Annotated in this window: 48 protein-coding genes and 4 tRNA genes (2 of these 52 only partly in view); 25 read left to right on the forward strand and 27 right to left on the reverse strand. The window is 73.5% G+C overall.

Translation table 11 applies throughout. From position 1 onward, the window contains the following. On the forward strand, window positions 1-46 hold the 3' portion of the coding sequence (locus IEZ10_RS20290) for a DsbA family oxidoreductase (protein ID WP_189248084.1). 632 nt of this gene lie to the left of the window's left edge; the window shows 46 of its 678 coding nt (coding positions 633-678); the start codon falls outside the window, past its left edge; its stop codon occupies window positions 44-46. On the opposite strand, the gene helR is transcribed toward IEZ10_RS20290, so the two are convergent. From helR to IEZ10_RS20315, 5 genes are all read right to left on the reverse strand, one after another. Beyond that, window positions 33-2,180: an RNA polymerase recycling motor ATPase HelR gene (gene helR, locus IEZ10_RS20295; protein WP_189248085.1), complete on the reverse strand. Its 2,148-nt coding sequence runs from the start codon at window positions 2,178-2,180 to the stop codon at window positions 33-35. The genes IEZ10_RS20290 and helR overlap by 14 nt on opposite strands. Window positions 2,181-2,270: 90 nt before the next feature. Next, the gene (locus IEZ10_RS20300) at window positions 2,271-3,506 is read right to left on the reverse strand and encodes a glycosyltransferase (RefSeq protein WP_189248086.1); all 1,236 of its coding nucleotides are present in this window, start codon (window positions 3,504-3,506) and stop codon (window positions 2,271-2,273) included. Window positions 3,507-3,824: 318 nt separating this feature from the next. Then, the gene (locus IEZ10_RS20305) at window positions 3,825-4,031 is read right to left on the reverse strand and encodes a YiaA/YiaB family inner membrane protein (RefSeq protein WP_189248087.1); all 207 of its coding nucleotides are present in this window, start codon (window positions 4,029-4,031) and stop codon (window positions 3,825-3,827) included. A 198-nt stretch (window positions 4,032-4,229) separates the two neighbouring features. Continuing rightward, complete coding sequence (locus IEZ10_RS20310; RefSeq protein WP_189248088.1) at window positions 4,230-4,778, reverse strand: GNAT family N-acetyltransferase; 549 nt, start codon at window positions 4,776-4,778, stop codon at window positions 4,230-4,232. Window positions 4,779-4,935: 157 nt separating this feature from the next. Further along, window positions 4,936-5,337, reverse strand: a complete 402-nt coding sequence (locus IEZ10_RS20315) for a hypothetical protein (protein WP_189248089.1) — start codon at window positions 5,335-5,337, stop codon at window positions 4,936-4,938. 472 nt (window positions 5,338-5,809) lie between these two features. Here IEZ10_RS20315 and IEZ10_RS20320 point away from each other — a divergent pair, with 472 nt between their 5' ends. Beyond that, entirely contained in the window at window positions 5,810-6,763 is a 954-nt protein-coding gene (locus tag IEZ10_RS20320; RefSeq protein ID WP_189248090.1) for a helix-turn-helix domain-containing protein, read from the forward strand. A gap of 65 nt (window positions 6,764-6,828) precedes the next feature. On the opposite strand, the gene IEZ10_RS20325 is transcribed toward IEZ10_RS20320, so the two are convergent. The 5 genes from IEZ10_RS20325 to IEZ10_RS20345 form a co-directional block, all read right to left on the reverse strand. Next, window positions 6,829-10,587: a S8 family serine peptidase gene (locus IEZ10_RS20325; protein ID WP_189248091.1), complete on the reverse strand. Its 3,759-nt coding sequence runs from the start codon at window positions 10,585-10,587 to the stop codon at window positions 6,829-6,831. A 326-nt stretch (window positions 10,588-10,913) separates the two neighbouring features. After that, on the reverse strand, window positions 10,914-12,248 hold the full coding sequence (locus tag IEZ10_RS20330) for a hypothetical protein (protein ID WP_229811455.1): 1,335 nt from the start codon (window positions 12,246-12,248) through the stop codon (window positions 10,914-10,916). Between the two features lie 118 nt (window positions 12,249-12,366). Further along, window positions 12,367-13,332 (reverse strand): LysR substrate-binding domain-containing protein, encoded by a 966-nt coding sequence (locus tag IEZ10_RS20335; protein WP_229811456.1) that lies wholly within the window; start codon window positions 13,330-13,332, stop codon window positions 12,367-12,369. A 30-nt stretch (window positions 13,333-13,362) separates the two neighbouring features. After that, the gene (locus tag IEZ10_RS20340; protein WP_189248092.1) at window positions 13,363-14,694 is read right to left on the reverse strand and encodes an MFS transporter; all 1,332 of its coding nucleotides are present in this window, start codon (window positions 14,692-14,694) and stop codon (window positions 13,363-13,365) included. Between the two features lie 145 nt (window positions 14,695-14,839). Beyond that, entirely contained in the window at window positions 14,840-15,895 is a 1,056-nt protein-coding gene (locus IEZ10_RS20345) for a LysR family transcriptional regulator (RefSeq protein ID WP_189248093.1), read from the reverse strand. Window positions 15,896-16,049: 154 nt separating this feature from the next. Here IEZ10_RS20345 and IEZ10_RS20350 point away from each other — a divergent pair, with 154 nt between their 5' ends. The 10 genes from IEZ10_RS20350 to dmpG all read left to right on the forward strand — a co-directional run bounded on the left by IEZ10_RS20350 (window position 16,050) and on the right by dmpG (window position 25,465). Continuing rightward, window positions 16,050-17,075, forward strand: coding sequence for a zinc-binding alcohol dehydrogenase family protein (locus IEZ10_RS20350; protein WP_189248094.1), 1,026 nt, complete (start codon window positions 16,050-16,052; stop codon window positions 17,073-17,075). 189 nt (window positions 17,076-17,264) lie between these two features. Further along, window positions 17,265-18,698, forward strand: coding sequence for a 2-hydroxymuconic semialdehyde dehydrogenase (locus tag IEZ10_RS20355; protein ID WP_189248095.1), 1,434 nt, complete (start codon window positions 17,265-17,267; stop codon window positions 18,696-18,698). A 26-nt stretch (window positions 18,699-18,724) separates the two neighbouring features. Next, complete coding sequence (locus IEZ10_RS20360) at window positions 18,725-19,534, forward strand: 2-keto-4-pentenoate hydratase (protein ID WP_229811457.1); 810 nt, start codon at window positions 18,725-18,727, stop codon at window positions 19,532-19,534. Continuing rightward, window positions 19,531-20,268, forward strand: a complete 738-nt coding sequence (locus tag IEZ10_RS20365) for a 2-keto-4-pentenoate hydratase (RefSeq protein ID WP_179827577.1) — start codon at window positions 19,531-19,533, stop codon at window positions 20,266-20,268. The genes IEZ10_RS20360 and IEZ10_RS20365 overlap by 4 nt, the downstream gene beginning before the upstream one ends. After that, on the forward strand, window positions 20,265-20,744 hold the full coding sequence (locus IEZ10_RS20370; RefSeq protein WP_229811458.1) for a RidA family protein: 480 nt from the start codon (window positions 20,265-20,267) through the stop codon (window positions 20,742-20,744). The genes IEZ10_RS20365 and IEZ10_RS20370 overlap by 4 nt, the downstream gene beginning before the upstream one ends. Next, window positions 20,741-21,283 (forward strand): 3-hydroxyanthranilate 3,4-dioxygenase, encoded by a 543-nt coding sequence (locus IEZ10_RS20375; RefSeq protein ID WP_189248097.1) that lies wholly within the window; start codon window positions 20,741-20,743, stop codon window positions 21,281-21,283. The genes IEZ10_RS20370 and IEZ10_RS20375 overlap by 4 nt, the downstream gene beginning before the upstream one ends. 85 nt (window positions 21,284-21,368) lie before the next feature. Then, window positions 21,369-22,352, forward strand: coding sequence for an amidohydrolase family protein (locus tag IEZ10_RS20380; RefSeq protein ID WP_189248098.1), 984 nt, complete (start codon window positions 21,369-21,371; stop codon window positions 22,350-22,352). 13 nt (window positions 22,353-22,365) lie between these two features. Further along, complete coding sequence (locus IEZ10_RS20385) at window positions 22,366-23,553, forward strand: carboxylesterase family protein (RefSeq protein WP_189248099.1); 1,188 nt, start codon at window positions 22,366-22,368, stop codon at window positions 23,551-23,553. Continuing rightward, window positions 23,550-24,458, forward strand: coding sequence for an acetaldehyde dehydrogenase (acetylating) (locus tag IEZ10_RS20390; RefSeq protein WP_189248100.1), 909 nt, complete (start codon window positions 23,550-23,552; stop codon window positions 24,456-24,458). Before IEZ10_RS20385 ends, IEZ10_RS20390 begins: the two co-directional genes overlap by 4 nt. Then, window positions 24,455-25,465: a 4-hydroxy-2-oxovalerate aldolase gene (gene dmpG, locus IEZ10_RS20395; protein WP_179827582.1), complete on the forward strand. Its 1,011-nt coding sequence runs from the start codon at window positions 24,455-24,457 to the stop codon at window positions 25,463-25,465. Before IEZ10_RS20390 ends, dmpG begins: the two co-directional genes overlap by 4 nt. Window positions 25,466-25,602: 137 nt before the next feature. Here the strand turns inward: dmpG and IEZ10_RS20400 are convergent, their stop codons facing one another. Then, window positions 25,603-26,133, reverse strand: coding sequence for a CGNR zinc finger domain-containing protein (locus tag IEZ10_RS20400; protein ID WP_189248101.1), 531 nt, complete (start codon window positions 26,131-26,133; stop codon window positions 25,603-25,605). Window positions 26,134-26,207: 74 nt separating this feature from the next. Here IEZ10_RS20400 and IEZ10_RS20405 point away from each other — a divergent pair, with 74 nt between their 5' ends. Next, window positions 26,208-27,080, forward strand: a complete 873-nt coding sequence (locus tag IEZ10_RS20405; protein WP_189248102.1) for an arginase family protein — start codon at window positions 26,208-26,210, stop codon at window positions 27,078-27,080. 124 nt (window positions 27,081-27,204) lie between these two features. Here the strand turns inward: IEZ10_RS20405 and IEZ10_RS20410 are convergent, their stop codons facing one another. The 3 genes from IEZ10_RS20410 to IEZ10_RS20420 form a co-directional block, all read right to left on the reverse strand. Then, window positions 27,205-28,458, reverse strand: coding sequence for a hypothetical protein (locus IEZ10_RS20410; RefSeq protein ID WP_189248103.1), 1,254 nt, complete (start codon window positions 28,456-28,458; stop codon window positions 27,205-27,207). A 71-nt stretch (window positions 28,459-28,529) separates the two neighbouring features. Then, complete coding sequence (locus IEZ10_RS20415; protein WP_189248104.1) at window positions 28,530-29,603, reverse strand: Gfo/Idh/MocA family protein; 1,074 nt, start codon at window positions 29,601-29,603, stop codon at window positions 28,530-28,532. Beyond that, the gene (locus IEZ10_RS20420; RefSeq protein ID WP_189248105.1) at window positions 29,596-30,690 is read right to left on the reverse strand and encodes a GntR family transcriptional regulator; all 1,095 of its coding nucleotides are present in this window, start codon (window positions 30,688-30,690) and stop codon (window positions 29,596-29,598) included. Before IEZ10_RS20420 ends, IEZ10_RS20415 begins: the two co-directional genes overlap by 8 nt. A 348-nt stretch (window positions 30,691-31,038) precedes the next feature. Here IEZ10_RS20420 and IEZ10_RS20425 point away from each other — a divergent pair, with 348 nt between their 5' ends. Further along, the gene (locus IEZ10_RS20425; RefSeq protein ID WP_189248106.1) at window positions 31,039-34,206 is read left to right on the forward strand and encodes a chondroitinase family polysaccharide lyase; all 3,168 of its coding nucleotides are present in this window, start codon (window positions 31,039-31,041) and stop codon (window positions 34,204-34,206) included. 155 nt (window positions 34,207-34,361) lie between these two features. Here the strand turns inward: IEZ10_RS20425 and IEZ10_RS20430 are convergent, their stop codons facing one another. Further along, window positions 34,362-35,918 carry a sensor histidine kinase gene (locus IEZ10_RS20430; protein ID WP_229811459.1) on the reverse strand — a complete coding sequence of 519 codons (1,557 nt, stop codon included), beginning with the start codon at window positions 35,916-35,918 and terminating at the stop codon, window positions 34,362-34,364. 38 nt (window positions 35,919-35,956) lie between these two features. Next, on the reverse strand, window positions 35,957-36,703 hold the full coding sequence (locus IEZ10_RS20435) for a response regulator transcription factor (protein ID WP_189248107.1): 747 nt from the start codon (window positions 36,701-36,703) through the stop codon (window positions 35,957-35,959). A 149-nt stretch (window positions 36,704-36,852) separates the two neighbouring features. Between IEZ10_RS20435 and IEZ10_RS20440 the strand changes: the two genes are divergently transcribed. The 7 genes from IEZ10_RS20440 (at window position 36,853) to IEZ10_RS20470 (ending at window position 44,922) form a co-directional block, all read left to right on the forward strand. Continuing rightward, the gene (locus tag IEZ10_RS20440) at window positions 36,853-38,232 is read left to right on the forward strand and encodes a ferredoxin reductase family protein (protein WP_189248108.1); all 1,380 of its coding nucleotides are present in this window, start codon (window positions 36,853-36,855) and stop codon (window positions 38,230-38,232) included. A gap of 148 nt (window positions 38,233-38,380) precedes the next feature. Next, window positions 38,381-38,995, forward strand: a complete 615-nt coding sequence (locus IEZ10_RS20445; protein ID WP_189248109.1) for an FMN-binding protein — start codon at window positions 38,381-38,383, stop codon at window positions 38,993-38,995. Continuing rightward, window positions 38,995-39,957, forward strand: a complete 963-nt coding sequence (locus IEZ10_RS20450; protein ID WP_229811460.1) for an FAD:protein FMN transferase — start codon at window positions 38,995-38,997, stop codon at window positions 39,955-39,957. The genes IEZ10_RS20445 and IEZ10_RS20450 overlap by 1 nt, the downstream gene beginning before the upstream one ends. 165 nt (window positions 39,958-40,122) lie before the next feature. Continuing rightward, a complete protein-coding gene (locus IEZ10_RS20455; protein WP_189248110.1) occupies window positions 40,123-40,872 on the forward strand; it encodes a ZIP family metal transporter in 750 nt (249 codons plus the stop codon). 539 nt (window positions 40,873-41,411) lie between these two features. Further along, the gene (locus IEZ10_RS20460; RefSeq protein ID WP_189248111.1) at window positions 41,412-41,669 is read left to right on the forward strand and encodes a hypothetical protein; all 258 of its coding nucleotides are present in this window, start codon (window positions 41,412-41,414) and stop codon (window positions 41,667-41,669) included. A 1,100-nt stretch (window positions 41,670-42,769) separates the two neighbouring features. After that, window positions 42,770-43,987, forward strand: a complete 1,218-nt coding sequence (locus IEZ10_RS20465) for a Cmx/CmrA family chloramphenicol efflux MFS transporter (protein ID WP_189248112.1) — start codon at window positions 42,770-42,772, stop codon at window positions 43,985-43,987. Next, complete coding sequence (locus IEZ10_RS20470; protein ID WP_189248113.1) at window positions 43,984-44,922, forward strand: MBL fold metallo-hydrolase; 939 nt, start codon at window positions 43,984-43,986, stop codon at window positions 44,920-44,922. The genes IEZ10_RS20465 and IEZ10_RS20470 overlap by 4 nt, the downstream gene beginning before the upstream one ends. Before the next feature lie 61 nt (window positions 44,923-44,983). Here IEZ10_RS20470 and IEZ10_RS20475 read toward each other — a convergent pair whose 3' ends face one another. After that, window positions 44,984-46,879, reverse strand: a complete 1,896-nt coding sequence (locus IEZ10_RS20475) for a S9 family peptidase (RefSeq protein WP_189248114.1) — start codon at window positions 46,877-46,879, stop codon at window positions 44,984-44,986. A 290-nt stretch (window positions 46,880-47,169) separates the two neighbouring features. Between IEZ10_RS20475 and IEZ10_RS20480 the strand changes: the two genes are divergently transcribed. Continuing rightward, the gene (locus IEZ10_RS20480) at window positions 47,170-48,603 is read left to right on the forward strand and encodes a glutamate--cysteine ligase family protein (protein ID WP_189248115.1); all 1,434 of its coding nucleotides are present in this window, start codon (window positions 47,170-47,172) and stop codon (window positions 48,601-48,603) included. Between the two features lie 34 nt (window positions 48,604-48,637). Here the strand turns inward: IEZ10_RS20480 and IEZ10_RS20485 are convergent, their stop codons facing one another. Further along, window positions 48,638-49,837, reverse strand: coding sequence for an RNA-guided endonuclease InsQ/TnpB family protein (locus IEZ10_RS20485; RefSeq protein WP_189248116.1), 1,200 nt, complete (start codon window positions 49,835-49,837; stop codon window positions 48,638-48,640). A 254-nt stretch (window positions 49,838-50,091) separates the two neighbouring features. Between IEZ10_RS20485 and IEZ10_RS20490 the strand changes: the two genes are divergently transcribed. Further along, complete coding sequence (locus tag IEZ10_RS20490) at window positions 50,092-51,135, forward strand: hypothetical protein (protein WP_189248117.1); 1,044 nt, start codon at window positions 50,092-50,094, stop codon at window positions 51,133-51,135. Between the two features lie 17 nt (window positions 51,136-51,152). Here IEZ10_RS20490 and pcp read toward each other — a convergent pair whose 3' ends face one another. From pcp to IEZ10_RS20535, 9 genes are all read right to left on the reverse strand, one after another. Next, window positions 51,153-51,773, reverse strand: coding sequence for a pyroglutamyl-peptidase I (pcp, locus tag IEZ10_RS20495; protein ID WP_189248118.1), 621 nt, complete (start codon window positions 51,771-51,773; stop codon window positions 51,153-51,155). Next, window positions 51,770-52,147 carry a thiol-disulfide oxidoreductase DCC family protein gene (locus IEZ10_RS20500; protein WP_189248119.1) on the reverse strand — a complete coding sequence of 126 codons (378 nt, stop codon included), beginning with the start codon at window positions 52,145-52,147 and terminating at the stop codon, window positions 51,770-51,772. The genes pcp and IEZ10_RS20500 overlap by 4 nt, the downstream gene beginning before the upstream one ends. A 22-nt stretch (window positions 52,148-52,169) precedes the next feature. After that, window positions 52,170-53,093: a hypothetical protein gene (locus IEZ10_RS20505; RefSeq protein ID WP_229811461.1), complete on the reverse strand. Its 924-nt coding sequence runs from the start codon at window positions 53,091-53,093 to the stop codon at window positions 52,170-52,172. 69 nt (window positions 53,094-53,162) lie between these two features. Next, entirely contained in the window at window positions 53,163-54,035 is an 873-nt protein-coding gene (locus IEZ10_RS20510; protein WP_229811462.1) for a hypothetical protein, read from the reverse strand. A 261-nt stretch (window positions 54,036-54,296) separates the two neighbouring features. Further along, window positions 54,297-54,368 (reverse strand) — tRNA-Val (locus IEZ10_RS20515). Between the two features lie 12 nt (window positions 54,369-54,380). Then, a tRNA-Gly gene (locus IEZ10_RS20520) sits at window positions 54,381-54,452 on the reverse strand. Window positions 54,453-54,526: 74 nt separating this feature from the next. After that, window positions 54,527-54,597, reverse strand: a tRNA-Cys gene (locus tag IEZ10_RS20525). A gap of 24 nt (window positions 54,598-54,621) precedes the next feature. Then, window positions 54,622-54,693 (reverse strand) — tRNA-Gly (locus IEZ10_RS20530). A gap of 163 nt (window positions 54,694-54,856) precedes the next feature. Continuing rightward, window positions 54,857-56,803, reverse strand: a complete 1,947-nt coding sequence (locus tag IEZ10_RS20535; protein ID WP_189248120.1) for an N-acetylmuramoyl-L-alanine amidase — start codon at window positions 56,801-56,803, stop codon at window positions 54,857-54,859. A 151-nt stretch (window positions 56,804-56,954) separates the two neighbouring features. On the opposite strand from IEZ10_RS20535, the gene IEZ10_RS20540 reads away from it, so the two are divergent. Beyond that, entirely contained in the window at window positions 56,955-57,230 is a 276-nt protein-coding gene (locus tag IEZ10_RS20540) for a hypothetical protein (RefSeq protein WP_189248121.1), read from the forward strand. An 11-nt stretch (window positions 57,231-57,241) separates the two neighbouring features. After that, window positions 57,242-57,546, forward strand: partial view of a glutamine--fructose-6-phosphate transaminase (isomerizing) gene (gene glmS / locus IEZ10_RS20545; protein ID WP_189248122.1) — the 5' end (the start) only. Its footprint extends 1,516 nt past the window's final position; only the first 305 of its 1,821 coding nucleotides appear in the window; it begins with the start codon at window positions 57,242-57,244; its stop codon lies off the right edge, out of view.

A 57,546-nucleotide genomic window follows, 5' to 3' on the forward strand; every position in this document is an offset into this window, starting at 1 on the left:
CCCGGCCAGGCCCGGCCGTCCGGAACGGATCGTCAGGGGCTCGTGAGGATGACGAGGCGCTGGGTCGCGCGGGTCATCGCGACGTAGCGGTCGACCGCTCCCTCGATGCCCTCGCCGAACCTCTCCGGATCGATGAGGACGACCAGGTCGAACTCCAGGCCCTTCGCCAGCTCCGGGGTCAGCGACCGTACGCGGGACGTCGCCTGGAACGTGGGGTCGCCGATGACGCAGGCGATGCCGTCGGCGTGCTCGGCGAGCCAGGCGTCGAGGATCGCGTTCAGCTCCGAGGCGGGTCCGTGGACGACGGGGACGCCGCCGCTGCGGATGGAGGTCGGCACGTTGGCGTCCGGGAGCGCGGCCCGGATGACCGGCTCGGCCTCCGCCATGATCTCTTCCGGCGTCCGGTAGTTGACGGTCAGGGACGCCAGGCTGATCCGGTCGAGCCCGATCCGTTCCAGCCGTTCCCGCCACGACTCGGTGAACCCGTGCCTGGCCTGGGCGCGGTCCCCGACGATGGTGAAGCTCCGGGACGGGCAGCGCAGCAGCAGCATCTGCCACTCCGCGTCGGTGAGCTCCTGGGCCTCGTCCACGACGATGTGCGCGAACGGGCCGGCGAGCAGGTCCGGGTCGGCGCCGGGCAGCGCCGCCTCGTCGACCAGGGCGTCCCGCAGGTCCTGCCCGCGCAGCATCGACATCATCAGCATCTCGGAGTCGTCGGCCTCGATCAGGTCGTCGACGACCCGGTCCATGCGTTCACGCTGGGCGGCGACGGCGGCGTCGCGCCGGCGTTTACGCCGTGACGTCTCCGGGTCGCCGAGCCGCTGCCGTGCCGCGTCCAGGAGCGGCAGGTCGGACACCGTCCACGCCTGGGCGTCCTCGCGCTGCAACCTGCGGATGTCCTCGGGGCCGAGCCAGGGCGCGCACAGCCGCAGGTAGGCGGGCACCGTCCACAGGTCTCCGACGAGGTCGGCCGCGTCGATCAGCGGCCACGCGCGGTTGAAGACCGTGAGCAGCTCCCTGTCCCGCGTCAGCGCCCTGCGGACGAGGTCGGCCGAGACGTCGTCGTCGTGCCTGTCGACCAGGATCGTGAGCAGTTCCTCCCAGATCTGGTCGCGCGCCTCGTTGTGCGGGGTGCCGGGGTCCGGCGCGTCGAACGCCTCGGCCCAGTCCTCGGCGCTCAGCCGGATGTCGGCCCAGGGGGTCGTGACCGTCATCCCCTTGGCGGGCGGGTTCTCGTAGAACCGTACGGCCGGCTCGATCGCCTTCACCAGGTCCGCGGACGACTTCAGGCGGGCCACCTCCGGGTCCTTCTCGGCCGCCGCCGACGCTCCCTCGGCGACGAGATCCCGCAGCGTGCAGGTCTGCACGCCCTCCTCTCCGAGGCTGGGCAGCACGTCGGCGACGTAGGCCAGGTACGGCTGGTGCGGTCCGACGAACAGCACGCCACCCCGATCGTGACCGAGGCGGGGGTCTGCGTAGAGGAGGTAGGCGGAGCGGTGCAGCGCGACGACGGTCTTACCCGTGCCCGGTCCGCCGTCGACGACGAGGGCGCCACGCGATCCCGCGCGGATGATGGCGTCCTGGTCGGCCTGGATGGTGCCGAGCACGTCCCGCATCCGGGCCGACCGGTTGCCGCCCAGGCTGGCGATGAAGGCGGACTGGTCGTCGAGCGCGGCGTGCCCTTCGAGCCCCTCCTGGGTGAACACCTCCTCCCAGTAGTCGCTGACCCGGCCGCGGGTCCAGCGGTACCTGCGGCGACTCGCCAGGCCCATCGGGTTGGCGTGGGTGGCTCCGAAGAACGGCTCGGCGGCGGGGGAGCGCCAGTCGAGCAGCAGCCGCCGGCCCGCGTGGTCGGTGAGGCCGAGCCGTCCGACGTACACGGGCTCGGGGTCGTCCGCGCCGACCATGCGCCCGAGGCACAGGTCCAGGCCGAAGCGGCGCAGCATGCGCAGGCGGGCGGACAGCCGGTGGATCTCCAGGTCCCGTTCCAGCGCCTGCCGGCCCCCGCCGCCGGGCGACCTGCGCGCGGCGTCGAGGCGGCCGGACAGGTCGGCGATCGTCTGCTCCAGGCTTTCGGCGATGGCCGCGAAGTGCTTCTCGTCGGCGTCGATCAGCGCCGGGTCGGCCTTGGGGGAGAGGTGGGCGGGAAGGTCGAACGCGCTGGTGGCCAGCGGTTTCATGCAGTCTGCTCCGATCTGGGGTCTCTTGCGGCTGTCACGCGCGGCGGGGTGTCCGGGTTCTGCATTCCGGCCCGGTGATCCGGGCGTGGTTCACGCGGACACGGGCCGCCTTCCCCGGCCGGCCTCGTCGAGCAGCAGCCTCGCGGCCACCTCCGCCCCGTCGGCGCGGACCTGGGCGGCCACGGCCCTCGCCCGCTCGCGGGTCTCAGGGGTCAGAGCGGTCCTGAGCGCGGCCGACAGGGACTCGAAGGTCGGAACCGGGCCGTCGTGCGCCGCGCCGACGCCCAACTCGGCCACCCGGGCGGCCCAGTACGGCTGGTCCGCCATCTGGGGCACCACCACCTGGGGCGCGCCGGCCCGGGCGGTCGTCGTCGTCGTGCCCGCGCCGCCGTGGTGCACGACGGCGGCCACCCGTCCGAACAACACCTGGTGGTTGACCTCACCGACGGCGAAGCAGTCGTCCCGGTCGTCGATCAGGGCCAGACCGGCCCAGCCGCGCCCGACCAGCACGCGGTGGCCCTGCGCGCGGACCGCCTCGACGGCCACCCGGGTGACGTCCACCGAGGCGCCGCGCATGGGCATGCTGCCGAAGCCCACGTACACCGGCGGAGCGCCGGCGTCCAGGAACGCCTCCAGCTCCTCCGGGAGCGGACGTTCGTCGGGCAGGATCCACGCCCCGGTCTGCACCACGTCGAGATCCGGAGTCTCCGGCGACGGGCACAGGATCGGGTCCGCCGCCAGCCACGGACGGTCGGTGAGGGCGTGGTCGCGGACGTTGTCCAGCGGGGGCAGGCCGATCGCCGCCCGGTGGGTGTTCTCCGCCTCGCCGTACAGCGCGTTCACCTTCTGGGCGTCCAGCTCCCACAGCACCCGGTTGTCGGTCACGTCCGGTGGGAACGGCCGGCCCGGCCGCGGCGGCGGGGGGCAGTGCGGCGACGGCAGCTCGATCGGCTGGAAGCACGCGTACACGTAGTGGATACCCAGGTGCTCGGCCACCGACCGCGCGCCGGACGGCATCAGGCCGGTCGCCACCAGCGCGTCACACCCCTCGGCCGCCGCGGCGAGCGTGCCGAACCGCGCGGCGACCAGCTCGGGCGCGAGCCTGAACGGGTCCGCCGCCGACGGCCTCTCCCTGGTCACCAACGCGCGCACCGACGGGCCGAACGGCACCAGCGGCACACCGGCGCCGTCCAGCAGCGTCGCGAACTCCTCGTCCGGCGGCGCGCACATCCGCACCTCCGCGCCGAGCTCCCGCAACCGCACCGCGAATCCCACCAGCGGTTCGACGTCCCCGCGCGACCCGTACGTCGACAGCAACACACGCATTCCATGCCCCCCGTTTTCGCAGTTCCCGGCCTTGGCCGACGACCAGGCTCCGGCCTCGGCGGACGATTCTGCGGCATGACCCGGGTCTTGTGGCAAGCCCCCGGGTGCGCTATACGTTAGGAGTGGCGGGGAGCAGGTGCTCCCCTTTCCCTCGTCGTCCCCTCGCCCTCCGTGCCGAACGGACGACCTCCCCATGACCCGTGAACCGGCCGCGTACGGCGACGCCACCGGCCCGGACAGGCGATCCCGGTGGGCGGCCCATCGCCCGCGCCGGTGGGGCATCATGAGCAGATCACCGGGAACGGCGCCTATCACCTCTCATGGGGCCGTGTCGCGCACGCACTTGGCCAGGACGAAGGCCGACGTCACCGTGTAGAGCACGGAGACCGCGAGGAAGGCGCGGACCCAGGCGCCGACCGGCAGGTAGAAGACGCCGAGCGTCGTGCCGCCGAGCGCCACACCGAAGGAGATGACGCACTGCGCGAAGCAGGCGGCGGTCACGGCGGGCTGGATTGGCTTGGTCATGCCACCAGGGTCCGGCACCGGCCGGTCGCGCGCCTGAGTACGCCTACCCATCCCGCCTGAGTACCCGAACCCACTCGTGCCGCTCGGCGGCACCTTCGTCTCCGCCCTCGGCGACGGGGGCCGTGCCGGCACATGGTCAGGCGGTGTCGGCGGGGGAATGACCAGCGGGGCGTGTTCCGCAGGAGGCGTCAGGCGCTCTCACCTCGTGGGAAGGGACGGATCGGGTGTCCAGGGAACCGGTGCGGTGATCGCCCAGCGCTCATGGTCGCGCCAGGCCCCGTCGATGTAGAGGTAGGCGGGCGACAGCCCCTCATAACGGAAGCCCAGTCGCCGGGCCAGGGCGAGGGAGGCTTTGTTGGCCGGCTGGATGTTGGCCTCCAGCCGGTGGAGCCGTAGGTCGTCGAACGCGTGCCGCAGGACGGCGGTGAGTCCTTCGGTCATGTATCCCCGCCCTGCCGACGGGGCGAAGGCCGCATAGCCGAGTGAGGCTCCCTGGTAGCGGCCCCGGATGATCGAGTTGATGTTCACCATGCCGGCGGCGGCGCCGGTCTCCCGGACGCGGATCAGAAAACCGAGGTTGGTGCCGTCGTCGAAGCGGCGCATCCATGCCTGGAAGTCATCCGCGGTCGCGGGTAGCTGCATCCACGGCAGGTGCAGCTCGGCGCTGGCCCGCACGAGGGAGCAGAATTCGTCCTGGTCGGAGAGGGTGAGCGGGTGCAGCTCAACCCGTGACGGCATCTCAGACATGGGCCAAGGTTAGGGCCGGTCGACAGCGGTGGATCACACGAGTGATCCACCACTGAGATGATCTCCGGGTGGGTCGTGGTGGTCCGGCCGCCGCTCAGCGGGCGGTGCCGGAACCGTCGCCGCCGGCCGGACGGAAGGAACGTGGGACCCTTCCCGGTCAGAAGCCGCACAGCCAGCCGGTGGCGGCGCTCACCGTCACCGTGTACTCGTCCGCGTTCCCTTCCGGAGGGCGAGAGACGAAGAGTTCGAGTTTCAGCCCGCCGGTGGTCCTGGTGAGGCACAGTCCCTCCGAGCCCTCGCCGTACGGCTTCCAGCGTCCCTTCGCCGCCGCCTCCCGGTAGAACGTCGCCACCTCGTTCCAGGTCCCCCGGAACCGGTAGGTCTGATCGGCGTACGGGATCACGTCGTCGTTCTCGCATCCCGCGTGGGGTCTTCCACGGGGTTCCGCGGTGGCGGGATGCGCGGTGAGGATCGGGTGGGTGGTCAGGGCGGCGGCGAGCCGGTCCTCATCGGCCCGGCATCCGTAGGACAGCGCGAGCCAGGCGAACGGTGAGAGCACGACCGTGATCCCCGCGACGAGGGCGCCACCAGGACGACCGAGACCGGAGATGCCTTCACCGTGCGAGGTCCGCCTTCCTGCCTTGCCGTCGCCCATCGGCTCCGGGCGGGGACTGCCCACCGCCGGGCGGGACTCCCGGGGAGGATCAAAGCAGAGACCCGTGGCGTTCCCGTGCACGCGATGCGGAGATCCGGTGCACGTCCCCGGCGTCCCGCGTACGGGCGGCCGATGCGTTCTTCCCCGGCCGCCCCGTACGCGGACGGCCGTCTGGCACCTCCCTTGCCGGACCACTGTCCGCGTTCCGGGGTGACGAGTTCGCGAGGTCAGTCTCCGGCGGGCCGTCGGGGCCGGGGCGCCGGGTCCCGGCCGCACTCCCGTCGGCTGCTTGATCACCTGGATGGTTCCCGAGGCCGGCCGCGAGGCATAGTAACCCCGGGACATACGTTGCAGTTGGGCCAGAAAGTGATTATTGATGCTGAACGGGCTGGGGATCAGCGAGCAGGAGGAGGCCGTCTACGTCGAGCTCCTGCGCCGTCGCCGGATGACCGTCTCCGACCTGGCCGAGGTGCTGGATGCGCCGGTGGCGGCCGTGACGGCCGCCGTGGCCCGGCTCGTCGGGCTCGGCCTGGCCACCCGCGACGACGATGAGTCGCACGTGGTCGTGCCGCCCGACGTCGGGCTCGGCACGCTGATCGCGCAGCGGCAGGCCGCGCTGCAACAGGTCCAGGGCAGGCTGACCGAGCTGGTGGAGGTCTACCGGAAAGGGGCCGTCTCGTCCGCGGGTGAGATAGAGGCGCTCACCACGCCGGAGCAGCTCTCCACCTGGCTGGACAACATGGAGCGCGGCGCCAGGCAGGAGGTGCTGGCCTTCTTCCGGCCCCCGTACGTGCTCGACGGCAACCTCGACGACTCCACCAACGCGCTGGCCACCTACCGGTACGTGTACGAGCGCGCCGCCCTCGACGATCCGCGGGCGCCCGCGGAGATCGGCAGGTTCCTCAAGCGCGGGTACGAGATCAGGGTCGCCACCGAACTGCCCAGCAAAATGATCATCGTGGATCGGGAGGCGGTGCTGCTGCCGATGCTGCCCGACCAGACGAGCGTCCGGCCGGGCTTCCTCCTGGTGCGGGGTCAGGCCCTGGTCCACCTGCTGGTGGCGTTCTTCGAGCGGGTCTGGCAGGTCGCGACGCCGTTGCGGCTCACCGTGACGAGTGTGACCGAGGGGGTTTCCGCGTGGGACGACGTCGATGTGACGCTGCTGACGTATCTGCTGTCCGGTATGCCGGACAAGACGGTGGCCAGCCGGCTCGGCACCAGCGAACGCACCGTGCAACGCAGGATCCGCCGGCTGATGGAGCTGGCCGGAGCCGACAGCCGCATGCAGCTCGCCTGGTACGCCGCCCGGTCCGGCATGATCCCCTCATGAGGTGACCCGGACGGGGCCGGGGCGCCCCGCCCGCCGCGCGGACGGAGGCGCCCCGGCCCGCCGGGTCAGTGCCGCAGCCGGTACGCGCGGGTCACGGTCTGCAGGACGGTGTTGCCGTCGGCGTCGGTGGCCTGCGCCCGCAGCGAGACGAACTCGCCCGTCTTCACGGACGCGGGCTTCTTGATCGTGCCGGTGAAGGCGGCGTCACCCTTGGCGGCGAGCCTCATCTCCTGCCAGGTGGCGCCGTCATCGTAGGAGGCCCACAGCTTCGCCTCGGTGATCCGCGGGCCGGCCATGCCCTTCGGGTACCGCAGGCCGAGCCCCACCCGGGTCGCGGAGTTCGCCGGGACGCTGTTGGCCAGGTCGACGTCGAGGTCGTAGTCGATCGACAGGACCGGCAGCGGTGCCGAGTCGCCGGTCTTCTCGGAACGGAACCTCCAGTCGGTGTTCACCTTGGTGGAGGTGGTCCACCACGGCTGGTCCCGCTGCACGTCGGTCACCACCCGGTACTCGGCGCGCTCCGGCGTCACCGGGAAGGCGATGGCCGCCGAAGGCGCGGACCCGAGCAGCTCGCCGTTCCGGTACACCGTGGCCAGCTCCTTGTCGGAGAAGGCGCGACGGGTGTCCCACTGGTTGGACGCCGTGTCGAGCAACCCGGTCGCGAAGATCACGCCGATGTCACCCACCCGGACGGCGGCCTGGTCCCGCTCACTCGGCAGCGCCGTGCGGACCACCGCCCCGTTCCAGCCGCGGGAGACCCGCTGGCCGGCCCTGAGCACCTCCGGCGCGGTCATCTGCGCGGCCTCGCCGGCCTGCCACACCGGGCCGACCTGCATCGATTCCCATGTCTTCACGCCGGGCGTGACGAACTCGGTGACGGACCGCGGCATGACGACCCGGGGTGCGATGTTGAACAACGAGGTCTGCATCGGCGAGACCATCAGCCGCGAGTACGCGCCCTCGGTACCGGGCGCCGAGGCGTGGAAGGACGACTCGACCGTGGCGAGTTCGTCGGCGCGCACCCGGTACCGCTGGTCCGCGGGGACGCCGCCCCGCCGGTACTTGAGCAGCTCGTAGGAGTACGGGCTCGACGCCGTCCCGCTGAGCTGGACCTTGGCCCCGCCGCGGGCCGCCGACTCCGCCAGCCGGGCGCCCTGCGCGCCCGAGAGGGTCATCGCCGGGATCGCGGTCGCCGACGGCAGGCCCCAGAGGTCGAGACCCCAGTTGCCGGGCTTGTCGTTGTAGATGATGATCGCGCCGGCGCCGGCCGCCGCGGCGTTGTCGATCTGCTGCTGCGGAGTGAGGCCGGCGCTGCGCTTCACCAGTGCCAGGCCGCCCCGCGCGGTCCGCCCGGTGTAGTCCTGGGGCAGGCCGGTGCCGGCGTTCACCACCGGCAGCACCCGCGTGCCGTCGATGCGGGCCGAGCCGATCCGGCCCCGGACGTACGCCGGCTCGATCCGCCCCCCGCCGGGGCCGATGACCCGCGCCTGGAGCTCCGGCGCGCTGAGGGACCAGCCGATGCGCGACTCGAAGTGGCTGCTGGTGTTCCGCGACGGGATGGAGTACACCTTCGTCTCGCCGTTCATCCAGTGCTCGAAGCCGAACGAGTTCTTGTCGGCCGAGTCCCGAATCTCCATGCCCAGCCGGATCCGGTTCGTCTGGTTCGGTTTCGGGGTGTCCATGGTGACCGGGCCGGCCTTGCCGCCGTCGAAGACGATGGTCCGGTCGGAGTCGATGAGGATGCCCGGCTCCGCGGCGTAGGTGTACTCCCAGACGCGGTTCGCCTCGGCGCTGTAGCGGAGGATCTCCGCCTGGAAGGCGTGCTCGCCGCGGGGCAGCCGCAACGCGAGGGTGCCGTCCTCGCCGACGCCGTACTCGTCCGGCAGCTGCAGCGTTCCGAGGTTGAAGTCACGTACGTTCACGACGCCGGTCGACGGCTTGCCGTCCCGGTCGAGCACCTTGAGGGTGACGTTGAAGCGCTCCACGTCCCTGACGAAGCCGACCGCCGTCGTCACGACCGTCTGGCCGTCGGCCGAGGCGGCGGTGACGTGCGCGCCGTGCGCCCCCGTGGCCGCGGCGGCGGCGTTGACGGTGACGTCCACCGAGGCGGTGCCGTGAGCCGGCACGGTCACCGTTTCGGCGCCGAGGCTCAGCGCCTTGGCCGGCAGGTCCTCGCCCGCGCCCTTGGCCGACAGCGTGAGGGTGACCGGCTGGTCGCCGTCGTTGACGTAGCCGATCTGCTTGGTGACCGGACGGTCGGAGTCCCAGTCCGCGAGGCCGAAGTCGACCGTGCCCGGCCCGGAGACCGGCTGCCGGACGGCGCGGTCCACGTCGACGCGACCGGCGCCCTGGGAGTGCACCGGCGTGCCGGCCGTGGTCTTCGCCGTGCTGATGAGCCGGCTCTTCAGCCGCGGGGCGGTCCAGTCGGGGTGCGCCTGGGCGAGGAGCGCGGCGGCTCCGGCCACGTGCGGCGTGGCCATGGAGGTGCCGCTCGCGGCGGTGTAGCTCTCGCCCACCGGCGTGCCCATGGTGGTTCCGGTCGCGCGAGCCGCGACGATCTCGAAGCCGGGGGCGGTGATCTCCGGCTTGAGAGCGCCGTCGCCCCCGCGGGGGCCGCGGCTGGAGAAGGAGGTGACCGCGTCGGCGGAGTCGACCGCGCCGACGGTCAGGGCCGCGTCGGCGGTGCCGGGTGAGCCCACCGTGGTCGCCCTCGGCCCGCTGTTCCCCGCGGCGATGGTGAACAGCACGCCGGTCTCGGCGGTCAGCTCGTTGACCGCCATCGCCAGCGGGTCGGTGCCGTCGGAGCCTTCCTGGCCGCCGAGGCTCATCGAGACGATCTTCGCGCCCGAGTGGGCGGCCCAGGTCATCCCCTCCAGGATCCACGACTCCATGCCGCCGTCGCCGGTGAGCACCTTGCCCACGAGGAGCGTGGCGCCGGGCGCCACGCCCTTGTACCTGCCGCCGGACGCCGCGCCGGAGCCGGCGATCGTGGAGGCGACGTGGGTACCGTGGCCGTGGTCGTCCCGCACCTCCTCGCCCGGGACGAAGCTGCGGCTTTCGGCGATCTTGCCGGCGAGGTCGGGGTGGCCGGGGTCCACACCGGTGTCCAGCACCGCGACCTTGACCCCGGTGCCGTCGTACCCGGCGGCCCAGGCGCCGGGCGCGCCGATCTGCGGCACGCTCTTGTCGAGCAGCACCTTCGCCTTGCCGTCCAGCCAGAGGTGCTGGATGCCGCCGGTGAGCCGGGCCTTGGGGGTGCCCGCCTCGGCGGTGTCGTCGTCGACGGCCTCCCAGAACCTGCCGCCCTGCTTCTTGTCCGCGGTGATGGCCGCTCCGCGGACGCCGGGCAGGTTCCGCGTGATCCGGCCGCCGTCGGGTGCGCTGGGCGCGGCGGACCTCTTGGCGGCCTGCTCCGAGTACCGCACGATCATCGGGATCGACCCGCTGCGCGCGTCGTCGTAGCCCTGGGCGATCAGCTGGGTGACGTTGAACAGCCGTTTGTCGACCTGGCCGGAGCCGATGAGCGCCTCGGCCTCCCTCGGCATCACGTACACGTCGGTGCCGACCGTGAAGGTGAGGATGTCGGCGGCCGAGCGGTTGTACGGGGTCACGTCGACCGAGACGGGCTTGCCCGCCTGGCCGGTCACGGTGACCTGGTCACCGGTGATGAGGGTGACCCGCGCGGTGGTGGTCGGTGACGCCGGTATGCCGGTGACCCCCGGGACGGGGGCCGGTGAGTCGCCGTACGCGCTGCCGGTGCCGGCGGCGGCGAGCGTGGTCGCGACGAGGACGCTGAGTAGTGCCGTTCTACGTCTGACGTGCATCGGGGGGTTCTCCTTCTGCCGGCAGGTGGGTCGGCGCCGGCAGAACAAAGCTTCACAAGGGGGGAGGCGGCGGCGCTACGACCGCGCCTGGCGGACAGCTGACATGTCAGGTCGTCGCCACTTACCGGCAGGGGACGTGGACGTCGTGGAGACCGTGGAGGCCGTGGAGGCCGTGGAGGCCGTGGAGGCCGTGGAGGCCGTGGAGGCCGTGGAGGCCGTGGAGGCCGTGGAGGCCGTGGAGGCCATGGACGTCGTGGACGTCGTGGACGCCGCCGGCCCGGGAACCCCGCCCGGGGAGGGGCTCGGCCGGGCGGGGCGGGGAGGTCTCAGTCGGGCGGGTCGAGGGAGAAGACGACCCGTTTGCCGGGGGCGGTGTGGTCGGCCCGCTCGTTCAGTCCCCACAGCCGCCCGGCCGACGGCGACCAGGACAGGTTCTGGGTCAGGGGCGGCGCGTAGGTGAGGACGTGCGGCGCCTGGTTCGGTACGGCCCAGTGGACGCAGTAGGGGACGTCGGAGTCCGTGGAGCCGGCGTACGCCGGGCATTCGCCGCTGAAGTAGTAGTGGGTGCCGTCCGTGGCGGCGCCCTGCACCTTCCAGATCGGGACCCGGTAGGCGACGGTGGCCGTCACGGTGCCGAGGTGGTTCCTGGCGCCGTCGGTCTGCAGCAGCGCGTCGGTGGCGTTCAGCGGCCATCGGACGACCGGGCGGCCTCCGGTGGCGTTGATCTCGGAGGTGATCAGGCCGTCCGCGCCGGTGCGGTCCAGGCTCAGCGAGGTGAGGCAGGGCGCGGTGTCGGTGCAGGGGTCGCCCTTGTTCCCGTTGTGGTAGACGCCGATCATCGGCAGCGCCCAGTTGTGGTAGCGGGCGGTGGACCTGCCGTCGCCCTGGATGCCGACGGACGCGGCGGTGTTGTCGCTCATCCGCCACAGGTGCCGCAGGTCGTAGACCTGGATCTGGTGGCCGGTGGCGAGGAACAGTTTGCTGCCGTACCAGCTGATCCCGTCGGCGTGCCCGCCGGGGACCGGGGTCCGCCCGGAGTTCGGGTCGCCGACCGCGCGGAAGTTCGCGGCCGAGCCGGCGCCGTACGGGTCCACCAGCAGGACGTGGTCGTAGGTGGTGGGGAGGCCGGGGGAGTTGTCCACCACCGAGATGCGGGCGAAGGTGTCACCCGTGTAGTGCCACGAGGCGATGTAGACGTACTTGCCCAGCCAGGTGCCGCCGGGCTGGGCGTCGTGGGAGGCGGTGAGGCCCTGGGGGGTCCACTCGGCGGAGGTGTCGTCGGCGGTGTCCCAGCAGAAGCCGTCGGGCTTGTAGTCGGGGTTGAGGTTGGTGGCGTGGCACAGGCCCCGCGTGCCGGTCCGGCCCTTGCCGTCGAGGAGCGGGGTGAGGGCGGTCTGGCCGGTGTAGCTGGTGACCCTGCCCGACGCCTCGATGGCGCTGATCGCGTCCCAGCGGCTCTGGAAGTCTCCGGCCGTCAGCTTCATCCTGGTGGCGTCCATGGGGCTCAGCACCGACGCGGCGACGGCGGGCGGGGACTGGACCAGCGTCAGGCACAGCGCGCTCAGCGCGGACGCCACGGCGACGAGGGCGCGGCCGTACCGGCCGCATGGAGTCCGTCCGCCGGTGGTGGGGGGTCGCCTGCGGCGAAACGATGTGATCACGAAGGGAGGTTAAAGGCGGAGTGATCCCTTCACACCTCCCCTGCGGGGTCGAAGAGGCTGACCTTTCCGGACGGGGCCGGCCCGATGAGGCCGGGAGTGCCACGTTCGCGCCGGGCCCTCACGCCCGCGCCGGGGGCTCCGGGGGGCCGGCGGGCAGTTCGCGGCGGAGGGTCTCCGCCTGGTGGCGCAGGTGGTCGAGCATGATCTTGGCAGCGGGGGTGAGGGCGCGGCCCTCGGGGAGCGTCACGCCGACCGAGCGCCGTACGGACGCCAGCGGCACCGGCAGCTCCGTGAGCCGGTCGTCGGTCCTGACGACCAGCGCGGGAAGCGCGGCGATCATGTCGGCCTGCAGGAGCAGTGAGCGGATCGTCGGCATGGAGGTGCACTCGACCCGGTTGCGCGGCAGCGGCAGCCCCTGGCGGTGGAACACCTGCTCCAGCTCGTGTTTCAGCGCGGTCTGCTCCAGCGGGAGGATCCACGGGTAGTCGAGCAGCTCCGGCAGGGTGGTCGCCTTCTCGGCGGGGTGCCCGGCGCGGGCGACCAGCAGGGTGGGCTCGTTGTACAGGGGGATCTGCTGCAGGCTCGGCCGGTCGTCGATGGGGTTGAGCCGGCCGAGGATGAGGTCGGTCTCCCCGTCGATCAGGCGGGGGACGAGCGAGTCGAAGGTGCCCTCCCGGATGATCACGGTGACGCCCGGCCGCTCGGCCTTGAGGGAGGCGATGGAGCGCGGCAGCAGCACGTTGGTGGCGGCCAGCAGGGTGCCGACGGTGACGGTGCCGGTCTCGCCGTCGGCGAGACCGGCGATCCGGTCTCCCGCCCTGCGCAGCTCGGCCTGTACGGCGCGCGCGTGGTCGATGAACGCCTCGCCGAAGAGGGTGGGGGTGACACCGCGGGGCCCGCGGGTGAACAGCTCCACCCCGAGGATGTGCTCCACCTCCCGCAGTCCGCGCGTCACGGCGGGCTGCGCCAGGTGGAGGCGCTCGGCGGCGCGCAGGACGCTGCCCTGCTCGGCGATGGTCGTCACGAGCACCAGGTGCCTGAGCTTGAGCCGGCCGCTCAGCAGGTCCAGCGGGCGCGATATCACCGCCACATCATATGCTTCCGCGGAACCGGCTCATTTCGTTATACCGGCCGTGGCGGGGCGGCCGTCGCCCGCCGGGAGGGGGCCGTCCAGGCGCTCGGCGTCGTTGCGGGGGATCACCAGGGCGGAGACCAGGCTGATGACGGCCACGGCGGTCAGATAGCCGGTGATGGACAGCGAGGTCCCCGTGGCGGCGAAGAGCGAGGCGGCGATCAGCGGCGTGATGCCGCCGCCCAGCAGCGAGGCGAGCTGGTAGGCGACGGAGGTGCCGGAGTAGCGGATGGCCACCGGGAAGAACCCGGCGGTGAGCGTGCCCTGGGGCGCGTGGGTCACCGCCAGCACGGCGCCCATCGCCACCATGAACACCGCGATGAGGGTGGTGTTCCCCGTGTTGACGATCGGCAGGATCGCCACGGTGCCGGCCAGCAGGACCACCGAGCCCCAGCTGAAGAGCGCCCGCAGGCCGTGCCGGTCGCCGAGGTGCGCCCACAGCGGTGCGGTGACCAGCCACACGGCGGCGCCGCCGATCACGCAGGTCAGCAGGAAGGTGCGGGACAGCCCGGCCTCGGCCTCGCCGTAGTTGAGGATGTAGACCATGAAGATGTAGGCCACCGAGCTGTTGCCGACGATCACGCCGATCGTGTGGAGCACCTGGCGCCAGTGGTCGCGCAGCACGATCGCGACCGGCAGCCGCACCGGCTTGCGGCGCTCGACGAGGTCCGCGTAGTCGGGGCTCTCCTCGATGCGCAGCCGCAGGTAGAGGCCGATCCCCACCAGCACGACGCTGAGCAGGAACGGCACCCGCCAGCCCCAGGCGGTGAAGCTCTCCTCGCCGAGGAGCGAGGAGGTGCCGAGGAAGACGAGGTTGGCGCAGAGCATGCCCGCGGGCGTGCCCATCATCGGGAAGGCGCCGAAGAGGCCGCGGCGGCCCTTCGGGGCGTGCTCCATGGTCAGCACCACGGCCCCGCCCAGCTCGCCGCCGAGGCCGACGCCCTGGGCGATGCGCATCACCACCAGCAGGACGGCGGCCCAGACGCCGATGCTGGAGTACGTCGGCAGCAGGCCGATCAGCGTGGTCCCCAGACCCATGATCATCAGTGAGACGACGAGGGTGTTGCGCCGCCCGATCCGGTCGCCGAAGTGGCCGAAGATGACGCCGCCGAGCGGCCGGGCGAGGAACCCGACGGTCATGGTGCCGAAGGCCGCGATGGATCCGGCGACCGGGTCCATCGCCGGGAAGAACTGTTTGTTGAAGACGAGCGCGGCGGCCGTGCCGTAGAGGAAGAAGTCGTACCACTCGATGGTCGTGCCGATGAAGGCCGCCCACGAGACGCGGCGCGCGGCCTGGCGGCGGTCTGTGTCCATCACACCTGTGCCTTCCGGTCGGGGAGTACCGATGAGGATGCATCCAGGTGCTATGCCGGGGCGAATACCGGTATGCGCGCCAGGTATATGCGTCTCGTCATATGACCGAGATGATATATCGAGGCGGGAGAGCGGTATTGGACTGTTATGCCGGATCAGCGGCACAATGGCCCGCCTCCGCCTCCGCCTCCGCCTCCGCCTCCGCCTCCGCCTCCGCCTCCGCCTCCGCCTCCGCCTCCGCCTCCGCCTCCGCCTCCGCCTCCGCCTCCGCCCGCGCCGGACGGCCGCCGGCGCGCAGGCGCCGGGCGACATGCGGCGGGAGCAGGGGCGCGTGGTCGCCGAGGGCCTCCAGGAACGAGACGGTGACCGGGTCCGGGCCGGTGCGGGTGTAGCCGGTCAGCCGGCGGCGGACGGGCGGATCGGGGCGCAGGAACGCGCCGCCGAAGTGCGGCGGGATGGTGTTGGCGGGCACGAGCGTGGGGCCCAGCCCGGCCGCCGCGTACCCGATGGCGGACGGCGCCTGCTCGGTGCGCACCGCGACCCGGGGCCGGAACCCGGCGTCGGCGCAGGCCCGTTCGAGGATGTCGGCGAGGCCGCTGCCCGGGGTGAAGTGCACCCACTCCCGCTCCGCGAGGTCGGACAGGCGGACGCGCGGCGCTCCCGCGGCCGCCGCCACGGGGTCGCCGACGCCGGTGACGACCAGGAACTCCTCGTCGCCGATGTGCCGCGCGGCGCCCTCCCAGCCGTCGGGCAGCGGGCCGACGGCGACGTCGGCCTGGCCGGCGGCCATCGCCTGGGCCATCTCGTCCGCGCGGCGGTGCTCGAACAGCCGGACCCGCACTCCCGGATGCCGCGCGCGCCACAGCCCCAGCACCGTGGGCAGCACGCCGAGACTGATCGAGTAGAGGGCGGCCACGTGCAGCTCGCCGGTGGAGACGCCGGCGGCCCGGCGGGCGGAGACCGTGGCGCGGCCGGCCTCGGCCAGGGCGGCGCGGGCGTGCGGCAGCATCGACCGGCCGGCCGGGGTCAGCCGTACCCCGCGTGGCAGCCGCTCCAGCAGCGGGCCGCCGATCTCGCGTTCCAGTGCCTGGAACTGGTGGGAGAGTCCGGGCTGGGTGACGCCGAGGCTCTCCGCGGCCCGGGTGAAGGACCCCTCGTCCACGATGGCCACCAGATATTCCAGCTGCCGCAGCGTTGCCATGCGCTCAGCATATGGAAAAGATGACAAGGATCTCTTGGACTTATGGGTCCGTGATGGAGCAGCATGGACGCGCACCGGAGGCGGTCGGCCGTACCGCGGTGGCGGCCCCGTCGTCCCGACCGTTCACCCGCGGATTTTCGGACAGGAGATTCCCATGAGCGAGACCACGATGCGCGCCGTCGGCTACCGCAGGAGCCTGCCGGTGGACGACGGGGAGAGCCTGATCGACCTCGAACTGCCCGTCCCCGAGCCGGGACCGCGTGACCTGCTGGTGCGGGTGGCGGCCGTCGCGGTCAACCCCGTCGACTACAAGGTCCGGCAGAACAACGACCCGGGCGGCGAGCCGAAGGTGCTGGGCTGGGACGCCGCGGGCACCGTCGTCGCGGTCGGCGACCAGGTGGAGCTGTTCGAGGTCGGCGACGAGGTCTACTACGCGGGCGCCATCGACCGTCCCGGCGCGAACTCCGAGTTCCACGCGGTCGACGAGCGTCTCGCCGCGCGCAAGCCCGCCACCCTGTCCTTCACCGAGGCCGCCGCCCTGCCCCTGACCTCGCTCACCGCCTGGGAGGGCCTGTTCGAACGGCTCGGCCTGCACGACGGCCCGCTGAACCGGACCGGCGCCCTGCTGGTCACCGCCGCGGCCGGCGGCGTCGGCTCGATCGCGGTCCAGATGGCCCGCGCGCTGACCGGCCTCACCGTCATCGGCACCGCGTCCCGGCCCGAGACCGCCGACTTCGCCCGCAGGATGGGCGCGCACCACCTGGTCGACCACCGTGAGCCGCTGGCCCCGCAGCTCGCCGAGATCGCCCCGAACGGCCTGGACCTCGTCTTCAGCACCACCGGCACCGACCGCAACCTGCCCGCCTACGCCGAGACGCTCAAGCCCTTCGGCCGCGTCGTCGCCATCGACGACTTCGACTCCCTGCCGATCGGCGTGCTGAAGGCCAAGAGCATCTCCTTCCACTGGGAGTTCATGTTCACCCGTTCCCTGTTCCAGACCCCGGACCAGGCCACGCAGCACCACATCCTCACCCAGGTGGCCCGCCTGGTGGACGCGGGCGTCCTCACCACCACCGCCACCCGGGACCTGGGCGCCGTCAACGCCGCCAACCTCCGCGAGGCCCACCGCGTCCTGGAGTCCGGCGCCGCCATCGGCAAGATCACCCTGACCGGCTTCTGATCCGGCCGCCGGCCGCGTCCCGGTGTGCCCCGGCGCTCCGGGGCGGCACCGGGCGCCCCGTGCGGCACCGGGCCGGCACCGGGCGGTGCCGGGAAGTACGGTGCGCCCCACATATATAACTAAATCGGCATATCAAGGCTGAAGAGCGGTATTGGACTGTTATGTCTGACCGGCAGCACAATGGCCGCCATGAAGCCCGCGCACTACGTCAACGGCGCCTTCTCGACGGAGGGGGCGGCCTTCCCGCTCGTCTCACCCGTCGACGGACGCCAGGTGGGAGCCGTCCCCGAAGCGTCGCGTGAGACCGTCGACGCGGCGGTGACCGCCGCCCGGTCGGCCCTCGACGGCGACTGGGGGCGGACGAGCGTCGAGGAGCGGTGTGCGTTCCTGCGCCGGATCGCCGACGGCATCGAGGCCCGGTTCGACGAGTTCGTCGACGCCGAGACCGCCGACACCGGCAAGCCGCGCGAACTCGCCGCGACGGTGGACATCCCGCGCGCGATCGGCAACTTCCGCGCCTACGCCGACCTGGCCTACGGCCGCCCCGAACGGGCCTACCAGACCCGCGTCCCGGGGTGGAGCGGCAGCGGCCAGGCGCTGAACTACACGGTCCGCCGCCCGCTCGGCGTGGTCGCCGTCGTCTCGCCGTGGAACCTCCCGCTGCTGCTGCTCACCTGGAAGGTCGCGCCCGCGCTCGCCGCCGGCAACGCGGTCGTCGCCAAGCCGTCGGAGGAGACCCCGTCCACCGCCACCCTGCTCGCCGAGGTGATCGACGCGGCGGGGCTCCCGCCCGGCGCCTTCAACCTGGTCCACGGCCACGGCGCGGGCGCGGCGGGGGAGTACCTCACCTCGCACGCCGGCGTCGACGCGATCGCCTTCACCGGCGCGTCGGCCACCGGGGCCGCCATCATGCGCGCCGCCGCCGACCACGTCACGCCGGTCTCCTTCGAGCTCGGCGGCAAGAACCCGGCGCTGGTCTTCGCCGACGCCGACCTGGCGGAGGCGGTCGAGGGGACCGTACGCTCCGCCTTCACCCACTCCGGCCAGATCTGCCTGTGCACCGAGCGCGTCTACGTGCAGCGGCCCGTCTTCGAGGAGTTCGTGCGCGCCCTGGGCGAGCGGACGCGGGCGCTGACCGGCTACGGTCCCATGATCTCGGCGGAGCACCGCGACAAGGTGCTCTCCTACTACCGCCTCGCCGCCGAGGAGGGCGCCACGATCGTCGCCGGCGGCGGCGTGCCCCGCTTCGGCGACGAGCGCGACGGCGGCTTCCACGTCGAGCCGACCGTCCTGACCGGCCTGCCGGAGAGCTCCCGCGTGGTCCGCGAGGAGATCTTCGGGCCCGTCTGCCATGTCGCGCCGTTCGACGACGAGGACGAGGCGGTCCGGCTGGCCAACGACAGCCCGTACGGCCTGGCCGCCACGGTGTGGACCACCGACCTGTCACGCGCCCACCGGGTGGCGCCGCGCGTCGAGGCCGGCATCGTCTGGGTCAACTGCTGGAACCTGCGGGACCTGCGCACCCCCTTCGGCGGGGTGAAGGCGTCCGGCATCGGGCGCGAGGGAGGCGAGTACTCACTCGACTTCTTCTCCGAGCCCGTCAACGTGTGCGTGAAGATATGAGGTCGTCCGTGACTGTGAGTTCGTCCGTGACAGAGGAGCAGGAGACGGCGCGCCGCGCCGCCGCGGCCCGGCTGCTGGAGGCCCACGCCTCCGGCCGCCCGTGCGAGCCGGTGCGCGACCTGGTCGGCGACGTGGAGTCCGCCTACGCCGTGCAGAGCCTGCTCACCGAGCGGTGGCTGGCCGAGGGCCGGCGCCCGGTCGGCCGCAAGATCGGGCTGACCAGCAGGGCGGTGCAGCGCCAGCTCGGCGTGGACTCCCCGGACTTCGGGGTGCTGTTCGCCGACATGGCCGTGCCGGACGGCGAGGAGATCCCGGCCGGGGCCGTCCTGCAGCCCCGCGCCGAGGCGGAGGTCGCGCTCGTCCTGGAGCGTGACCTGACGCACGAGCGGCACACGGTCGCCGACGTGATCCGTGCGACGGCCTTCGCGTTGCCCGCGATCGAGGTGGTCGGCAGCCGCGTCCGCGACTGGGACATCACCCTGGCCGACACCGTCGCCGACAACGCCTCCGCGGGCGTGTACGTCCTCGGCACCCGTCCGGTGGCGCTCGGCGACGTCGACCTGCGGCTGGCGGGGATGGTCGTCGAACGGCGGGGCGAGCAGGTCTCGACCGGCGTCGGCGCGGCCTGCCTGGGCCACCCGCTGCACGCGGCGGTGTGGCTGGCCGACACGCTGGCCCGGCTCGGCAGCCCGCTCCGCGCCGGGGACACCGTGCTGACCGGGGCGCTCGGGCCCGTCGTCCCGGTCGCGCCGGGCGACGTGCTGGAGGCCCGCATCGACGGGCTCGGCGACGTGCGGGCCGCGTTCGCCCCCGAGGAGACGGAGGAGAGGGCATGAACCGGCTCGCGGAGATCCTGGACGAGGCCGCGCTGACCGGCCGGGCGGTGCCCCGGCTCACCGACCGGGCCGCGCTGGACGTGCCCGCCGCCTACGAGGTGCAGCGGGCGGTGATCGAACGGCGCCGCGAGCGCGGCGAGACCCTCATCGGGGTCAAGATGGGCTTCACCAGCCGCGCCAAGATGGTCCAGATGGGCGTGGACGACGTCATCTGGGGCCTGCTCACCGACGCCATGCTCGTCGAGTCGCACCTCGACACCTCCGGCCTGATCCACCCGCGCGTCGAACCGGAGATCGCGTTCCTGCTCGACCGGCCGGTGCGCAACCCCGCCGACGCGGCCGCCGCCGTCGGCGCCGTCGCCGTGGGCTACGAGGTGCTCGACTCCCGCTACGAGAACTTCAGCTTCACCCTGGAGGACGTCATCGCCGACAACGCCTCGGCCTGCGGCTTCGGCCTCGGTCCCTGGCACTCCCCGCGCGACGTCGGCAACATCGGCCTGCTGCTGGAGGTGGACGGCCGCCCCGTGGCGAGCGGGTCGTCGGCGGCGATCCTCGGCGACCCGGTGCGGTCGCTGACCGCCGCCGCGCGGCTGGCCCACGCCGCCGGGATCGAGCTGCAGCCGGGCTGGGTCGTCCTCGCCGGCGCGGCCACCGCGGCCGTGCCCCTCCCGGCCGGCGCCCACGTCCGGGTCAGCGGCGCCGGCCTCGGCCACGTGGAGGTGACCACCCGGTGAACCCCGACAGGACGGACGAGAAGGACGAGGGTACGGTGAACGAGAGTACGGCCGGCGACGCGCTGCTGGTCCCGGGCAAGGCCGCGCCGCGCGGCAGGTTCCCGCACGTCAGGCGGGCCGGTGACCTCGTGTTCGTCTCGGGCACCAGCTCCCGCCGCCCCGACGGCACCTTCGCCGGCGCGAAGGCCGACGCGATGGGCACCACCGACCTGGACATCCGCCTGCAGACCAGGGCGGTCATCGACAACATCCGCGACCTGCTCGCCGCGGCGGGCGGGGACCTGCGGGACGTGGTCAGCGTGACGGCCTACCTGGTCAACATGAACGACTTCGGCGGCTACAACGAGGTCTACGGCGAGTACTTCGACGAGAACGGCCCGGCCCGCACCACCGTCGCGGTCCACCAGCTCCCGCACCCGCACCTGCTCATCGAGATCTCCTGCATCGCCCACATCCCGCAAAGGAGCGCAGCATGATGCCGCCCTTCAACCTCCAGAAGTGGATCGACGAGCACCAGGACCTGCTCCGGCCGCCCGTCGGCAACGTGCAGATCTGGAAGGACGCCGACCTGATGGTCACCATCGTGGGCGGGCCCAACCAGCGCACCGACTTCCACGACGACCCGATCGAGGAGTTCTTCTACCAGCTCAAGGGCGACATGGTGCTGCGCGTGATGGAGGAGGAGGGCAAGCCCCCGGTGGACGTGCAGATCCGCGAGGGCGACGTCTTCCTGCTGCCGCCGCACGTGCGGCACTCCCCGCAGCGTCCGGTGCCCGGTTCGATCGGCCTGGTCGTGGAGTACGCCCGGCCCAGGGGCGAGCTGGACGCCTTCGAGTGGTACTGCGTGAACTGCCACCGGCGCGTCCACCGCGCCGAGCTGCAGCTGGAGTCGATCGTCGAGGACCTGCCCCCCGTCTTCCAGGCGTTCTACGACGGCGACCGCACCTGCCCGCACTGCGGGACGACGCACCCCGGCCGGGACTGGCCCGAGCACCTGCGGCCGGTGGTCCGGTGACCGGGCGGAGCGGGCGCCCGCCCGCGGGCACGGGACCGGGTACGGCGGGCACGGGATCGGGATCGGGATCGGGGGAAGCGTCCGCATGACGGTCATCGACGTCCACGCCCACGTCTTCCCGCGCATCTCCCGGGAGGAGAGCCGGGTCCTCGCGGGCGCCGGCGAGCCCTGGCTGCGCGACGGCATGATGATGAGCGGCGAGGACGACTACCGCCCCGTCACCCCCGAGCTGTGGGACGCCGCGGCGCGCCTTGCGGCGATGGACCGCTCCGGCGTGCGGGTGCAGGCGGTCTCCTCGACGCCGCTGCTGTTCGGGTACGCCGCCGCCGCCGACCGCGCCGCCGACTGGTGCGAGATGGTCAACGACCGCATCCTCGCCTACTGCGCCCAGGACCCCGCCCGGCTGCTGCCGCTGTGCCAGGTCCCGCTGCAGGACCTGGAGCTGGCGAGCACGGCGGTCACCAAGGCCAGGGCCGCCGGGCACCGCGGGGTGCACATCGGCAACCACGTGGGCCCCCGCAACCTCGACGACCCCGACATCGTCGCGTTCCTCACCCACTGCGCCGACGAGGACATGCCGGTGCTGGTGCACCCGTGGGACATGCTCGCCGCGGACCGCATGGGACGCTACATGCTGCCGTGGCTGGTCGGGATGGCCGCCGAGACCCAGCTCGGCATCCTGTCGCTGATGCTGTCCGGCGCGTTCGAGCGGCTGCCCTCGTCGCTGCGGCTCTGCTTCTGCCACGGCGGAGGCAGCTTCGCCTTCCTCCTCGGCCGCGCCGACAACGCCTGGCGCAACCGCGACATCGTCCGGAAGGACTCGCCCAGGCCGCCCTCGGCGTACACCGACCGCTTCTACGTCGACTCGGCGGTGTTCGACCCGCGGGCGCTGCGCCTGCTCATCGACGTGATGGGCGCCGACCGGGTCATGCTCGGCACCGACTTCCCCTTCCCGCTGGGCGAGCAGGAGCCGGGCTCGACCGTCCGGGAGTGCCCCGGCCTCGACGACGCGGACCGGGCCGCGATCCTCGGCGGCAACGCGAAGAGGTTCCTGGGGCTGGACTCATGACGGGGAAGGCGCCGTGACCCTCGCGCACACGCCCCTGGGGACGTTGCGGGGCCTCGACGCCGGAGGCGTCCTCGCGTTCAGGGGCGTGCGGTACGCGGCCCCGGCCCGCCGCTTCGCCGCTCCCGTCCCCGCCCGGCCGTGGCGGGGCGTCGCCGACGCCCTCACCCCCGGCCCGCCCGCGCCGCAGCGGCCCGGCCGGATGGCCTGGGTGCCCGGCCTGGAGATCGACCCGTCCACCGGCCGCGAGGACTGCCTGTACCTGAACGTCTGGACCTCCTCGTGCGAGGGACGGCGGCCGGTGCTGGTGCTCCTGCACGGCGGCGCGTTCGTGTTCGGCTCCGGCGCGCAGCGCATGTACGACGGCGCCGCGCTCGCCCGCGACCACGGCCTCGTCGTGGTGACCGTGAACTACCGGCTCGGCTACGCCGGGTTCCGGTACGACGGCGCCGTACCGGCCAACCTCGCCCTGCGCGACCAGATCGCCGCACTGGAGTGGGTGCGCGGCAACATCGCCGCGTTCGGCGGCGACCCGGACCGGGTGACCCTCGCCGGCCATTCGGCGGGCGGCACCAGCGTCCTGGCCCTGATGACCTGCGCCCCCGGCCTGTTCACCCGGGCCGTGGCGATGAGCCCGGTGCCGTACGGCTTCGCCACCCCGGCCGAGGCCGCCGCCTGGACCTCTGCGGCCGGCCGCGCGCTCGGCGCGGACCCCGTCGGCGCGTCCGTGGACGCCCTGCTGGCCGCCGAGGAAGCGGCCGTACGGGCCGTTCCGCCGGTGGGCGGGCTGCTGCCGGTCGCGCCCGTGGTGGACGGCGACCTGCTGGCCGTCCACCCGATGGAGGCGATCCGGTCGGGCGCCGCCGCCCCGGTGCCGCTCCTGGTGACGACCACGACCGAGGAGATGCGGCTGTTCGCCGCGATCGGCGGTGACGACCCGGAGAACCAGGAGATCTTCCAGCGGCCCGCGGAGGAACTCGTCCGGGCACACCGGGGCCCCGCCCGGCTGCTGGTGTGCGCCCACCGCTCGCCCATGAGCCACGGCGGCGTCGCGCTCGGCGCCTGCCACCTCGTGGACGTGCCCCTCTACCTCGGCAACCACGGCACGCCCCTGACCGGCGAGGGGCCCGGGGTGGAGGAGCTCGCCGAATCGATGACCACGGAGTTCGCCCGGTTCTGCCGCGGCGAGGAGGTAACGGAATGAGCAGAGCCAAGGTCGCGATCATCGGCTCGGGCAACATCGGCACCGACCTGATGATCAAGGTGATCAGGACGTCGAAGACGCTGGAGGTCGCGGCGATGGCCGGGATCGACCCCGACTCCGACGGCCTGGCCAGGGCCCGCCGCATGGGCGTGACGACCACGCACGAGGGCGTCGAGGGCCTGATCGGGCTGCCCTGCTTCGACGACGTCTCGGTGGTGCTGGACGCCACCTCGGCCGGGGCGCACCGGCGCAACGAGGCGGCGCTGCGCCCGTACGGAAAGCGGCTGATCGACCTGACGCCCGCGGCGATCGGCCCCTACGTCGTCCCGGCCGTCAACCTCGACCGCCACCTGGACGAGGGCAACGTGAACATGGTCACCTGCGGCGGACAGGCCACCGTGCCGATCGTCGCCGCGGTGTCGCGCGTGGCCCCCGTCGCCTACGCCGAGATCGTCGCCTCGATCGCCTCCCGGTCGGCCGGCCCCGGGACCCGCGCCAACATCGACGAGTTCACCGAGACGACGTCGCGCGCCCTGGAGGTCGTCGGCGGCGCCCGGCGCGGCAAGGCCATCATCGTGCTCAACCCGGCAGAGCCGCCCGTCATCATGCGCGACACCGTGTACTGCCTGGTCCCCGAGTGCGACCCGGCCGCGGTCGCCGCGTCGGTGAAGGAGATGGTCGCCGAGGTCGCCGCCTACGTGCCCGGCTACCGGCTCAAGCAGGAGGTGCAGTTCCGCGCCGTCGGCGCCGGCGACCCCCTCGCCGGCCTCGGGGGCGAAGGGCTGCTCGTCTCGGTGTTCCTGGAGGTCGAGGGCGCCGCCCACTACCTGCCCGCGTACGCCGGCAACCTGGACATCATGACGTCGGCGGCGCTGCGCGTCGCGGAGAGGACGGCCGCCCGATGAAGCTCTACGTGCAGGACGTGACCCTGCGGGACGGCATGCACGCCATCCGCCACCGCTACACCGCCGAGCAGGTCGCCGCGATCGCCGGCGCCCTCGACCGGGCCGGCGTCGCCGCGGTCGAGATCGCGCACGGCGACGGGCTGGCCGGCGGCAGCGTCAACTACGGCCCCGGGGCGTGCCTCGACGAGGAGTGGATCGAGGCCGCCGCCTCGGCCATGTCCCGCGCCGTGCTGACCACGCTGCTGCTGCCCGGCATCGGCACCGTCGCCGACCTGCGCCGCGCCCACGCGCTGGGCGTGCGGTCGGTGCGGGTGGCGACCCACTGCACGGAGGCCGACATCGCCGCGCAGCACATCGGCGTCGCCCGCGAGCTCGGCATGGACGTCGCGGGGTTCCTCATGATGTCGCACATGGCGCCGCCCGCCGAGCTGGCGCGGCAGGCGAAGCTGATGGAGTCCTACGGCGCGCACTGCGTCTACGTCACCGACTCCGGCGGCCGCCTCACCATGGACGGCGTGCGCGAGCGGGCCCGCGCCTACCGCGACGTCCTCGACCCCGGCACCGAGATCGGCGTGCACGCCCACCACAACCTGGGGCTCGGCGTCGCCAACTCGGTGGTCGCGGTGGAGAACGGCGTGACCCGCGTGGACGCCTCCCTCGCCGGGATGGGCGCCGGAGCGGGCAACTGCCCGCTGGAGGCGTTCGTCGCGGTGGCGGACCTGATGGGCTGGGACCACGGCTGCGACCTCTTCGCGCTGATGGACGCCGCCGACGACCTGGTCCGGCCGCTGCAGAGCCGTCCCGTCCAGGTCGACCGGGAGACGCTCACGCTCGGCTACGCGGGGGTCTACTCCAGCTTCCTGCGCCACGCGGAGGACGCCGCGGCCCGCTACGGGCTGGACACCCGGAGCATCCTCGTCGAGGCGGGCCGCCGCGGGATGGTCGGCGGGCAGGAGGACATGATCGTCGACATCGCCCTCGACCTGCGGACCTCCCGGGACGGCTGAGCGGCGTTCCGCCGGCGAGCACCGGACGGCGGTCGGGACGGCCCTCCCGCGCCCCCCGCCGTCCGATGACGGGGCGCGCGTCGGCCCGCCGGGCCCGGACGCGCGGGCCCGGGGGCCAGGGCGGAGCCGCGCGAGGGTCAGCGGCGGCGGGCGCGTGAGACGGCGGCGTGGGCGCGGTTGGCGCAGCGGGTGGAGCAGAACAGGCGACGCCCCGGGCGGCTCCGGTCGAGGAAGGCGTCGCGGCAGGGGGTGGCGGCGCACAGGCGCAGGCGTTCCCACTCGCCCGAGGACGCCAGGGACAGCAGGTCGTCGATGGCGCGGGCGGCCAGCAGGACGGACAGGCGGTCCTCCGCGGGCGCCGGGCGGAGCAGGGGCAGGCCGTCGGCCATGGTGATCGCCGGGCGCAGGGGCAGGGTGCCGGCCCAGGCGGCGAGGGCGGCGGCGCGGCCGGCGGGCGCCGTGGCGAGGATCCCGCGCAGCCGGGCGCGGGTCTCGCGGGCCTCGGCGAGGTCCGCGGGGGTCGGGGGCGCGGGCGCGGGGATCGACAGCGCCCGGCAGAACAGGGCGAGCGCCTCCACGGACGGAAGGCGCTCGGGGACGTCGAGGTATTCGTCCCAGGTGTTGGCCAGGTCCAGCGCCACCAGGCCGGTTTCCGCGTATTCCCGCATCCGAGCGCCTCCGATAACGACTTAACTCAATTTAACCCATGACAACCTCGGAGTCGACTGCTACCGTCAGGCGTATGAAGCAGGTAACCACTGACAGGCGGCTCACTCTCCTCGACGCGCCCTCCAACCTCGGGCTGCGGCCACCCGCCCCGGACACGGTTCCGGGCGTTTACAAGGCCCCCTGGGCGTTGCGCGATCACGGGCTGCTCCGGCGGCTCGGCGCGGACGACGCGGGAGCCGCGGTGCCGCCCCGGTACGTGGCCACCTGGCAGCCTGGCGACGGCGTGCGCAACGGGCAGGCCATCGCGGCGTACACCCGGCGGCTGGCCGACCGGATCGCCGCGATCAGGGAGTCGGGCGGCTTCCCCGTGGTGCTGGGCGGAGACTGCTCGATCCTGCTCGGGCCCGCCCTCGCGCTGCGCCGCACCGGCAGGTACGGACTGGCCTACCTGGACGCGCACGCCGACTTCCGGCACCTGGGCAACTCCCCGCACGTCGGGGCGGCCGGCGGGGAGAGCGTCGCGCTGGTGACCGGGCGTGGCGAGCCGCACCTGGTGGACATCGACGGGCTGCGGCCGTACGTGCGCGACGAGGACGTGGTGCTGATCGGCGTGCGGGAGGACGAGGACCTCGCTGACATCGAAGGCAGCGGGCTGGCCTGCGTGAGCGGCGCCGAGGGGGCGCTGGAGGCGGCGCGCGGGACGCTGGGGCACGACGGCTTCTGGATCCACCTCGACCCCGACGTGCTGGACCCGGAGATCCTCTCGGCGGTCGACTCGCCGGCGCCGGGCGGGATGACGCCGGACGAACTCGTCGGGATCCTGCGCGGACTGCTCGCCATGCCGGGGGCCGCCGGGCTCCAGTTGACGATCTTCGACCCCGACCTCGACCCCGACGGCGCCCAGGCCGCCCTTCTTACGGACATCCTGGTGGCGGCGCTCACGTGACGTCCCCCGCAGACCTCGACCTGCGTGAGCGATCGGTCCTCTCAGCCGGACGCCCGGGTGGGCGTCGCGGCCTGTCCGGGCCGGCTCGGTGGTCGTGGCGGGGTCGCGCGCCGCAGGGCCGGGGTCACAGCCAGCCGTACCGGAGCCGGTACGGGTCCCGGCCGGCGGGGAAGGTGCGCTCGTAGAACGCGTCCTTCAGGCTGCCGGTGAACGCCGAGGCCGCCAGCGCGGGGGCGATATTGATCATGAACATCACCATCGTCGTCAGCTGGGACCCGAGGAACCGCGCGATCAGCCGCCCGGCGGGGGTGAACGAGAGGGCGGCGTGGGCCACCAGGGCGGCCACTGTGACGGACGCCGTCCAGTACGCCGCCTTGTGCAGCGCGTTGAGCTGCTCGATGAGGCCGTTCAGGCGGGCGGCCATGTCGGAGGCGAAGTCGGCCAGGTCGATCCCGCCCCTGATGAAGGAGAAGATCCGCTCGTCGGAGGCGTTCCTGGCCACGCCGCTCCAGTCGCCCGCGGCGAGCTCGTGGATGGCGGCCAGGTCGCCGCCGAAGATCTGCCTGGCCCTGCGGGCGATCTCGTCCCACCCGAGCGCCGCCCGGTTGAGGTCGGCGTCGGAGGGGACGGCCAGCAGCTCCCAGACGACCCCGGCGGCCAGCGCCATCAGCGAGAACCGCCGCGCGAAGTGCAGGACACTGGTCGTCGACCTGCTCAGCACCGCCGACTGCGACTTGACGGTGACCATTCCGCCCTTGCGGTCGATGTACCAGGTGTGACCCGGCGGGGCCGGGGATCGGCCGGACGCCAGGGCCTCGCGGACGATCGGATTCTTGCCGCGGAGGTAGGGCGACGCCTTCCGGGCCCGGCGCGACTCCAGCGTCAGCTGCCGCCATTCGGGATAGCGCTTCAGCGCCCAGGAGTCCACGCCCAGCCCCAGGACGCCCACGCCGAGCAGCCCCCGGTGCAGCCAGCTTCCGTCGCTGCCGCTGTCGGCGTCACCGGGCGGTCCCGCCGGGGAGGACGGCTGCTCCTTGAAGCGCCCCGAGCCGTCGGGCGCCCAGCCGACCGTGTAGAGCAGCTCCTGGACCCGGGGGCTCTCCGCGTTCAGGTAGCCCCTGTCGGTCTCGGCCGCGAGCTCGGAGATCCGCCGCCCCTCCTTGACGGCGAAGTCCAGCTCATCGTGCCAGGCGTTGCGGTACTTCTCGTACGACCTGCGTCCCATCTCGGCGCCCCACCCGAACGCGCCCGAGGGCAGGGCGCACTCCGTCTCCAGGATCCGCCTGATGTCGTTCAGCTGCTCGTCGATGGAGTCCAGGTCCACGGCGGCGCGCGCCATGGTGCCGTGCCGGTACCCGTAGCCGTTCGAAGCGACCATTCCGTGCCTCTCTCACGCTCGCGGCCCGGACCGCCCGAGGTGCCCACCGGGCGGCCCGCGGAGTTCGAAGATCATATTGGAGGACGGGGTGATGCGCCCTGCCTCAGGACGTTCGTTCGCGGGCCGATGTCCCCCGCCGGGATCGGCACCGGGGTACGGCGGGCCGCCGAGGCGTAGGCCGCCAGCACGACCTCCAGCACGTGCCGTCCGTGCGCCCCGGTCACCGCCGGTTCCCGGCCGGACCGTACGGCGTCGGCGAAGTCGGCGAGCTGGGCGGCGAAGGCCGCGGGGACGTCGTCGCCGCCCGGCCGGTGCAGCCAGGTCGTCGTGCCGTCCCGGTGCAGCGCCGTGCCGGTGTGGGGGGAGACCGACAGCGTGCCGCGCTCGCCGACGACGACGATCTCGTCGTGCGGGGCGGGCGGGCCGGTGGAGGTCACCGCGACCTGCGCGGCCGGCCCGCCCGACAGCGCCAGCCTGACCAGCGCGTCGGTCTCCACGGGGGAGAGGCCGGCCGGCCCGGCGGCGGGCAGGGAGCTGGTCATCGAGGCGTCCACCCGCTCGACCCGCCGGCCGGACAGCCACACCAGCCGGTCCACGCTGTGCGCGCCGATGTTGATGAACACCCCTCCGCCGGACAGCCCCCGGTCGAGGAACCAGCCGGGCCGCGAGCCGGGCCGGTAGTCGGAGCCGCGCCGGTCGGACATCATCAGCGGCTCACCGATCCCTCCGGCCGCCAGGGCCGCCATCGCCGCGGCCTTGTCGGGCAGGAAGCGCTGGACGTGCCCGACGGCCAGCCGTACCCCGGCGGCGGCGCACGCGGCGATCATCAGGTCGCAGTCGGCGAGCGAGGTGGCCATGGGCTTCTCGACCAGGACGTGCAGCCCGGCGGCGGCGGCGTCGCACACGATCGCGGTGTGCAGCGCGTGCGGGGTGGCGACCACCACCGCGTCCACCTCTCCCGAGGAGAGCAGCTCGCGGTGGTCCCGGTACACCGGCGCGCCGTGGGGCGCGGCGATCCGGCGCGCGGTCTCCGGGTCCACGTCGCACACCGCGCCCACCCGCACACCGGGCACCCGCGGCGCCGCCTCGGCGTGCAGCACGCCGACGGCGCCCGCGCCGACCAGTCCCAGACGCAGCTCAGCCATCGGCGGCCTCCCTCGGGTGGGCGCCGCACGACCGGCGCACGACGACGCCGGGGCGCAGCCGTATCTGGTGACGGGGCAGATCGGGCTCACCCAGGCGGCGGAGCAGGAGTTCGGCCGCCTGGCGGCCGAGATGTCGCTTGGGCGGGGAGACGGCGGTGAGCGGCACCTCCGCCAGCTCGGCGATCTCGTCGTCGTAGGAGACGACCGCCAGGTCGCCCGGTACGGCCAGGCCCGCCCGCCGGGCGGCGGAGACCACCATGATGGCCTCGCGGTCACCGAAGCAGACGACGGCCGTGGCGCCCTCGGCGACGACCCGGCGCACCTGCGCGTCGGCGACCTCGGAGTTCCACTCGCCGTACGGGGCGGAGAACGGCTCGGCGGCCCGCAGGCGCAGGCCCGCGACGGCGGCGGCGAAGCCCCTGCCGACCGGGGCGCTGGTGGGGTTGCCCGAGCGGGACAGCAGCGCGAGGCGGGTGTGGCCGAGCGAGGCCAGGTGGCGCACGGCCGCGTACGCCCCGGCCACGTGGTCGGTGCGGACGTGCTCGCTGGGGTCGTCGCCGTCGTCCAGGCCGCGCTCGATCAGCACGGTGGGCACCGGCAGGGCGGCGAGGCGGCGGACGAGCGCGGCGGGGTCGGCGCTGCCCAGCAGGGTGGGGACGACGAGCAGGCCGTCCACCCCGGAGTCGAGCATGCGCCGCAGCGCGGCGTCCTCCTCCTCGGGCCGGTAGCGGGAGCAGGTCAGCAGCAGCCGCGCCCCGGCGGCGGTCAGCACCTCCTCGACGCCCTCCAGCACCTTGGGGTAGTACAGGGCGGTGTCCGGCACGACCACGCCGACCATCGCGGCCCCGCCGTGGACGGTCATGGTCCGCGGGACCGCGAAGGTGCCCGCCCCCTGCCGCCGGATCACGAGCCCCTCGGCGACGAGCTCGTCCACCGCGCGGCGGACGGTGGTGAGGCTGACCCGGTGCGCCCTGGCGAGCTCCTGCTCGGTGGGCAGCTTCGCGCCGCCCGCCCAGACGCCCGAGCGGATCGCGGTGCGCAGGTCGGTGGCGAGCTTGCGGAACTTCAGCTCCCGTGAGTCGGGCACGGCGTCACCCGCCGCCCGGTACGGCGCCGGGGCCGGACGGCCTTCGGAACGGGGGGCCGGGCGTCCGGCGGCGGGGGAGGGGGCGGTTCAACGGGCACTCCTGCGGGATCCGGGTCCCCTTCCGAAGGAGAAGGGGAGGAACAACGGCCCCTCCGTGAGGGGAGGGGATGACGGCATCTTGATCATGGATTCATCTCGTCGTCAACGGATGATTCAGAGAGGAATCCGGTAAATCCCGGGTCGCCGGGCGTCGGCAGATGACAGATCCGGAAAAATCGGTGATTAGTTCTTTATTCATATGTTTTTCCTCCCGTTGGATACGGCCAGTCCGATCCCAGGGAGGCACCCGTGGTGGAGATCACTCGCAGGACCGCGCTCCGGGCCGGCGCGGCGGGCGTGGCCGGAGCCGTGCTCCCGCTCCCCGGCGCGGCGCCCGCCGCCGGCCGGGCGGCCGCCCGCGACGCCGCGCCCGGGGACCCCGGGGACCTGGAACGGCGCGCGCTGGCCATGGACCCGCCGGTCTTCCTGCTGGAGACCGCCGTCCCGCCGCAGCTCACCGCCGGGCCCGGCTCGGCCCTCACGATCAGCGACCGGGCCGCGATCTGCGGGCGCCACTCGCTCCGCTGGGAGCACGGCGACCGCTCCATGATCACCGTCGAAGCTCCCCTGAGGTTCGCCCCCGACCCCTACCGGCCGCTGGACGACCAGGCGTGGCAGGGCACCGTGGACACCTTCTCCGTCTGGATCTTCAACGAGACGCCGGCGGACGACGTGGTCCGCTTCGAGTTCGGCCGCGGCGACCGAACCGACGCCTGGTTCGAGTTCCGGCTCGGCTTCACCGGCTGGCGGACGGCCTGGGTCCGTTACGACTACGACATGCGCGGCCGGCCGCACCCCGGCATGGACACCCTGCGGATCATCGCGCCCCGCCGTACCGGGGTCCTCCACCTCGACCAGCTCATCCTGAACGCGCCGCTGCGGCCCGACGCCCCCTGCCGCGACGCCCAGGTGCCGGACATCGCCGCCGAGGGCGACGACTACGACGCCCAGCACTGGCAGGCGCTGTACCTGTTCGACCGGCTGCTGGCCCGCGCCCGGATGGACACCTCCCCGCCGTCGGCGGAGGAGACCGCCTCCCTGCGCACCCTCACCGCCCGCTACCGGGACGACTACCTCCTGACGCCGGTGACGGTGGACGACTCCTCGGTCGCCGCGCTCACCGCCCAGGTCACCGCGTACGGCGTGCCCGAGGCGACCTCGACGGGGACGGGACGCCCGGTCTTCTCCTACCAGACGCAGATCCACCCCGCCGCGATCGCCGCCGAGCTGAAGGCGTTCGCCGACCCGGTCGCGCTGGGCGCCTACACCGACCTGATGCGGAGCCTGGCGCTGGCCCACGCCTCGGCCGGACCGGCGCACCGGCCCGCGCTCGCCGACCTCTACGTCCGCATGACCGCCCACCTGAGGGACCAGGGCTGGACCTGGGGGAGCTGCCAGGGCACCATCCACCACCTGGGCTACAACGTGCGGGGCTACTACGACTCCGTGTACCTGATGAGGGACGTCCTGCGGGAGGCCGGGCTGTTCGAGGGGGTCCGCGCGGACCTGACGTGGCTGTGCGGGTTCGGCCGCGTCTTCCGCGACCGGACGCACCGCCAGGCCCACTGCAGCGTCATGGACATCCTCAACACCACCCTGCGCGGCATGCTCGCCGCCGCGCTGCTGCGCGACACCGACGCCGAGCGGATCGCCTGGCTGCGGGCGCTGCTCGACTGGCTGAACCGGGCGCTGCTCCCCACCGCGGGAATCCAGGACGGGCTCAAGGTGGACGGGGCCGTCTTCCACCACGTCGGCTTCTTCCCCGACTACGTCCGCGACGGCTTCACCGGCCTGGCCCCGCTGGTCTACGTGCTCAGCGGCGGGGCCTTCCGCCTCGCCGACGAACCGCACTCCTGGCTGAAGCGGGCGCTGCTGGCCATGCGCGTCTACGCGAACAGGAACCACTGGCCCATCTCGATCAGCGGGCGCAACCCCAGCGGGCTGACCGCCCTGTCGCCGGTGCCGTACCAGTGGATGGCGATCTCCGGCACCCCCGGCGGGAGCGGCGACGTGGACCCCGAGCTCGCCGCCGCCTTCCTGCGGCTGCTGCCCGCCGCGCCGACCGCGGCGCAGAGGAAGGTCGCCGAACGGCTGGCGGCCCGCGGCGTCACCGCCGAGGCCGCCCCCACCGGCAACTGGGCCGTCAACTACGCCGCCCTGGCCGTCCACCGGCGCGACGAGTGGCAGGTCACGGTGCGCGGGCACAACCGGTACCTGTGGAGCACCGAGATCTACGAGGGCGCCAACTGGTACGGCCGGTACAACACCTACGGGCAGATCCAGGTGCTGCACCGGGGGAACCCGGTCGGCAACGCCGCCAGCGGCTACGTCCAGCAGGGCTGGGACTGGAACCGCCGGCCCGGCGCCACGACCGTGCACCTGCCGCTCGACGAGCTGAAGGGCGACCTGACCGGGGCCATCGAGGAGATGCTGCTCACCGACTCGCGGTTCGGCGGGGCGCACACCATCGACGGCCGAAACGGCATGTTCGCCATGGAACTGCGCGAGCACCCCAAGTACGAGGGCTCGCACCGCGCGCTGAAGTCGGTCTTCCTGTTCGACGACCGGATCGTGGCCGTCGGCACCGGCATCGGCAACGACTCCCGGCACGAGACCGAGACCACGCTCTTCCAGACCCACCTGGCCGCCCGTACGGACCCCACCCACGTCGGCGCCGCCGAACCCGTCACGGCCTTCCCCTACACGGCGGCGCCGGACATCGCGCCGCGCTGGCTGCTGGACGACAAGGGCGTCGGCTACTACCTGGCGCCCGGGCAGCGGATCGGCCTGACCCGATCGGCCCAGACCTCCCGCGACAACGCGACCGAGGCGCCGACCACCGGCGACTTCGCCACCGCCTGGATCAGGCACGGCGTCTCACCCCGCGACGGCGGGTACGAGTACGCGATGGTGGTCGGCGCCACCCCCGAGCGGATGACCGCCTTCGCCGCCGCGATGGACGACCCGGCGGCGGCGCCGTACACCGTGCTGCGCGCCGACACGGTCGCGCACGTGGTGCGCGACCGGGCCACCGGGATCACCGGCTACGCGGTCTTCTCACCCCTGAGGGACGCCGAGGGGCCCGTGCGCGAGGTGGACACGCCCTCCATGGTGCTCGTCAGGGCCGACGGGGACGACGGGCTGGCGCTGGCGGTGTGCGACCCCGACCTGCGGCTCTACGGCGGGATCGACCCCGACCAGTACGAGCGCGGCCGCTACGTCGGCCACTACAGCCCCTGGTCGCGGCCATGGCTGACCAGCCCGAGCCACCCGCACCTGATGCGGGTGACGCTGCGGGGACGCTGGCGCGCCGACGGCGACCAGCCGTGCGAGGCGCGGGTGCGGGGCGAGGCGACCGCGGTGCGGTTCGAGACCGTGGACGGCCGGCCGGTGCAGGTGCGCCTGCGGCGGGCGTGACCCGGAGCCGCGCGTGACCCGGAGCCGCGCGTGACCCGGAGCCGCGCGGGGCGCGGCGGCGTCCGGGATCGCGGGGGTCGGACGGTGGCGTCCGGGGATCGCGGGGGTCGGACGGCGGAGAGGGGACGCGGGGCGGCGGTCCCCGGCGCGCGGGGTCAGCCCCGGTCCGTCCCGGCGGGCAGCAGGACGCGGAAGACCGTACGGCCCGGCCGGCTGTCCACGCCGACGGTCCCGCCGTGCGCGGTGACCACGGCCCGGACGATGGCCAGGCCCAGGCCCGTGCCGCCCGAGGCGCGGGAGCGCGCCTTGTCGGCCCGGACGAACCGCTCGAACAGGTCGTCCCGGATCTCCTCCGGGATGCCCGGCCCGTCGTCGGCCACGGCCAACTCCACCGGCCCGGGGCCGCCGAGGCCGCCGGAGGACCCGGGACCGCCGGAGACCCCGGAGACCCCGGAGGCGCCCGGACCGTCCGGAACCTCCGGGTCTCCGGCGCCTCCCGGACCGCCGGGCGCGGGCGAGGCGGCGCGGACCGAGACGGTGACCGTGGTGCCCGGCGGGGTGTGCGAACGCGCGTTGCCCAGCAGGTTGGCGACGACCTGGTGGATCCGGTCGGCGTCACCGGTGATCGTGACCGGCTCCTCCGGCAGCTCCAGCCGCCAGCGGTGCCCCGGCGCGGAGACCCGCGCGTCGCCGGTCGCGTCGATCACCACGCGCGTCAGGTCCACCGGGTCGCGGGCCAGCGGCCTGCCCGCGTCGAGCCTGGCCAGCAGCAGCAGGTCGTCGACGAGCTTGCCCATCCGGGAGGACTCGGCGTCGATCCGCTCCAGGGAGCGCCGCACCTCCGGCGACACCTCGCCCGGGTCGCGCCGGGCCAGCTCGGCGTGCGCCCGTACGGTCGCCAGGGGGGTGCGCAGCTCGTGGCTGGCGTCCGCGGCGAACGTCCGCATCCGCTGCTCGCTGGCGTGCCGCCGGGCGAGGGCCTCCCCGACGTGGCCCAGCATGCGGTTGAACGCCGCACCCACCTGGCCCACCTCGGTCCGCGGGTCCTCGTCCGGCACCCGGTCGGGCAGCGCCACCTCGCCACTGGCCAGCGGGAGCGTGCTGACCCGCCGGGCCGTGGCCGCCACCCGCTCCAGCGGGCGCAGCGACAGCCGTACCCAGACCGTGCCCGCCACCCCGGCGAAGACCATGGCGGCGGCGAACACCACGACCTCGATGAACTGCAGCCGGTGCACCGTGGCGTTGACGCCCTCCAGCGGCAGGCCGTTGACCAGGACGTCGCCGTCCCCGCCGTCGACCGCCATGACGCGGTAGTCGTCCAGCGCCGACAGCTCCACGCTGTGGCCGTGGCCGTCCGTGGGCACCGACGCCAGGACGGCCGCGTCGTGCGCCGACAGGCCCCGGCCGGGTTCCGGGTCCGCCTCGCCCGGCACGACCACGGCGGCGTCGGTCACCCGGCCGCCCACCAGGCGGACGCCCAGCGTGCCGGGGGACTGCCCGCGGCTGTCGCCGTACCCGCCGTACCCGCCGCGCTCCCGGCGGTGCTCCAGGGTGGCGGCGAACTTGCCGACCGTCACCGACAGCTGCTGGTCGAGGCGGTCCACCATGAACCGCTCCATCGCCAGGGAGGTCACCGCGCCGACCCCGGCGCAGACCAGCGTGAGCAGCACGAGCACCCCGGCGACCAGGCGGGCCCGGATGGTGCGCGGCACGGGGAGGCCGGCGGCCGTGACACGTGGCGGACGGAACCTCACGGCCGCAACACGTATCCCACGCCCCGCACGGTGTGGATCAGCGGCGGGCGGCCCGCGTCGATCTTCTTGCGCAGGTAGCTGATGTACAGCTCCACGACGTGCGCCTGGCCGCCGAAGTCGTAGGACCAGACCTCGTCGAGGATCTGGGCCTTGCTGAGCACCCGGCGCGGGTTGAGCATCAGGAAGCGCAGCAGCTCGAACTCGGTCGGCGTCAGCTCCACCAGCTCTCCGCCGCGGGTCACCTCGCGCGCGTCCTCGTCCATCACCAGGTCGCCCACGGCCAGCCGGTCGCCCCCGGCGGAGACCCGCGCCATGCCGGCGCGGCGCAGCAGGCCGCGCAGCCGGGCCAGGACCTCCTCCAGGCTGAACGGCTTGGTCACGTAGTCGTCCCCGCCCGCGGTGATCCCGGCGACCCGGTCCTCCACGGCGTCCCTGGCGGTCAGGAACAGCACGCACACGTCCGGCGACTCCGCGCGCAGCCGGCGCAGCACCTCCAGACCGTCGATGTCGGGCAGCATGACGTCGAGCAGCACCGCGTCGGGGCGGAACTCGCGGGCGGCGCCCACCGCGGCCGTGCCGTCGGTGGCGCCGCGCACCTCCCAGCCCTCGCGCCGCAGGACGGCGCAGAGCACCTCCACCAGGTCGGGCTCGTCGTCGACGACGAGGACGCGGACGGGGGCGCCGTCGGGCCGCAGGAGCGCGGGGAGGCCGCCGGAGGCGGGATCACGGGAAGTCGCGTGCATGGTGGTACCAGAGTCCTCCTCGTCGCCCGTGCGGCTCCTCTGAACCGCCTCTGAGAATCCTATGAATCGTCACCGTATGAACGGGTTCAGAGGAAAACGAGAGGTTCCGGGGGCACGGTGAATCACGTTCGACGAGAGGAGAAACATCCGTGACCACCACCCTCGCCGGAACGGGCCGGGCCGCCTCCGGACCCTCCCGGGCCGTTCCCGCCGGGGGCGTCCGGGCGCGTCCGGAGGCCGTCCTGGCGGCCGTCGCCGCCGGGACGCTCGCCGTACTGGTCCTGTGGTGGGTGAACACGCCCGCCGTCGCCGGACCGGACGGCTGGCTGACCGAGGCGGGCCGCGTCACCGGCCTGCTCGCCGGATACGCGATCGCGGTGCTGCTGGCGCTGATGGCCCGCGTCCCCGCCCTGGAGCGGGGGGTGGGATCCGACCGGCTGGCCCGCTGGCACTCCATGGGCGGCCGCTACGTCGTCGGGCTGGCGGTGGCGCACGCGCTGCTGATCACCTGGGGCTACGCGGTGACCGAGAACACCGACGTGGTGAGCGAGACGGTGACGCTGAACCTCACCTACCCGGACATGCTCAAGGCCACCGTGGCGCTGCTGCTCCTGGTCGGCGTCGGCGCCGTCTCGGCCCGCGCCGTCCGGCCCAGGATGTGCTACGAGACCTGGTTCCACCTGCACTTCTACACCTACCTCGCGGCCTGGCTGGCGTTCGGGCACCAGCTCGCCACCGGTGACGAGTTCATCGGGTCGGCCCCCACCCGGGCCGCCTGGTACGCCCTGTACCTCTCCGTCGCCGCGCTGCTCCTGTGGTACCGCTTCCTCACCCCGGTACGGCAGGCGTTCCGGCACCGCCTCCGGGTCGCCCGGATCGTGCCCGAGGCCCCCGGGGTCGTCTCCGTCCACATCACCGGGCGGAACCTGGACCGGCTGCGGGCCGAACCCGGCCAGTTCTTCCGGTGGCGGTTCCTGACCCGGGACCTGTGGTGGTCGCCCAACCCCTACTCGCTGTCGGCCCCGCCCACCGGCGACGAACTGCGGATCACCGTCAAGGACCTCGGCGACCAGAGCCGCCGGATCGCCCGGCTCCGCCCCGGCACCCGCGTGGTGGCCGAGGGCCCCTACGGAGCGTTCACCGCGTCCCGCCGCACCCGGCGCAAGGTGCTGCTCATCGCCGGGGGAGTGGGCATCACCCCGGTGCGCGCCCTGTTCGAGTCGATCCCGGCGGCCCCCGGTGACCTGACCCTCCTCTACCGGGCCCGCACCGCCGACGACCTGGTGTTCCGCGCGGAGCTTGAGGAGATCGCCACCCGCCGCGGCGCGGTGATGCACTCCTGCCTCGGCCCCCGGAGCGGGATCGGCGACGCGTTCGCGCCCGCCACGCTCCGCGAGCTCGTCCCGGACCTCCCCGGCCACGAGGTCTACGTCTGCGGGCCCGCCGGCATGACCGCCGGGGTGGTGTCGGCGCTGCGGGCCGCCGGGGTGCCGAAGCGGCACATCCACCACGAGGCGTTCGAGTTCTGAGAGCCGGCCCTCCGGAACCGGCCTCCGAAGCCGGTCCGAAGCCGCATCCGAAGGCCGGTCCGAAACCGGGCCGCTGACAGGCGGCCCGAAGCACTCCGCACATCCCGAAGCCGCCCCGAAGCACGTCACACACTCCTAAGGAACACATATGCGCAGAGCGATCGCGGCGATCCTCGTCACCGCCGTCGGCCTGGTCCTCCTCCTGTCGTTCAAACCCCACGAGGTGGCGACGACCGCCCAGCGGCCCGCCGCGGTGTCGCGTGACGACTCCGGCACCGGCACCGGCACCTCCGGTTCCGGAGCCGACGGTGACACGGACGGCGACGCGGACGGCGGGTTCCGCCGGTCGCGGGACGGCTCCGGCCGCTTCGGCGGAGACGACGGCTTCGGCGGTGACCGGGGCGGCGAGGACGGGGAGAGCGGCCGGACCTCGGCGGGCTCGGGTTCCTGGACCGGGCCGGGCGCCACCGCCGGGGCCACCAGCGGCGACAGGACGGTGACCGGTGACGCGGCCGACACCCGCTGGGGCCCGGTGCAGGTGGAGCTGGTGCTCTCCGGCGGCAAGGTGGCCGGCGTCAAGGTGCTCCAGGCGCCGATGGGCAACCACCGCGACATCGAGATCAACGACGAGGCGCTGCCGATCCTCAACGAGGCGGTGCTCTCGGCCCAGTCCGCCGACATCGACACCGTCTCGGGCGCCACCTACACCAGCGACGGCTACATCCGCTCGCTGCAGAGCGCCCTGGACAGGGCGGGCCTCTGATGACCGTTCCGCACGTCTCCGCTGGAGTGCGCCCGGCGGCGACCCGGCACGTCGAGCACGTGATGGGCACGGTCTTCTCCTTCGACGTACGGCACGCCCACGGGGCCGGGGACGCCGAAACCGCCGCTGAAACCGCCGCCGGAGCCGTCGCCGAGGCCGTGGCGTGGCTGCACCGGGTCGACGAGGTCTTCTCGACCTACCGGCCCGGCAGCTTCGTCAGCCGCCTGGACCGCGGGGAGATCGGCCCGGCGGACTGCCCGCCGGAGGTCACGGAGGTCCTCGGCCTGTGCGAGGCGGTGGCCGGGACCTCCCTCGGATATTTCACGGCGCGGCCCGGGGGCCGCCTCGACCCCTCGGGCCTGGTGAAGGGCTGGGCGATCGAGCGGGCGTCGCGCATCCTCACCCGGGCGGGCGCGGTGAACCACTGCGTGAACGGCGGCGGCGACATCCAGCTCGCCGGTACGGCCGCGCCCGGCCGCCCGTGGCGGGTCGGCGTCGCCCACCCGCTGCGCCCCGGCGACCTCGCCACCGTGGTCACCGGGGGCGTCCCCGCGAGCGCCGTCACCGGGAGCCGTCCCGCGATCCCCGCCACCGGAAGCGGCCCCGTAACCGTCGTCACCGGGGGCGATTCCGTGGCCCTCGTCACGAGCGCCACGGGGAGCGACCCCGCGGATGCCACGGCGGGCGGGCTCGCCGTGGCGACCTCCGGCACGGCCGAGCGCGGCACGCACATCGTCGACCCGCACACCGGCCGCCCCGCCGCCGGGCTGGTCTCCGTCACCCTGGTGGGTGCGAGCCTGACCCTGGTCGACGCCTACGCCACCGCCGCCTTCGCGATGGGCGGCGCGGCCCGCGAATGGGTGGAGGGCCTCGACGGGGTGGAGGCGTTCGCGGTCACCGCCTCCGGCGACACCTGGCGCACCTCCGGTTTCCCGGGCGCCGCGCCGCCCGCCGTACGGTGACCCCGCCGCCCGCCGTACGATGCCCCTCGCCGGCCGTCGCCCCGCTGCCCGCCGTACGTGACCGGGGGTTCGCTGATCGGGTGGTATCCCCGCTGAACAGTGGGTAGCGACCTTCGACGCGAGGACGCGCCGGCACCCGGCCGGCGCGGGAACGGAGAGAGCACCGTGCCGCAGTGGGTCGAGGCGGGGCTGTGGGGGCTGGTCGCCGGCGGCGCCCTGGTCATCGGAGCGGCGGTCGCCTGGACGGTACGGGTGCCGCCCCGGGTGATCGCCTCGATCATGGCCTTCGGCGCCGGCGTGCTGATCTCCGCGCTGGCGTTCGACCTCGTCGACGAGGCCGAACGCTCCGGAGGGCTGGTCCCGGCCATGACCGGGTTCCTCGCCGGGGCGGTGGCCTACGTCGCGGCCAACGCCCTGCTGTCCCGGCACGGCGCCCGGCACCGCAAGCGCTCCGGGGACCAGCAGGCCGGTGAGAGCGAGTCGCCGGGCAGCGGCGCCGCCATCGCCGTCGGGGCACTGCTCGACGGCGTCCCCGAGTCCGTCGTGCTCGGACTGTCGCTGCTGCACGGAGGCGAGGTGGGCGTCGCGGTGCTGGCCGCCATCTTCATCTCCAACGTCCCCGAGGGACTCTCCAGTGCCGCCGGCATGAAGCGGGCCGGCCGCGGCGCCCGGTACGTCTTCGGCGTCTGGGGCGGCATCGCGCTGGCCAGCGCCGCGGCGGCCTGCGTCGGCTACCTCACCCTGCGGAACGCCTCCCCGGCCCTCGTCGCGCTCATCACCGCCGTCGCCGCCGGGGCCATCCTCGCGATGATCGCCGACACCATGATCCCCGAGGCGTTCGAGCGCACCCACGTCCTCACCGGGCTCATCACCACCGTCGGCTTCCTCACCGCCTTCGTCATCGAACGCCTCTGACGCCGGGCCTCGTCCGGCTCGGAGGGGGAACGCCGCTCCCGGGCCCGCCCGGCGGCGCGGCTCCCGACCGGCTGGGCGGAGCCGGGAACGCTCCACCGGGTGGGCGGGGAGCCGGGATGAGAATCGCCGGCCGTACCGTCGGGATGTCATGGCTTGTTCTGGCTTGTGCTGTCAGCAGTTCGCGGGCGAGGGCCACGTGGCGGGATACGTCGGCGATAGGCGCGGGCCGTCTTCGTTCACTTCCGGTGACGCACCATGGGCATCGGCCGGGTGACCTGACGGGGCGCGCGCAGTCATCGCACTCGGCGGCCGGACGCGCCGCGACGGGCGCCGGGGGCGTGGGCATCCTGTCGCGTAACCGATACAGGATGAACCCCAGGGGAGAGCGCAGGACGCCGAAAGGCATTCCCGACGTCACCGCGGTGCGGATGACCGCGGCGTCGGCGCCGCGTGCGAACCACTCGTCGACGAGCGCGGCCACCTTTGGGATGTCCTCGGCACGCACGGTCAGGCGGGCGTCCGCACCTCGGAACGACGCGATGACCGCCATACTGGCCGAACTATCTGGACTTTTAGAGATATTCGCATTTGCCGGCTTTTCTGAAATATTGTGGGAGTTGTCCGTATTGTTCGGTGTCCAAGCGTCTGATGACCCCTCCAGGGAAGGGGGTTTTTCTTTACTCCAGTTATTAACCCCTTCAGGGGACGTGACCGCCGCACCGGTGGCTGGTGCGCCGGTGGCCGGTGTGGCGGTCATCGGCGCCGCCTCCGCGGCGTCACGCTGCGGGGTGTCGTAAACGGTGGTCTCGGTACGGATCCGTCCGGTCGCCGGGTCTCGGATCGTGCGGCGTATGTAGTACCCCAGGGCGACGAGTTCGTTCAGAGCCTTGGAGACACCGCGCCGACCCAGGCCAGGGTGCTGGTCGGCGAGGGTATGGGCGTCCTGCCGCGCCCCCTCGGGCAGGGAGAGCAGGAAGACGAGCATGCCCCGGGCGGTGAAGGAAAGACGGCGATCTCTGAGAACAGAGTTGGGTATCCGTGTGTAGGAGCCGTCAATCTTGCTACGCTGGACCCGCATTGGAGAGGTTACCTCCGGTGCCACGTCCCGGGGGTGTTGCCAGCACCCGCCGGGACTTTTTCCGATTTCCGGGAGAACCATAACTCCGTCCGCGGGCGTCCGTGGCGTTTACCGTGACTTTTCCTTCGCTGAATACGTCGCCGTCGGGTAGGCGAAACGGAAATACATCATCGGATGTGGCGAACAGCATCGGATTCACCTTTTCCTTCATGGCCGGAAGGTTTTCGGCGGCGGTGTCTCATCGGCTCTGTCGGCTCCATGGCATCCCCCGGATCCGCCGCCCTCCCGATGTTCCGCCAGACCACCGATCCCATGGGGCGGAGACGGTCATCGCGCGGGAAGGGGGACCCGGTAGATGATCGGCGCGGTGGACGGGGTGTTCACGGCGTGGTTAGGATGCGGTCCATGTCCAGCCCCGAGGCGTCAAGACGCTAGCCACCGGTTGTTCGGTGGCCGACCGTGATCCCGTGCTGAAGCGCCGTCGAATCCGAGACGCCGCGCTCCTTCGCCGTATCCGCCGCTGAACCTCCGCCGTACGGGCTTTCCGGGTCCTGCATCGCCGTAACCGTCGTCGCGGTCACGCACGGTGATGCCCTCTTCCCCGGTCCTTCCGGGTCCTTCCACGCGGTGACACCGCGCGCCCGGCCGGTCCCGCCGCCCTTGAGCGGTGCCCGGCCGTGGCCGCCGCGGCGTCTCGCCGCGCCCTCATCGCCTCGGGGTCACCTCGAAGCCGTTTCGGAGCGACTCCGAAACCGCTCCGGAGCCGCTCCCGAGTGACCCCGGACCATTTCCGACCACGACACGGTTGCGAGTTCTTGTATGCCAATCGTCATCTACATGCTCGGGCTGGCGGTCTTCGCCCAGGGGACGTCCGAGTTCATGCTGTCGGGGCTCATCCCCGAGATCGCCGGCGACCTGGGAGTGTCCGTCCCGGCCGCCGGAACGCTGACCTCGGCCTTCGCCGTGGGGATGATCGTCGGCGCGCCGCTGATGGCCGTCCTCAGCCTGCGGTGGCCGAGACTGCGGGCGCTGCTGGTCTTCCTGATCGCCTTCACGCTCGTGCACGTCGCCGGGGCGGTCACCGCCGACTTCGGCGTCCTGCTGGCCACCCGGGTCGTCGCGGCGCTGGCCAACGCCGGGTTCCTGGCCGTGGGCCTCGCGACGGCGGCTGGCCTGGCCGGGCCCGCCGCCAAGGGCCGGGCCACCGCCGTCCTGCTGGGCGGCGTCACCCTCGCGTGCGTCGCGGGAGTGCCCGCCGGCGCGGTGCTCGGCCAGGTGTGGGGCTGGCGCTCGGCGTTCTGGGCGGTGGCCGCCGTCTCGGCGCCGGCCGTCCTCGCGATCCTGCGCTCGGTCCCGGCGGCGCCGCCGGACGCGGCCGTGCCCGGCGCGCGGCGGGAACTGCGGGCGCTGCGCCGTCCCCGGCTGCTGGTGATCCTGTCACTGGCCGCGCTCGTGAACGGCGCGACCTTCTGCGCCTTCACCTACCTGGCGCCGCTGGTCACCGACGTCGGCGGGTTCGGCCCGGGATGGGTCCCGGTCTTCCTGGCGCTGTTCGGCCTGGGGTCGTTCGCCGGGGTGACCGCCGGCGGCCGCATGTCGGACGAGCGGCCGATGCGGCTGCTGGTGCCCGGCGGCCTGGCCCTGACCGTGGGCTGGCTGCTGCTCATGGCGACCGCGGACGCGGCGGCCTGGGCGTTCGCGCTCGTCTTCGTCCAGGGCGCGCTGTCCTTCGCCGTCGGCTCCACGCTGATCACCCGGGCGCTCTACGAGGCCGTCGAGGCGCCCTCCCTGGGCGGCTCGTTCGCGACCGCCGCCCTCAACGTGGGCGCGGCCGTGGGCCCCGTGCTGGGCGGCGCCGTCATCGGCGCGGGGTTCGGCTACCGGTCCCCGCTGTGGGTGAGCGCGCTGCTGGTGGCGCTGGCGTTCGTCACGGCCGGCGCGGCCCTGGCCGTACGGCGCCGCCGGTCGCCCGCCCGGGACGATTCCGGCGATCTTCATGGTCTCCGGGCGCGCCGGGGCGGACAATCCCCGTCATGAGCTCATCGCGTCACGACCATCCGCTGCCCTCCGCCCGCGTCGAGGAGGTCTCCGACGGCGTCCACGCCTACGTCCAGCCCGACGGGAGCTGGTGGATCAACAACACCGGCTTCCTCGTCGGGCGGCGCGGGGTGATCTGCGTGGACTCCTGCGCCACCGAGCGGCGCACCCTGGCCTACCGCGAGGCGATCAGGTCGGTCACCGGCCTGCCGGTGACGACGCTGGTCAACACCCACCACCACGGTGACCACACCTTCGGCAATTTCGCCTTCCCCGAGGCGACGATCGTCGGGCACGAGCGGACCCGGGAGACGATCCTCGCCGAGGGCGTCCCCGCGTACCGGACGACGGCCTGGACGGCGGTCGACTGGGGCCGGTCGGAGGTCAGGCCGCCCTTCCTGACCTACACCGACGGCGTCACCCTGTACTCCGACGAGCTGCGCTGCGAGGTCCGCCACGTCGGCCGTCCCGCGCACACCACCAACGACTCGATCGTGTGGATCCCCGAGCGGTCGCTGCTGTTCGCCGGCGACCTGGTGTTCAACGGGGGCACGCCGTTCGTGATGATGGGGTCGGTCACGGGGGCCATCGAGGCGCTGGACGAGCTGGAGGCGCTGGGCGCGCGGACGATCGTGCCGGGGCACGGCGACGTGTGCGGGCCGGAGGTGATCGACCGGGTGCGGGACTACCTGCGGTTCGTGATGGCCACCGCTGAGCTGGGCCGGTCGGCGGGCCTGACGCCGCTGGAGGCGGCGCGCGAGACCGACCTCGGCGAGTACGGCGGGCTGCTCGACCCCGAGCGGATCGTCGGCAACCTGCACCGGGCCTACGCCGAGCTGGACGGCCTGCCCCGGGGCGAGCCCATCGACTTCGCCGCGGCGCTGTCGGACATGCTCGCCTACAACGGCGGCAGGCCGCTGACCTGCCTGGCCTGATCCGCCCGCGTCCCCGGGGCCGGAGGACCGGCCCCGGGGACGCGGGGTCACCTGACGACGGCTACGCCAGGTGGCGCGACCACCATTCGAGGACGGCCTCGAACCGCTGCAGGCGGTGCCGGGGGCGGCCGCCGCGGGTGAGCTCGTGGCCCTCGCCGGGGAACAGCAGGAACTCCGCCGGGACGCCGTTGCGGCGCAGGGCGGCGTACATCCGCTGCGCCTGCTCGACGGGGCAGCGCCAGTCCTCCTCGGAGTGGACCACGGCGAACGGGATGTCGATCCTGTCGGCGTGGTAGAGCGGGCTCATCGCGCGCTGGACCTCCGGGTCGGGGCCGCAGTAGGCGTCGGCGAAGAACCAGCCGATGTCGGAGGTGCCGGCGAAGGAGTCCCAGGCGTTGACCGCCCGTTCGCTCCAGGCGGCCCTGAACCGTTCCCCGTGGTGGGCGGCCAGCCAGCTCGTCATGAACCCGCCGTAGGAGCCGCCCATCACGCCCACCCGCCCGGCGTCGCACTCCGGCCGCTCCAGCGCCGCGTCCAGCAGGGCGAGGACGTCGTCGACGTCCACGGTGCCGAAGGCGCCGACGACCGCCTGGCCGTGGGCCTGGCCGTACCCGCCCGAGCCTCGCGGGTTGGGCAGGACCACCGCGTACCCCGCGCCGGCGTAGACCTGGGTCTCGTCGAAGAAACCCCAGCCGTGGTGGTAGAAGGGGCCGCCGTGCACGTTCAGCAGGACCGGGTGCGGCCCCTCGCCCTCGGGCAGGACGAGCCAGCCGTGGACCGGGTAGCCGTCGGGCGCCACCGCGGTGATCTCCTGGAGCGGGCGCACCCCGGCCAGCGGCCCGGAGAAGTCGGCGAGCCTGCCCTCGGGGGTGACCACCTCGCCGGGGCACTCGGGCGTGGAGACCACCGCGACGATCCGCCCGCCGTGCGCGGTGAAGGCACTGACGGCCGCCCGCTCGCCGAGCACCCGGCCGAGCTTCTCCAGCGGCATGTCCTCGGCGGTCGCCGGGACGAGCAGCAGCTCGGTGGCGCCGCGCGTGCGCACCGCCACCAGGACGCCGTCCTCGACCGGGACGGGTTCCAGCGCCTCGCAGTCGACGGACTCCTCCTCGGTCATGCGCGTCCCGGCCGCGGGCTCGCCGCCGGTCCGCAGCGGGGCGCGGTAGAGGCCGGTGTTGCGGGCGACGGAGTGGATGCCGGAGAAGGCCGTGCCGAGGTAGAGCACCTCTCCGCCGGGAAGCGCCACGGGGTGGCTCGCGCGGCCCTCGCTGCGCACCACGAGGACCGGCGCGCCGCCCGCCGCGGGGACCGCGTACAGGTCGGTGTGCAGGCTGTCGCCGTCGAGGTCGCGGGGGGCCGAGACCAGCACGTGCTCGCCGTCGGGGGTCCAGGCGGGGGTGTCGACGTCGTAGGGGCCGTCGGTCAGGCGCACCGGCTGGGGGATGTCGGCGAGGGCGTTGACCACGAACAGCGCCGACCGCCGGTCGAAGGTGAAGCCCACGCCGTCGCGCCGGTAGCTCAGGCCGGTGATGCGGCGCGGCGCCTCGGCGGCGGCGTCCACGCCCTTTCCGGTGCCGTAGCGGCCCTCCTCCGGGGCCCGAGCGGCGAACGCGATCCGGCGGGAGTCGGGGGCCCAGACCGGTGCGCCGGCGCCGAGCGGAAGGTCGGTGACCGGGCGCGGCTCACCGCCGTGGGCGGGCATCACGTGCAGCTGCGGCCGGCCGCCCTCCTTCGCCCGCAGGAAGGCCACCCAGGCGCCGTCGGGGGAGACGCGGGGGGCGGTGTCGAGGTCGCCGTGGGTGAAGGGGACGGGCGGACCGTCCTGCGGCACCCGCCACAGGCTTCCGCGGTAGGCGTCCGCCTCCAGGTCGGGGCGGGTGACGTCGACCAGGAGGAGGTCGTCGTGCAGGGCGATGCTGCCGGGGACGTGCAGCAGGGCGAGGTCGTCAAGACGCATGACCTGGGACGTTATCACCGAGATCGTCGCATTTGGAGAACGCTGAGGTGGTTTGTCGATGTCGTCGGGGAGCGGACGGGAGAACCCGGCGCGACCCCGTGCCCGTTCGGCGTGATCACCGGGTGACCGGCGGGTGACCGGCGAGTGACCGGTGCGGACGCCGCCGGGCCGCGGGGGGCCGCCCGCCCCCGTCGCGGACTGTGATCCATCCCCCACCCGCTCGACTGATTAGAAGCCCTCACCTGGGAGAGTAGGAGGGGGTCACGAGGACCAACTGATCGGATGGTGCGATGGGCCGGCAACTCGACAAGGACCGGTTCTCCGAGGCGGAGTTCGTCCGCTTCGGCGAGCGGCTGGCGGAACAGGTGGCCACGCTGCGCGAGACGCTGGCCCGGCCCGGCTTCGGCGAGGGCCCGCTGACCGTCGGCGCCGAGCTGGAGCTGTTCCTCACCACCCCCGACGGGCGGCCGCTCCACCGCAACCGGGAGGTGCGCGAGGCCGCGGCCGACGGCCGGCTGGTGTCGGAGCTGGGCCGGTTCAACCTGGAGGTCAACCTGACCCCGCTGCCGCTCGCCGGGCGGCCCTTCACCGCGATGGCCGCCGAACTGCGCGAGACCATGGACCTGGTGGACAAGGCCGCGGCGGCGCAGGGCGGCCGGTCCGTGGCGATCGGGATCCTGCCCTCTCTCAGCGAGTTCGACTTCACCCACGAGGCGCTCAGCGACGAGGCCCGCTACCGGGCGATGACCCGGGGCATGCGTCGGCTGCGCGCCGAGCCGTTCCGGGTGCGCATCAGCGGCGCCGAGGAGCTGGAGCTGGAGGTCGAGGGCGTCATCCTGGAGAGCGCCAACACCTCCTGGCAGGTCCACCTGCGTACGGCCCCGGCCGACTTCGCCCGCGTCTACAACGCCGCCCAGCTCGCCGTCGGCCCGGTCCTCGCGGTCAGCGGCAACTCGCCCGGCTTCCTGGGCAGGCGGCTGTGGGAGGAGACCAGGATCGCCCTGTTCGAGGAGGCGGCCGACGACCGCGACGTCGAGCGGCTCGACCGCAGGGACCGGCGGGTGGCCTTCGGCTCGGGGTGGGTCGGCGGCGCCGAGGAGCTGTTCGAGATGTGCGTCCGCGAGTACGAGCCGGTGGTGCCGGTGCTCACCGACGCCCCGGACACCGCGGGCGGGGCCCCGGAGCTGGCCGAGCTCCGGCTGCACCAGGGCATGGTGTGGCTGTGGAACCGGCCCGTCTACGACCCGGCCGACGGCGGCCACCTGCGGGTGGAGATGCGGGCGCTGCCCGCCGGACCGACCCCCGCCGACATGGTGGCCAACACCGCCTTCATGCTCGGCCTCACCCTGGCGATGGCCGAGGAGCCGGTGCACGAGTCGCCCTTCGCCGACGCCTACCGCAACTTCTACCGCGCCGCGATCAGCGGCCTGGACGCTCCGATGTCCTGGCCGGGCCGGGACGGGGAGGTCCCCGCGCACCGGCTCGTCGAGGACCTGCTGCCCGTGGCCGCGGACGGCCTGGCGCGGGCCGGCGTCGAGGCGCGGGAGGCGGAGCGGGCGCTCGACGTCATCCGGGAACGCGCCGGGCGGCGCCGTACCGGCGCGGTCTGGCAGCGCGAGAAGCTCGCCGAGCTGGGCACCGACCCGGCGGCGCGGGCGCGCATGGTGACCCGCTACCAGGAGCTGGCGTTGACCGGGGAGCCGGTGCACACCTGGCCGCTTTGACTGCTCCTCTCCCTGAAGGAAGGGGATTCCCGGCTCAGGCCGCCTGACGGACCGGCGGCCCGTCAGGTCTTACGCCCTCGACACCAGCCGGGTCCAGACCAGCCCGGAGGAGCATCACGCGGGCGGAGTTCTTGTCCCTGGGACAGGAGACTCCGCACGCGGTGCAGGTGTAGGTGCGTTCCGACAGCGGCAGGGCGTGCTTGGTTCTCGCTCCGCAGCCTGCGCAGTCCATGGTGGTGTGCGCGGGGTTGACCAGATGAACGGTCCGGCCGTGTTTGCGGGCCATCTCGATCAGGGCGTTCTTGGTGGCGCCGATCGCGCCGTCGGCGGCCTTGCGCGCCATGGTGGAGCGCGCCAGGAACCTCGGGGTGAAGTCCTCCACCGCCAGGACGTCGTGGTCGCGCACGACCTTCCTGGCCCACTTGCGGGCGGCGTCGGCGCGCTGCCGGGCGACCTTCCTGTGGGCCTTGGCGGCCTTGCGGGCGGCCTTACGGTAGCCGGTGGAGGCGGGTCTTCCCTTCGGCGGCCTGCGGCGAGCCGTCATCTTCTGATACCGCGCCAGCTTCGCCGCCGCCGCCCGCCCGTACTGAGGGTGCGGCAGGTCATGGGCGTCACTGGTGGTCGTGGCGATCTCCCTGACGCCCCAGTCGACGCCGATCGCCCGCCCGGTGGCAGGCAACGCCTCGACACGCGCGGGCACGACGAAGGAGGCGTACCAGTGCCCGACGGGGTCGCGGTGGATCCGCACGCTGGACGGCTCGGCGGGCAGTTCCCGCGACCACACCACCGTCACCGCGATGCCGCCCGCCAGGTGCAGGCGGCCGTCGGTCAGGCGGAAACCCCGCCGGGTGTAGTTCAACGTCGGCGCGGCGAGGTGCTTCTTCTTGAACCGCGGCATGCCCGCCCGCCGCCGCATCGGCAGCCGATCCTTGATGTCCTTGAGCGCCTTGGCACGAGACCTGCCGAAGTCGCGGATGATCTGCTGCTGCGGCACCGACGCCCCCGCCGACAGCCACGCGTGCTCAGCGCGCCAGCCGGTCAGCATCCTGTCCAGCATGGCCGGACCGCAGGGCTTCTTCGCCGTGTGCACGGCACGGGAGGCGGCCACGCACGCATTCCACACCCACCGGCACCGATCCCACTCGGCCATCAACGCGGCCGGCGCCGCAGACGACAGACGCAGCCGGTAGGTGTACCGGGCGTACCCGGCCCCCGGAGCACCGAGCGTCGTCATGGCCCGATTTCTAGCAGGGACGCCCGGAAGGCGGACCCGTTTCCGGCCACCCGCCCACCTTGATGAACGTATGACCGCACGGGCCACGGTGGAGTACGGGTCCCTCGACCGACGCTGAGACCGCCTGCCCCGGGACCGCACCCAGGCGGTCCCGGGGCAGGGGGGGCTTTCGAATGATCCGGATCTCGGCATACTCGTGAACTCCACGTCTCGACCCGCCGGGCCCGGCGGCGACCGGAGGAGGAACGCCCCCCATGAGTGCGATGAAGACCACGGCCGTGGAGCCGTTCGAGCTGAGGCGGAACGACGGCGACCTGCCGGCCGGCGCCCGCGCGCTGGGCGAGCGGCTCGACCGCGTGCCCCTCGCCACCGTCCTGTCCAAGGCCAACCGGGTCGCCGTCAGGAAGGGGACGTCCGGCGCCGGGGCGTTCACCGGCATGAAGCCCCGGCCGGTGGACTGGTACTGCTTCGACGACGCCGACAACGCCGTCACCGACTGGTACCCGCAGGGCCTGACCAGCTCCTCCGACGCCGGGACCCGCGGTGACGTGTTCGTGGTGAGCTGGTACTTCAAGCCGAAGAACGAGTCGGAGCGCGGCATCCGGCTGTCCTTCCTCGACGCCGCGACGCTGCGCTACCGGCACGTCCTACTCGTGACGGCCAAGCCCGACGGAGGGATCGCCCCCATCGACATCCACGCCGGCGGCGTCGCCTGGTACGGCGACCTGCTGTACGTCGCCGACACCGGCCGCGGCCTGCGCGTCTTCGACACCCGGCACATCTACGAGGTGAACGGCGACTCCAAGACCACCATCGGCAGGAAGGGCGCGACCTACAACGCCTTCGGCTACCGCTACGTGATGCCGCAGACCGGCGCCTGGGCCGCGACCGGCGACGCCCGGTTCTCGTTCGCCTCCGTCGACCGGACGGGCCCGGTGCACACCCTGGTCGGCGGCGAGTACGTCGACGCCCCTGGAACGCCCGGCAGGGTGGCCCGATGGCCGCTCGCGCCCGACGGCGCGTTGCGCACCGGCGCGGGCGGCGTCGCCGCGGCCCAGGACGCCTACCTGCTGCCCGAGCCCAGGATCCAGGGCGCGCTCTCCCACGGCGGCACCTGGTATCTCAGCCAGGCGGCCGGCTCGACGCGCAACGGCGTCCTGATCGTGGTCGGCGACACGGTCACCAGGAGGTCCTACCCGGTGGGCCCGGAGGACCTCACCTGCGTCCGCGAGCGCGGGACGCTGTGGAGCGTGACCGAGTTCGCGCGCCGCCGCGCGGTGTACGGCGTGCCACTCTGACCCCGGGGCCGGCGCCGTCAGTGCAGGGAGCCGCCGACCAGGCGCAGGTCGCCCTCCATGGACGAGGCGGCGGTCACGATCGCCGCCAGCGCCTCGGCGACCAGGGCCGGCGGCATGGACGGCGCGGCCCGGTCGGCGACCTGCCCGGGGGCGAACGGCACGTGCACGAACCCGCCGCGGATGTCGGGCCGCTCGGTGGCGATCAGGTGCATCAGGCCGTAGAAGAGGTGGTTGCAGACGAATGTCCCGGCGCTCTGCGACACGCTCGCCGGCACCCCGACGGCGCGGGCCGCGGCCACGCACGCCTTCACCGGCAGCGTGGCGAAGTAGGCGGCGGGCCCGCCGCGCACCACCGGCTCGTCGATCGGCTGCCGCCCGGCGTTGTCGGGGATGCGGGCGTCGTCGAGGTTGACGGCCACCCGCTCGACCGTCACGTCGGCCCGGCCGCCGGCCTGCCCGACGCAGACGACCACCCGGGGGTCGTGCTCGGCGACGGCCTCCCGCAGCCGTTCCACCGCCGCGCCGAACACGCACGGCACCTGTACGGCCCGCACCCCGGGGACGAGGCTGACCGCCTCCCACGAGGGGTTGACGGTGTCGCCGTCGAACGGCTCGAACCCGGTGAGCAGGACGGTCATCGGTGCACCTCCGGTACGGAGCAGGCGGGGGTGCCGCCGGGCAGGCGGCCGCGGTTGGCGGAGACGAGCCGGTAGCCCCACCCCGCCACCTGCCGCAGCAGGGGGAGGCGCATCAGGGACCCCGCGGCGCCCCAGGGCGGGCCCGCGGAGATCAGCAGCCTGGCGACGGCCTGCGCCCCGCCGTACAGCCTGCCGTCCTCGGCCCACAGCACCTCGTGCTCGGCGCGCTCCCGGGTGGCGCCGAGCGCGGCCAGGTCGGCCGTCTGCAGGGGTACGGCGCGGGCCCGGAGCCCGATCCGGCGCTCGGCGAACCGGACGCAGGAGGTGCAGAAGCCGCAGTCGCCGTCGTAGACCAGTACCGGTTGTTCCGTCATGCGGTGACCATACCCATACGGATCATCCGAGAACGGACGGCCCGTCCCCGGGTGGCCCGTCGAGGTGGCGGAACGCCTCGTGCGCGGAGCGGACGCTGTCGCGCAGCGCCCGCTCCAGCCGCCCGGCGTCCCCGGCCAGCCGGTCGATCTCCGGCACGGCCGCCGAGTCGGCGCCGGTCTCGGCCAGGAGCTCCTCGTAGCGGGGGAGCCGCTCCCGCAGCCGCTCGATCTGCTCGTGGGCGCGCAGCGCCCGCTCGGCCTCGGCCACGTGGCGGGCGTAACGTTCCAGAGCCTCGACGCGGGCGACGACGGCGGCCTCGCTGGCGGCCAGCGCCCGCTCCAGCGGCTCCATGGCGGCGGCCACCTCCGGGGTGCTGCCGCCGTACAGCAGGTCGCGGTGCTCGCCGCGCAGCGCCGACAGCTTGGCCAGCAGCCGGGCGATCTGCCACTCCTCGGCGGGCAGCATCACCGAGTTGCGCACGTCGTCGAGCATGCCCAGGGCGTTGACCCGCGAGCGCATGACGGTGTCGACGGCCTGCCCGGCCCGCTCCAGCAGCGGCCCGGCGGCGTCGTCGAAGTCCTCGGGCAGGAGGTAGCGGCCCTCGTACCAGTGGGCGTGCCGGGAGATCTCGTAGTCGTCGGCGTCGTCATCCTCCTCGCCGCCCTCGGGGAACTGCCGGGAGGCGAGCGTGCCGATCAGCGCCACGAAGGCGAGCATCCCGATGAGGAAGAAGGGGAGCCGCCCGATGTTCACGGCGAGCAGGCCCAGCAGGACGCCCGACAGGACGACGATGCGGACCTTGGGTGCGCGGGACTTGCGTTCTTCGCGGGCCGGTACGGGGCCGGGCTGCCAGCCGGCCCTGATCCGGGACAGCAGCCGGGCGTTCCGGCGGAACAGCTCGGCCACCTCCGCCGGCACCTCCGGGTCGACTGCCACCCGCTGCACGGCCTCACTCCCTTCGCACGGTGGGAATCGTCTCGTCCGCCTCGTCCGCCTCGGCCGTCGAGACGCCGGTCAGCCGTCGAGATACCGGAACGCCTCGTGCGCGGAGCGGACGCTGTCGCGCAGCGCCTGCTGCAGCCGGACGGCGTCCTCGCTCAGGGTGCCGATCTCCGGCGCGAGGAAGCGGGCGGCGCCCGTCTCCGCGACGAGCTGCTCGTACTCCGGCAGGTGGGCGAGCAGGGCATCGATCTGCCCCCGCGACGCCAGCGCGCGGTCGGCCCGCGCCACGTGGCGGGCGTAGCGCTCCAGGGCCTCCACGCGGGCGACGACGGCGGCCTCGCTGGCGGCCAGCGCCCGCTCCAGCGGCGCCATGGCGGCGGCCACCTCCGGCGTCCGGCCGCCGCGGGCCAGGTGGCGGTGCCTGGCCCGCAGAGCCGACAGCTTGGTCAGCAGCCGGGCGATCTCCCATTCCTCGGCGGGCAGCATCACCGAGTTGCGCACGCTGTCGAGCATGCCCAGGGCGTTGACCCGCGAGCCCATGATGCGGTCGATCGCCTGCTGCACCCGGCCGAGCAGGGCCCGCGAGGGGACGTCGAAGTCCTCCAGGACCAGGAAGCGGCCCCGGTACAGCCGCGAGTGCCGGTACAGCACGCGCTCCACGGAGTCGACCGGCAGGGGTTTCCTGGCGAGGTAGACGCAGGCGAGGACCATCAGGTAGACGGTGCTGAGGGCGGCCAGGAACAGCCCGGTCGCGCCGACGACCAGCGTGACGAGGACCGTCAGGACCGTCAGCGCCCCGAGGGGGATCAGGGCGGCGGTGGGGACGCGCGGGCCGCTCGGCTCGGGGTTCCAGCCGGCCCGGTAGCGGGAGAGCAGCGGGCCGTTCCGTCTCATGAGGTCGGCGACGTCCGCGGGCACCTCCGGATCGACCACCACACGCAGCACAGGCTCGCCCCTTTCGCGATGGTCAAAAGAGCATAAGCGATGAGTGGATTCTGGGTTATGTCCCGATGCTGCCTCCTGCCGACGTCCGGCGCGTACCGGAAACGCGGGAAGCCCGAAAGGAAAACCGCGGCGGGACGGCCCGAGCGGCATGTCCGCAGTGGGTGATCGGCGGCGGGGCGGCATGGCCGCACCGGGTGATCGGCGGGAACGGCCGGGTGAACGAAAAGATCCCCGGGTCGGGGACCCGGGGATCTTTGTCGGTGGACGATACTGGGATTGAACCAGTGACCTCTTCCGTGTCAGGGAAGCGCTCTCCCGCTGAGCTAATCGTCCTCGGAAAACCAGAGCGGAAGACGGGATTCGAACCCGCGACCCTCACCTTGGCAAGGTGATGCTCTACCACTGAGCCACTTCCGCGTGCTCCCCGGCTTGCGGGCCGGGACACGTGCGCTACTTTACCGGATCCTCGCGGGTCCGGTGTCCGCGCGCCGAGGTGGAGACGGGATTTGAACCCGTGTACACGGCTTTGCAGGCCGTTGCCTCGCCTCTCGGCCACTCCACCAGCCAGACCCCGGGGGGTCTGCCGAGCGGAAGACGGGATTCGAACCCGCGACCCTCACCTTGGCAAGGTGATGCTCTACCACTGAGCCACTTCCGCGTGCTCCCCGGTCTGTCGTCCGGGGCACGAGAAAACTCTAGCGCCTCCGGAGCGTGCTTGCGCGCAACCGGGGGACAACCAGGGGATGATCGGCCGGGCGGAGTGAGGATTTCCGCGTGGCCTTCGGCCGGACCCGGGGCGACCCGGGCCCTGCGCGCGGCTCTCAGCCGGGCACCACCGTGACGTCCGCCGCCCTGACGAACATGACCCGGTGGCCGAACTGGATCTGGTGGTAGCGCGTCCGGCCCGTGATGACGCGGTGGGACGCCGGGGAGAAGCCGCCCGTGTGGAAGTAGGAGGAGCGGCTGGTCAGGCCGAGGCTGTAGAACTGCCCGGCCGGGAGGGTGTACTGCAGGGGGGCCGGCTGCTGCACCGGTATGCCCGGCGGGTAGGCCGACGCCTCCGGGTAGGCCCTGCCGTACACCTTGACGGAGGCGAGGCCGGGGCGGGGCGTCACCAGGGGGCCGGAGGCGGGCACGGACCTGCGGGCCCCCGCCGGGTCGTAGAACCAGGCCCGCTGCCCGAGGTACCAGATCGCGGTCCAGTCGCCGCGGCGGCCGGCGAAGGCGTAGCGCTGGCCGGTGGAGGCCCGTCCCGCGTGGTCGTACACGCTGTAGGTGGACTCGCCGGTGGGGTGCTTGCCGATGTCGCGGACCAGCGGCGAGGCGGGGGAGGGGCGGACGTGCAGCCAGACCGTGCCGGACCCGCGGCGGCACCGGCCCGACTTGGCGCAGCCGCTGAAGAAGGACGTGTTGGCGGCGTAGTCGGGTTTGATCATCACCGAGCGCGCCGAGTGCGCCGGGCGCGCCCCGGCCGCCGCCGAGACGAGGGAGACCTCCCGGCCGCGGACACCGGTCAGCGGGCTGCCGAGCAGCGTGAAGTAGTGGTCCCAGTCCCAGTAGGGGCCGGGGTCCTCGTGCATGCCCTGCACCGTCGCCGGGGTGGCGCCGGGCACGTTGTCGTGGCCGAGGATGTGCGCCCGGTCTAAGGGGACGTCGTACTTGCGGGCGAGGTAGCGGACCAGGCGGGCCGAGGCCCGGTACATCGCCTCGGTGTACCAGGCGCCCCCCCTGGCGAGGTAGCCCTCGTGCTCCAGGCCGATGGAGCGGGAGTTGAAGTACCAGTTGCCCGCATGCCAGCCGACGTCGCCGGCCCGCAGGTGCTGGGCGATGTGGCCGTCGCCGGAGCGCAGGGTGAAGTGCCAGCTCACGTAGGTGGGGTCCTTGACCAGCCGGGTCATGACGTCGTAGGGCGACTCCCCGTCGTGGATGACGATGTAGTCGATCGGGCGGGTCCCCGGGTAGCGGTCGTGGTTGCCGTGGCCGCCCTTCTTCAGCCGCCGGTAGGCGGCCGGGAGCCACTCGCAGGCCAGGGCGGGCGGGCAGTCGGGGGCGGCGGAGGCCGGGGCGGCGGGCAGCCCGGTCTCCCCGGGTCCCCGCTCCGGCGCCGCGGTGGGGTCGGCGGGCAGGACCACCCGCTCCCCGTCGTCGGTCACCCGTGCGGCGCCGGAGCGGATCGTCGCGTACACCTCGTCGGCGAACGCCGCGGCGGTCCCGGCGTCCGTGGCGCCGGAGTAGCGGGCCACCGCGCCGTACCAGCCCGCCGGGTCCGCCCCGGGCCGCCCGCCGGCGCTCCGCTGGTGGTCGGCCAGCAGCGCGGCGCCGCCCAGGATGTTGGCCGAGGGGTCCCGGCGGAGCTCGGCGGGGGCGACGCCGGTCAGCTCCGCGGCCCGGTGCAGGGTGTCGGCGGGCGGTACGGCCGGCGGCGCTGCGGCCCGCTCGCCCCCGGCGGGCTCCCGGGCCGCGTCTCCGGACGGGCGCGTCATGTCCCCGGCCGGTCGCGTGGCGGCCGCGGCTCCCCCGGCGCCCGCGGAGGGGTCGACCAGGTGCATCGGGCCGTAACCCGCCGACACGCTGGGCAGGCCGTCGTGGGTGTCCCACCGGGACTCCAGATAGGAGACCGCCAGCAGCACGCTCTCCGGCACGCCGTACCTCAGCGCGGCCCGTGTGAAGGCCGCCTGCCGGCCGCCCGGGGAGGACGTCCCCGCCGGGGGCGGCGGGACCAGCAGGGTCAGGGCGGCAAAGACGGTGGGGCCCGTCAGACGGCGCATGGTGTTCCTCCGGCCAGTTGGCTACCCAGGGTTATGAGAGACTACTCACCGTCCCAGGGTGCGGGCGCCGGACGGCCGAAGGGGGGATCCCTGCCCGAAACCGGGCAGGAAAATTGGTAATTGACGTTGATTATGCGTATGGTCCTGCCCTGTGGCCGCGGCATGGCAGTCCCATGAGGAGCTGATTGCCCACCTGGTCCGGACGAGTTCCCTCGGCCCGGGCGAGGCGGCGCGGGTCGTGGCGGACGTGCTGGCCTACTTCTCCGAGCCCGTCGAGGAGTTCGTCCGGCGCCGTCACGCCGAGCTCAAGGCCAAGGGGCTGGTCAACGACCAGATCTTCCCCCGGATCGCCGCCGAGCTGCCCGCCCGGCGCGTCGCGGCACCCCAACTCACCCTGCGCCAGCTGCGCCGGATCGTCTACGGGTAAGGAGCGGACACATGTGCGGGATCGTGGCCTACGTGGGGCCGAAGGACGCGGCGCCGATTCTGCTGGAGGGCCTCGCGCGGCTGGAGTACCGCGGCTACGACTCGGCCGGCCTGGTGATCTCCAACAAGGGCCTGAAGATGCGCAAGGTCAAGGGCCGGGTGGCCGACCTGGCCGCCGTCGTGCCCGCGCGCTTCAAGGGGACCCTGGGCATCGGGCACACCCGCTGGGCCACCCACGGCGCGCCCAGCGACGCCAACGCCCACCCCCACCTGTCCACCGACGAGCGCGTCGCGGTCGTGCACAACGGCGTCATCGA

This window comes from Streptosporangium pseudovulgare, assembly GCF_014648055.1.
GTDB lineage: Bacteria > Actinomycetota > Actinomycetes > Streptosporangiales > Streptosporangiaceae > Streptosporangium > Streptosporangium pseudovulgare.

Coding starts and splice junctions, on each gene's coding strand:
- IEZ10_RS20355 (WP_189248095.1), top strand. CDS start 17,265: ATGAAGCCCGCGCACTACGTCAACGGCGCCTTCTCGACGGAGGGGGCG.
- IEZ10_RS20465 (WP_189248112.1), top strand. CDS start 42,770: ATGCCAATCGTCATCTACATGCTCGGGCTGGCGGTCTTCGCCCAGGGG.
- IEZ10_RS20415 (WP_189248104.1), bottom strand. CDS start 29,603: ATGGCTGAGCTGCGTCTGGGACTGGTCGGCGCGGGCGCCGTCGGCGTG.
- IEZ10_RS20450 (WP_229811460.1), top strand. CDS start 38,995: ATGACCGTTCCGCACGTCTCCGCTGGAGTGCGCCCGGCGGCGACCCGG.
- IEZ10_RS20500 (WP_189248119.1), bottom strand. CDS start 52,147: ATGACGGAACAACCGGTACTGGTCTACGACGGCGACTGCGGCTTCTGC.
- IEZ10_RS20485 (WP_189248116.1), bottom strand. CDS start 49,837: ATGACGACGCTCGGTGCTCCGGGGGCCGGGTACGCCCGGTACACCTAC.
- IEZ10_RS20470 (WP_189248113.1), top strand. CDS start 43,984: ATGAGCTCATCGCGTCACGACCATCCGCTGCCCTCCGCCCGCGTCGAG.
- IEZ10_RS20350 (WP_189248094.1), top strand. CDS start 16,050: ATGAGCGAGACCACGATGCGCGCCGTCGGCTACCGCAGGAGCCTGCCG.
- IEZ10_RS20390 (WP_189248100.1), top strand. CDS start 23,550: ATGAGCAGAGCCAAGGTCGCGATCATCGGCTCGGGCAACATCGGCACC.
- helR (WP_189248085.1), bottom strand. CDS start 2,180: ATGAAACCGCTGGCCACCAGCGCGTTCGACCTTCCCGCCCACCTCTCC.
- dmpG (WP_179827582.1), top strand. CDS start 24,455: ATGAAGCTCTACGTGCAGGACGTGACCCTGCGGGACGGCATGCACGCC.
- IEZ10_RS20410 (WP_189248103.1), bottom strand. CDS start 28,458: ATGGTCGCTTCGAACGGCTACGGGTACCGGCACGGCACCATGGCGCGC.
- IEZ10_RS20325 (WP_189248091.1), bottom strand. CDS start 10,587: ATGCACGTCAGACGTAGAACGGCACTACTCAGCGTCCTCGTCGCGACC.
- IEZ10_RS20345 (WP_189248093.1), bottom strand. CDS start 15,895: ATGGCAACGCTGCGGCAGCTGGAATATCTGGTGGCCATCGTGGACGAG.
- IEZ10_RS20405 (WP_189248102.1), top strand. CDS start 26,208: ATGAAGCAGGTAACCACTGACAGGCGGCTCACTCTCCTCGACGCGCCC.
- IEZ10_RS20490 (WP_189248117.1), top strand. CDS start 50,092: ATGAGTGCGATGAAGACCACGGCCGTGGAGCCGTTCGAGCTGAGGCGG.
- IEZ10_RS20480 (WP_189248115.1), top strand. CDS start 47,170: ATGGGCCGGCAACTCGACAAGGACCGGTTCTCCGAGGCGGAGTTCGTC.
- IEZ10_RS20305 (WP_189248087.1), bottom strand. CDS start 4,031: ATGACCAAGCCAATCCAGCCCGCCGTGACCGCCGCCTGCTTCGCGCAG.
- IEZ10_RS20435 (WP_189248107.1), bottom strand. CDS start 36,703: ATGCACGCGACTTCCCGTGATCCCGCCTCCGGCGGCCTCCCCGCGCTC.
- IEZ10_RS20310 (WP_189248088.1), bottom strand. CDS start 4,778: ATGTCTGAGATGCCGTCACGGGTTGAGCTGCACCCGCTCACCCTCTCC.
- IEZ10_RS20320 (WP_189248090.1), top strand. CDS start 5,810: ATGCTGAACGGGCTGGGGATCAGCGAGCAGGAGGAGGCCGTCTACGTC.
- IEZ10_RS20475 (WP_189248114.1), bottom strand. CDS start 46,879: ATGCGTCTTGACGACCTCGCCCTGCTGCACGTCCCCGGCAGCATCGCC.
- IEZ10_RS20400 (WP_189248101.1), bottom strand. CDS start 26,133: ATGCGGGAATACGCGGAAACCGGCCTGGTGGCGCTGGACCTGGCCAAC.
- IEZ10_RS20300 (WP_189248086.1), bottom strand. CDS start 3,506: ATGCGTGTGTTGCTGTCGACGTACGGGTCGCGCGGGGACGTCGAACCG.
- IEZ10_RS20375 (WP_189248097.1), top strand. CDS start 20,741: ATGATGCCGCCCTTCAACCTCCAGAAGTGGATCGACGAGCACCAGGAC.
- IEZ10_RS20535 (WP_189248120.1), bottom strand. CDS start 56,803: ATGCGCCGTCTGACGGGCCCCACCGTCTTTGCCGCCCTGACCCTGCTG.
- IEZ10_RS20460 (WP_189248111.1), top strand. CDS start 41,412: ATGACCGCCATACTGGCCGAACTATCTGGACTTTTAGAGATATTCGCA.
- IEZ10_RS20380 (WP_189248098.1), top strand. CDS start 21,369: ATGACGGTCATCGACGTCCACGCCCACGTCTTCCCGCGCATCTCCCGG.
- IEZ10_RS20445 (WP_189248109.1), top strand. CDS start 38,381: ATGCGCAGAGCGATCGCGGCGATCCTCGTCACCGCCGTCGGCCTGGTC.
- IEZ10_RS20340 (WP_189248092.1), bottom strand. CDS start 14,694: ATGGACACAGACCGCCGCCAGGCCGCGCGCCGCGTCTCGTGGGCGGCC.
- pcp (WP_189248118.1), bottom strand. CDS start 51,773: ATGACCGTCCTGCTCACCGGGTTCGAGCCGTTCGACGGCGACACCGTC.
- IEZ10_RS20365 (WP_179827577.1), top strand. CDS start 19,531: ATGAACCGGCTCGCGGAGATCCTGGACGAGGCCGCGCTGACCGGCCGG.